General features: G+C 68.9%; 45 protein-coding genes (1 of these 45 only partly in view). 23 read left to right on the top strand and 22 right to left on the bottom strand.

The window, feature by feature from the left end; translation table 11 throughout:
* Nucleotides 1-199: 199 nt before the first annotated feature.
* The 3 genes from ACLJQ7_RS13740 to ACLJQ7_RS13730 all read left to right on the top strand — a co-directional run bounded on the left by ACLJQ7_RS13740 (nucleotide 200) and on the right by ACLJQ7_RS13730 (nucleotide 3,642).
* The gene (locus ACLJQ7_RS13740) at nucleotides 200-1,042 is read left to right on the top strand and encodes a helix-turn-helix transcriptional regulator (protein WP_410648561.1); all 843 of its coding nucleotides are present in this window, start codon (nucleotides 200-202) and stop codon (nucleotides 1,040-1,042) included.
* 78 nt (nucleotides 1,043-1,120) lie between these two features.
* Nucleotides 1,121-2,632: an ATP-dependent DNA ligase gene (locus ACLJQ7_RS13735; protein ID WP_410648560.1), complete on the top strand. Its 1,512-nt coding sequence runs from the start codon at nucleotides 1,121-1,123 to the stop codon at nucleotides 2,630-2,632.
* Between the two features lie 308 nt (nucleotides 2,633-2,940).
* Nucleotides 2,941-3,642, top strand: a complete 702-nt coding sequence (locus ACLJQ7_RS13730; protein ID WP_410648559.1) for a Pr6Pr family membrane protein — start codon at nucleotides 2,941-2,943, stop codon at nucleotides 3,640-3,642.
* Here ACLJQ7_RS13730 and ACLJQ7_RS13725 read toward each other — a convergent pair.
* Together ACLJQ7_RS13725 and ACLJQ7_RS13720 are read right to left on the bottom strand one after the other, a co-directional pair.
* Nucleotides 3,586-4,815, bottom strand: coding sequence for an NADH:flavin oxidoreductase/NADH oxidase family protein (locus tag ACLJQ7_RS13725; RefSeq protein WP_410648558.1), 1,230 nt, complete (start codon nucleotides 4,813-4,815; stop codon nucleotides 3,586-3,588). The two genes, ACLJQ7_RS13730 and ACLJQ7_RS13725, sit on opposite strands and share 57 nt — an antisense overlap.
* A 74-nt stretch (nucleotides 4,816-4,889) precedes the next feature.
* The gene (locus ACLJQ7_RS13720; protein WP_410648557.1) at nucleotides 4,890-5,264 is read right to left on the bottom strand and encodes a YybH family protein; all 375 of its coding nucleotides are present in this window, start codon (nucleotides 5,262-5,264) and stop codon (nucleotides 4,890-4,892) included.
* On the opposite strand from ACLJQ7_RS13720, the gene ACLJQ7_RS13715 reads away from it, so the two are divergent.
* Nucleotides 5,256-5,660 (top strand): winged helix-turn-helix transcriptional regulator, encoded by a 405-nt coding sequence (locus ACLJQ7_RS13715; protein WP_410648556.1) that lies wholly within the window; start codon nucleotides 5,256-5,258, stop codon nucleotides 5,658-5,660. The two genes, ACLJQ7_RS13720 and ACLJQ7_RS13715, sit on opposite strands and share 9 nt — an antisense overlap.
* On the opposite strand, the gene ACLJQ7_RS13710 is transcribed toward ACLJQ7_RS13715, so the two are convergent.
* Nucleotides 5,646-6,116 (bottom strand): DUF309 domain-containing protein, encoded by a 471-nt coding sequence (locus tag ACLJQ7_RS13710; RefSeq protein WP_410648555.1) that lies wholly within the window; start codon nucleotides 6,114-6,116, stop codon nucleotides 5,646-5,648. The genes ACLJQ7_RS13715 and ACLJQ7_RS13710 overlap by 15 nt on opposite strands.
* A gap of 35 nt (nucleotides 6,117-6,151) precedes the next feature.
* Between ACLJQ7_RS13710 and ACLJQ7_RS13705 the strand changes: the two genes are divergently transcribed.
* On the top strand, nucleotides 6,152-7,591 hold the full coding sequence (locus ACLJQ7_RS13705; RefSeq protein ID WP_410648554.1) for a GuaB1 family IMP dehydrogenase-related protein: 1,440 nt from the start codon (nucleotides 6,152-6,154) through the stop codon (nucleotides 7,589-7,591).
* 51 nt (nucleotides 7,592-7,642) lie between these two features.
* On the opposite strand, the gene ACLJQ7_RS13700 is transcribed toward ACLJQ7_RS13705, so the two are convergent.
* On the bottom strand, nucleotides 7,643-8,929 hold the full coding sequence (locus ACLJQ7_RS13700) for a PhoH family protein (protein ID WP_410648599.1): 1,287 nt from the start codon (nucleotides 8,927-8,929) through the stop codon (nucleotides 7,643-7,645).
* Between the two features lie 725 nt (nucleotides 8,930-9,654).
* Here ACLJQ7_RS13700 and ACLJQ7_RS13695 point away from each other — a divergent pair.
* A complete protein-coding gene (locus ACLJQ7_RS13695; RefSeq protein WP_410648553.1) occupies nucleotides 9,655-9,900 on the top strand; it encodes a hypothetical protein in 246 nt (81 codons plus the stop codon).
* A gap of 60 nt (nucleotides 9,901-9,960) precedes the next feature.
* Here the strand turns inward: ACLJQ7_RS13695 and ACLJQ7_RS13690 are convergent, their stop codons facing one another.
* Nucleotides 9,961-10,737: an isoprenyl transferase gene (locus ACLJQ7_RS13690; RefSeq protein WP_410648552.1), complete on the bottom strand. Its 777-nt coding sequence runs from the start codon at nucleotides 10,735-10,737 to the stop codon at nucleotides 9,961-9,963.
* Between the two features lie 132 nt (nucleotides 10,738-10,869).
* Here ACLJQ7_RS13690 and trhA point away from each other — a divergent pair, with 132 nt between their 5' ends.
* On the top strand, nucleotides 10,870-11,511 hold the full coding sequence (trhA, locus tag ACLJQ7_RS13685) for a PAQR family membrane homeostasis protein TrhA (RefSeq protein ID WP_410648598.1): 642 nt from the start codon (nucleotides 10,870-10,872) through the stop codon (nucleotides 11,509-11,511).
* Between the two features lies 1 nt (nucleotide 11,512).
* On the opposite strand, the gene ACLJQ7_RS13680 is transcribed toward trhA, so the two are convergent.
* A complete protein-coding gene (locus tag ACLJQ7_RS13680; RefSeq protein ID WP_410648551.1) occupies nucleotides 11,513-11,815 on the bottom strand; it encodes a cytotoxic translational repressor of toxin-antitoxin stability system in 303 nt (100 codons plus the stop codon).
* A 119-nt stretch (nucleotides 11,816-11,934) separates the two neighbouring features.
* Nucleotides 11,935-12,351: a prevent-host-death protein gene (locus tag ACLJQ7_RS13675; RefSeq protein WP_410648550.1), complete on the bottom strand. Its 417-nt coding sequence runs from the start codon at nucleotides 12,349-12,351 to the stop codon at nucleotides 11,935-11,937.
* Between the two features lie 20 nt (nucleotides 12,352-12,371).
* Here ACLJQ7_RS13675 and ACLJQ7_RS13670 point away from each other — a divergent pair, with 20 nt between their 5' ends.
* Nucleotides 12,372-12,956 carry a pyridoxamine 5'-phosphate oxidase family protein gene (locus ACLJQ7_RS13670; RefSeq protein WP_410648549.1) on the top strand — a complete coding sequence of 195 codons (585 nt, stop codon included), beginning with the start codon at nucleotides 12,372-12,374 and terminating at the stop codon, nucleotides 12,954-12,956.
* Between the two features lie 5 nt (nucleotides 12,957-12,961).
* On the opposite strand, the gene ACLJQ7_RS13665 is transcribed toward ACLJQ7_RS13670, so the two are convergent.
* From ACLJQ7_RS13665 to ACLJQ7_RS13655, 3 genes are all read right to left on the bottom strand, one after another.
* Complete coding sequence (locus ACLJQ7_RS13665) at nucleotides 12,962-14,848, bottom strand: acyl-CoA dehydrogenase (RefSeq protein ID WP_410648548.1); 1,887 nt, start codon at nucleotides 14,846-14,848, stop codon at nucleotides 12,962-12,964.
* Between the two features lie 381 nt (nucleotides 14,849-15,229).
* The gene (locus tag ACLJQ7_RS13660; RefSeq protein WP_410648597.1) at nucleotides 15,230-15,790 is read right to left on the bottom strand and encodes a hypothetical protein; all 561 of its coding nucleotides are present in this window, start codon (nucleotides 15,788-15,790) and stop codon (nucleotides 15,230-15,232) included.
* Nucleotides 15,791-15,911: 121 nt separating this feature from the next.
* Nucleotides 15,912-17,918, bottom strand: coding sequence for a thioredoxin domain-containing protein (locus ACLJQ7_RS13655; protein ID WP_410648547.1), 2,007 nt, complete (start codon nucleotides 17,916-17,918; stop codon nucleotides 15,912-15,914).
* A gap of 63 nt (nucleotides 17,919-17,981) precedes the next feature.
* Between ACLJQ7_RS13655 and ACLJQ7_RS13650 the strand changes: the two genes are divergently transcribed.
* Both ACLJQ7_RS13650 and ACLJQ7_RS13645 read left to right on the top strand, forming a co-directional pair.
* Complete coding sequence (locus tag ACLJQ7_RS13650) at nucleotides 17,982-19,388, top strand: 3' terminal RNA ribose 2'-O-methyltransferase Hen1 (RefSeq protein ID WP_410648546.1); 1,407 nt, start codon at nucleotides 17,982-17,984, stop codon at nucleotides 19,386-19,388.
* Nucleotides 19,385-21,877 carry a polynucleotide kinase-phosphatase gene (locus ACLJQ7_RS13645; RefSeq protein ID WP_410648545.1) on the top strand — a complete coding sequence of 831 codons (2,493 nt, stop codon included), beginning with the start codon at nucleotides 19,385-19,387 and terminating at the stop codon, nucleotides 21,875-21,877. The genes ACLJQ7_RS13650 and ACLJQ7_RS13645 overlap by 4 nt, the downstream gene beginning before the upstream one ends.
* A 72-nt stretch (nucleotides 21,878-21,949) precedes the next feature.
* On the opposite strand, the gene ACLJQ7_RS13640 is transcribed toward ACLJQ7_RS13645, so the two are convergent.
* Together ACLJQ7_RS13640 and mca are read right to left on the bottom strand one after the other, a co-directional pair.
* Nucleotides 21,950-22,267, bottom strand: coding sequence for a hypothetical protein (locus tag ACLJQ7_RS13640; protein ID WP_410648544.1), 318 nt, complete (start codon nucleotides 22,265-22,267; stop codon nucleotides 21,950-21,952).
* Entirely contained in the window at nucleotides 22,264-23,160 is an 897-nt protein-coding gene (mca, locus tag ACLJQ7_RS13635) for a mycothiol conjugate amidase Mca (protein WP_410648543.1), read from the bottom strand. Before mca ends, ACLJQ7_RS13640 begins: the two co-directional genes overlap by 4 nt.
* Nucleotides 23,161-23,305: 145 nt before the next feature.
* Between mca and ACLJQ7_RS13630 the strand changes: the two genes are divergently transcribed.
* The 3 genes from ACLJQ7_RS13630 (at nucleotide 23,306) to ACLJQ7_RS13620 (ending at nucleotide 25,472) form a co-directional block, all read left to right on the top strand.
* Entirely contained in the window at nucleotides 23,306-23,761 is a 456-nt protein-coding gene (locus ACLJQ7_RS13630) for a DUF4307 domain-containing protein (protein ID WP_410648542.1), read from the top strand.
* Between the two features lie 199 nt (nucleotides 23,762-23,960).
* Complete coding sequence (gene greA / locus ACLJQ7_RS13625; RefSeq protein WP_039921462.1) at nucleotides 23,961-24,461, top strand: transcription elongation factor GreA; 501 nt, start codon at nucleotides 23,961-23,963, stop codon at nucleotides 24,459-24,461.
* 207 nt (nucleotides 24,462-24,668) lie between these two features.
* On the top strand, nucleotides 24,669-25,472 hold the full coding sequence (locus tag ACLJQ7_RS13620; RefSeq protein WP_410648541.1) for an MBL fold metallo-hydrolase: 804 nt from the start codon (nucleotides 24,669-24,671) through the stop codon (nucleotides 25,470-25,472).
* Nucleotides 25,473-25,669: 197 nt separating this feature from the next.
* Here the strand turns inward: ACLJQ7_RS13620 and ACLJQ7_RS13615 are convergent, their stop codons facing one another.
* Nucleotides 25,670-26,143, bottom strand: a complete 474-nt coding sequence (locus tag ACLJQ7_RS13615; RefSeq protein ID WP_034305441.1) for an Lrp/AsnC family transcriptional regulator — start codon at nucleotides 26,141-26,143, stop codon at nucleotides 25,670-25,672.
* A 122-nt stretch (nucleotides 26,144-26,265) separates the two neighbouring features.
* On the opposite strand from ACLJQ7_RS13615, the gene hppD reads away from it, so the two are divergent.
* The 8 genes from hppD (at nucleotide 26,266) to ACLJQ7_RS13575 (ending at nucleotide 34,867) form a co-directional block, all read left to right on the top strand.
* Nucleotides 26,266-27,465: a 4-hydroxyphenylpyruvate dioxygenase gene (hppD, locus tag ACLJQ7_RS13610; protein ID WP_410648540.1), complete on the top strand. Its 1,200-nt coding sequence runs from the start codon at nucleotides 26,266-26,268 to the stop codon at nucleotides 27,463-27,465.
* A gap of 200 nt (nucleotides 27,466-27,665) precedes the next feature.
* Nucleotides 27,666-28,235, top strand: coding sequence for a YbaB/EbfC family nucleoid-associated protein (locus ACLJQ7_RS13605; protein ID WP_410648539.1), 570 nt, complete (start codon nucleotides 27,666-27,668; stop codon nucleotides 28,233-28,235).
* A gap of 32 nt (nucleotides 28,236-28,267) precedes the next feature.
* Nucleotides 28,268-28,582 carry a type VII secretion target gene (locus ACLJQ7_RS13600; protein WP_219148401.1) on the top strand — a complete coding sequence of 105 codons (315 nt, stop codon included), beginning with the start codon at nucleotides 28,268-28,270 and terminating at the stop codon, nucleotides 28,580-28,582.
* Entirely contained in the window at nucleotides 28,582-32,694 is a 4,113-nt protein-coding gene (locus ACLJQ7_RS13595) for a hypothetical protein (protein ID WP_410648538.1), read from the top strand. Before ACLJQ7_RS13600 ends, ACLJQ7_RS13595 begins: the two co-directional genes overlap by 1 nt.
* On the top strand, nucleotides 32,687-33,127 hold the full coding sequence (locus tag ACLJQ7_RS13590; RefSeq protein ID WP_410648537.1) for a hypothetical protein: 441 nt from the start codon (nucleotides 32,687-32,689) through the stop codon (nucleotides 33,125-33,127). Before ACLJQ7_RS13595 ends, ACLJQ7_RS13590 begins: the two co-directional genes overlap by 8 nt.
* Complete coding sequence (locus ACLJQ7_RS13585; protein ID WP_410648536.1) at nucleotides 33,124-33,573, top strand: hypothetical protein; 450 nt, start codon at nucleotides 33,124-33,126, stop codon at nucleotides 33,571-33,573. The genes ACLJQ7_RS13590 and ACLJQ7_RS13585 overlap by 4 nt, the downstream gene beginning before the upstream one ends.
* A gap of 29 nt (nucleotides 33,574-33,602) precedes the next feature.
* Entirely contained in the window at nucleotides 33,603-34,469 is an 867-nt protein-coding gene (locus ACLJQ7_RS13580) for a ferredoxin (RefSeq protein WP_410648535.1), read from the top strand.
* Nucleotides 34,470-34,588: 119 nt separating this feature from the next.
* Entirely contained in the window at nucleotides 34,589-34,867 is a 279-nt protein-coding gene (locus ACLJQ7_RS13575; protein ID WP_410648534.1) for a hypothetical protein, read from the top strand.
* Nucleotides 34,868-35,163: 296 nt separating this feature from the next.
* Here the strand turns inward: ACLJQ7_RS13575 and ACLJQ7_RS13570 are convergent, their stop codons facing one another.
* The 5 genes from ACLJQ7_RS13570 to ACLJQ7_RS13550 all read right to left on the bottom strand — a co-directional run bounded on the left by ACLJQ7_RS13570 (nucleotide 35,164) and on the right by ACLJQ7_RS13550 (nucleotide 40,734).
* Nucleotides 35,164-36,321 (bottom strand): cystathionine gamma-synthase, encoded by a 1,158-nt coding sequence (locus ACLJQ7_RS13570; RefSeq protein WP_410648533.1) that lies wholly within the window; start codon nucleotides 36,319-36,321, stop codon nucleotides 35,164-35,166.
* Nucleotides 36,322-36,372: 51 nt separating this feature from the next.
* Nucleotides 36,373-36,975: a hypothetical protein gene (locus ACLJQ7_RS13565; RefSeq protein WP_410648532.1), complete on the bottom strand. Its 603-nt coding sequence runs from the start codon at nucleotides 36,973-36,975 to the stop codon at nucleotides 36,373-36,375.
* A 43-nt stretch (nucleotides 36,976-37,018) separates the two neighbouring features.
* Nucleotides 37,019-37,579, bottom strand: a complete 561-nt coding sequence (locus ACLJQ7_RS13560; RefSeq protein ID WP_410648531.1) for a hypothetical protein — start codon at nucleotides 37,577-37,579, stop codon at nucleotides 37,019-37,021.
* Nucleotides 37,580-37,732: 153 nt separating this feature from the next.
* Nucleotides 37,733-39,130 carry a hypothetical protein gene (locus ACLJQ7_RS13555; RefSeq protein ID WP_410648530.1) on the bottom strand — a complete coding sequence of 466 codons (1,398 nt, stop codon included), beginning with the start codon at nucleotides 39,128-39,130 and terminating at the stop codon, nucleotides 37,733-37,735.
* Nucleotides 39,131-39,363: 233 nt separating this feature from the next.
* Nucleotides 39,364-40,734 carry a cystathionine beta-synthase gene (locus ACLJQ7_RS13550; protein WP_410648529.1) on the bottom strand — a complete coding sequence of 457 codons (1,371 nt, stop codon included), beginning with the start codon at nucleotides 40,732-40,734 and terminating at the stop codon, nucleotides 39,364-39,366.
* Nucleotides 40,735-40,911: 177 nt separating this feature from the next.
* On the opposite strand from ACLJQ7_RS13550, the gene ACLJQ7_RS13545 reads away from it, so the two are divergent.
* Nucleotides 40,912-42,132 carry an acetyl-CoA C-acetyltransferase gene (locus tag ACLJQ7_RS13545; protein WP_410648528.1) on the top strand — a complete coding sequence of 407 codons (1,221 nt, stop codon included), beginning with the start codon at nucleotides 40,912-40,914 and terminating at the stop codon, nucleotides 42,130-42,132.
* Nucleotides 42,133-42,231: 99 nt separating this feature from the next.
* Here the strand turns inward: ACLJQ7_RS13545 and ACLJQ7_RS13540 are convergent, their stop codons facing one another.
* From ACLJQ7_RS13540 to ACLJQ7_RS13525, 4 genes are all read right to left on the bottom strand, one after another.
* On the bottom strand, nucleotides 42,232-43,764 hold the full coding sequence (locus ACLJQ7_RS13540) for a DHA2 family efflux MFS transporter permease subunit (RefSeq protein WP_410648527.1): 1,533 nt from the start codon (nucleotides 43,762-43,764) through the stop codon (nucleotides 42,232-42,234).
* A gap of 229 nt (nucleotides 43,765-43,993) precedes the next feature.
* Complete coding sequence (locus tag ACLJQ7_RS13535; protein ID WP_410648526.1) at nucleotides 43,994-45,262, bottom strand: YeeE/YedE family protein; 1,269 nt, start codon at nucleotides 45,260-45,262, stop codon at nucleotides 43,994-43,996.
* 138 nt (nucleotides 45,263-45,400) lie between these two features.
* Entirely contained in the window at nucleotides 45,401-45,934 is a 534-nt protein-coding gene (locus ACLJQ7_RS13530) for a hypothetical protein (protein WP_410648525.1), read from the bottom strand.
* Between the two features lie 72 nt (nucleotides 45,935-46,006).
* Entirely contained in the window at nucleotides 46,007-46,843 is an 837-nt protein-coding gene (locus tag ACLJQ7_RS13525) for a Bax inhibitor-1/YccA family protein (RefSeq protein WP_410648524.1), read from the bottom strand.
* Nucleotides 46,844-47,156: 313 nt separating this feature from the next.
* Between ACLJQ7_RS13525 and ACLJQ7_RS13520 the strand changes: the two genes are divergently transcribed.
* A protein-coding gene (locus ACLJQ7_RS13520) for a SpaA isopeptide-forming pilin-related protein (RefSeq protein ID WP_410648523.1) crosses the window boundary here: on the top strand, nucleotides 47,157-48,018 show its 5' portion. It continues 611 nt past the right edge of the window; 862 of the gene's 1,473 nt are visible here — the first part of the coding sequence; it begins with the start codon at nucleotides 47,157-47,159; its stop codon lies beyond the right edge, outside the window.

Below are 48,018 nucleotides of genomic sequence, written 5' to 3'. Positions count from 1 at the left end.
AAAACCCAGGCCTCACGAGTGCTCACCCGCCAGCAGCCACCACATCCAAGCCTGCCAAACCCAGCCCGGACACAACCCATTAGGCCTCCTTGAGGGACCCAGAGTCCCTCAAGGAGGCCTTCACGGAACTGCGGCGACGGCCAGCCTGGGTCTGTCAGGACCAGGCACGCACCCCTCGCGTTCCGGGATACTCGACGCCATGACCGAGACGGCCGAACTGGGCGACTTCCTCAAGGCACGCAGGGCCGCGCTGGACCCGTCGGACCTCGGCCTGCCGACGGGCTTCAACCAGCGGCGAGTCGCCGGGTTGCGGCGCGAGGAGCTGGCGCAGCTGGCCGGGATCAGCGTCGACTACTACACGCGGCTGGAGCAGGGCCGGGCGCGCAACGTGTCCGATTCCGTCCTCGAATCGCTGAGCCGGGCGCTGCGGTTGCACCGCGACGAGGAGGCCTACCTGCGCAATCTGGCCGCCCCGAAACGCAAACGTGTCGCACGACCGCGGGCGGGGCGGATCCGGCCGGAACTCCAGCTGATGCTGAACGCGATCCAGTCCCCGGCGCTCATCTTCGACCGCTATGGCGACGTACTGGCCTGGAATTCGCTCGGCTCCGCGCTTTCCCTCGATTTCGCCGCGCGGCCGGCGAGCGAGCGCAACATCCCGAAGATGTTCTTCCTCCACGAACACGCCCGCGAGCTGCACCCGGAGTGGGAAACCGTGGCGAAGGAGATCGTGGCGAACCTGCGTTCTGAGAGCGGGAAGTATCCGGACGATCCGCGCTTCGCCCAGCTGGTCGGCGAGCTCTCCCTCGGCAGCGAGGCGTTCCGGAAGCTGTGGGCGACGCACACCGTGCGCGAGAAGGCGCACGCGTGGAAGGTCGTCGCCAATCCGATCGTGGGTGAACTCCGGCTGCGCTACGAGACGCTCCGGCTGCCCGACGATCCAGGCCAGGCCCTGGTGATCTACACCGCCGAGCCCGGCTCCGACACCGAGCGCGCGCTCCGCCTGCTCGCCAGCTGGGTCGCCGATCCCGCGGACGCCTGAGCCCGCTCGGAGGCCTTCACGACGTCGCCGTCCGGCGTTCGGCGCGAAACTGTCGGTGTCCGGGTCCATGATGGACCCATGTTGCTCACCGAGGTGGTGACCGCGTCGGCCGAACTGGCCGCCACGAGGTCCAGGAAGGCGAAGATCGCCACCCTGGTCACGGTCCTTCGCGCCGCGGGCGAGCTGGAACTGCCCGCGGTCATCGCGTTCCTCACCGGGCAGCCGACGCAGGGCCGCATCGGCGCCGGCTGGCGGACGCTGTCCGAACTGAAGACAGCCCCGGCCGCCGAACCGTCGTTGACCGTGGCCGAGGTCGACACGGCACTCGGCACGGTGGGGGCGGCGTCGGGTTCGGGTTCGGTGAAGCTGCGCGCGGAGACGTTGCGGGCGCTGTTCGGCAAGATGACCAAGGAGGAGCAGGACTTCCTGATCCGGCTGCTCACCGGCGAGCTGCGGCAGGGCGCGCTCGAAGGGATCATGGTGGACGCCATCGCGGCGGCGTCCGAGATCCCGGCCGAAGACGTCCGGCGGGCGTTCATGCTGTCCGGGCAGCTCCCGGTGACGGGCCTGGCGGCCATGACAGGCGGCCAGGAGCGGCTGGCGGAGTTCAAGCTGGCCTTGGGCAGGCCGATCCGGCCGATGCTGGCTTCGCCGGCGGAGTCGCTGGACGAGGCGATCGCCGAGCACGCCGAGGCGCTCGTCGAGTACAAAATGGACGGTGCGCGGATCCAGGTCCACCGCGACGGCGACGAGGTGCACGTCTACACGCGGACGCTGCGGGAGATCACCGGCAGCGTCGGCGAACTGGTGGATCTGGTGCGCTCCCTGCCCTGCACGTCAGTGGTGCTCGACGGCGAGACCCTGGCCCTGACCGACGAAGGCAGGCCGAGGCCGTTCCAGGAGACGATGAGCAGGTTCGGCAGCACCCGCGACGAGCAGGTCAAGGCGCTGTTGCTGCGGCCGTACTTCTTCGACTGCCTGCACCTCGACGGCGTCGACCTGCTGGACGCTCCGCTGTCCGAGCGCAACGTCGCCCTGCGGAAGGTCGCGGGCGAGCACGTCATCCCCGGCGAGATCGCGCCCGCCTCGGCCGAGGCGGTGCTCGACGCGGCGATGGCCGCCGGGCACGAAGGCGTGATGGTCAAGGACCTCGCGTCGCCGTACGCGGCGGGCCGCCGCGGGCACGCGTGGCTCAAGGTGAAACCGGTGCACACGATCGACCTGGTCGTCCTCGCCGCGGAATGGGGTCACGGCAGGCGCACCGGCACGCTGTCGAATCTGCATCTCGGCGCCCGCGATCCCGACGGCGGGCCGCCGATCATGGTCGGCAAGACGTTCAAGGGCATGACCGACGAGTTGCTGGCCTGGCAGACGAAGGCGTTCCAGGAGATCGAGACCCACCGCACGGACTGGGTGGTGCACGTACGGCCGGAGCTCGTCGTCGAAATCGAACTCGACGCGGCCCAGGTGAGCACGAGGTATCCCGGCGGGCTGGCGCTGCGCTTCGCGCGCGTCGTGCGGTACCGGCCGGACAAGGAGGCCACCGACGCCGACACCATCGACACCGTCCGCGGCCTCCTCAAGCCCTGAACCCCCCGCATTTCGTCCCTCTGAATGCGGTCCTTGCGCGTGCAACTACCGCATCCAGAGGACGAAATGCATCAGTAGCAGCGGTCCGAAGAGATCTTGTCGTTCGACAGGTGGAGGTCACCTCGAACCGGATCCTCCGCCGGACCCCGCGCGACCCGTCCGCGGCGTCCGGGCCTCCGCTCGACGTCCATCGCTTCCCGCGATATGACCCGATGGGCGGAAAGACCCGGCGGCGTCCCGCCCCCGATCGAGTGGCGGCGTGCGGTGGTGACGGGACGTCCCCGCCCGATCACCCATAAAGTAGGCGAATGCAGGCTTCCAAGATCGCGCGTGCCTGGTTCGGCGCGACGGCGCTGGTGGTGATCGCCGGTCTCGCCGCCCAGATCCCGGTCTCCGCGGGCACCACCGGCGGCACCTTCCACACCCCGGCCGGCCGGGTGGCCAACCTGCTGGCCTTCTTCACCATCGACTCGAACATCCTGGTCGGCGTCGGCAGCCTGCTGCTCGCGCTCGGGGTCGCGGGCCGGTCGACGCTGTTCGGCGTGCTGCGGCTCACCGGTCTCGTCGGCATCACCGTGACCGGTGTCGTCTTCCAGGTCGCGCTCGCCGATCTCTACGAACTGCACGGCTGGGCGATTTTCGCCGACACGATGCTGCACAAGGTGTCGCCGTTGATGTGCGTCGCGGGCTGGCTGCTGTTCGGGCCGCGCGGCCACCTGTCGTGGCGGGTCCTGTGGTGGTCGCTGCTGTTCCCGCTCGGCTGGCTCGCGGTCACGCTGGTGCGCGGCGCGATCATCGGGTTCTACCCGTACCCGTTCGTCGACCCGAGCATCAACAGCTACGGCGGTGTCGCGTTCAGCTGCGTGCTGATCGGTGTGCTGTTCATCGGTCTCGCGGCGGCCGCGGTCGGTTTCGACCGCACCTTCAGCCGCCGCGACGAGGTGGACGACTACTTAGCCCCGGACCCGCCGGAAAGCGTTGAGCGGATCCGCGACGCCGGCACGTACTAGCGTCCGCACCGCGCCGAGCCGCCGGTCCACCGGTTTCCCGGCGGCCACCCGGTGCATCTGCTGGGTGTGCCATTGGATCTCGAGCAGGCTGTCGGCCAGCCGCACACCGGTCTTCGGCGCCGTACGCTGGGCGCGGACGTCCTCGCCGCCCAGCAGGCGTCCCGGCAGTGCCGGGTCGACGATCAGCGGCCTGCCGAGACCGATCACGTCCAGCGCGCCCGAACGCAGCGCGTCCGCCATGCCTTGCGGACTGGTGAAACCGCCGGTGACCATCAGCGCGACGTCGGTGACCTGCCGCGCCTTCGCGGCGTAGTCCAGGAAGTACGCCTCACGGCTGGTGGTGCTCGCCTTGGCGGAGCCCATCATGGCGGCTTTCTCGTAGGTGCCGCCGGAGACCTCCAGCAGGTCGATGCCCGCTTCGCCCAGTTCGCGGACGACTTCGAGCGACTCCTCTTCGCTGAAGCCGCCGCGCTGGAAGTCCGCGCTGTTGAGCTTGACCGCGATCGGCACCGCGTCGCCGACCTCGGCGCGCACGCGGGCGACCACTTCCAGCAGGAACCGGCGCCGCCGGAGCGCGTCTCCGCCCCAGCCGTCGGTGCGCCGGTTGGTCAAGGGCGACAGGAACTGCGAGACGAGATAGCCGTGCGCCCCGTGGATCTGGATCCCGGTGAACCCGGCGTCGACGACGGTCCGCGCGGCCACACCGAACCGGTCGATGATCGCTTCGATCTCGTCGACGGTCAGTGCCCGCGGCGTCGCGAAGACCGAGCGGATACCCCGATCGCCGAACGGCACCGCCGACGGCGCGACCGGCTGGCGGGACAGGAAGCGCGGGCTTTGACGACCGGGATGGTTGAGCTGGACCCACAGCCGGCTCTCGGTCCCGTCCGCCGACCGTGCCCACGGCTCGAACTCGGTCGCGTCCGGCTCCCGCGGCACCGCGACGTTGCGCGGTTCGCCCAGCGCGGTCGGATCGACCATGACGTTGCCCGTGATCAGTGTCCCGGCACCGCCTCGCGACCACGTCCGGTACAACTCGGCCAGTTCGGCGGTCGGCCGGTTGCGGCGGTCGCCGAGCTGCTCGCTGAGCGCGGCCTTGGCCAGCCGGTTCGGCAGGATCGCGCCGCACCGCAGTTTCAGCGGTTCGGCCAGCAGTTCCCTGGGCTCGCTCATCCGCGCTTCCTCCCGCCGTCACCTACTGGGCAGTATCCCTACTCGAAGTAACATACTCGCGGTATGTCGAGTACTCAAGGTGCGTCGATGCCGAAGGGATTGTCGATCACGTAGCGCCAGAGCCCGTCCTCACCACGTCGAGCAACGTCGGTGGCCGTCGCGGCGAGGTGGCCCTCGATGACCCAGTCGACGATCAGCAAGACCAGGTCACCGGACACGTGCACCTGGCGCGGAGTGACCTCGATGGGCTGCCCGAGCGCGAGGATCCTGCCGTTCGCGGCCCGGCGTTCCGCACCGCTCACCCGCACGCCGTCCCGGCGGACGAACACGGCGTCCGGCTCGTAGACCGTGTCGAGGATTTCGGCGGATCCGGTATTAAAAGCGGTTTGGAAGACGAAGGGATGTTCGGCGGGGTCGGCGGTCAACGGCACACTGAGGGAATGCGTCATGCGGACAGCGAAACCGACCGCGAAGCAGGTCACCAAACGGAAACCTTCGACGGCGAACTCGTCCCGGACGCCCGCGGCCGCACGCGGCGGCCGGAGCCGGACTGTCCCGTCGAGGTCGCGCTCGCCGCGATCTCGGGCCGCTGGACGACGCTGGTGCTGCGGGAGCTGATGGGCGGCGTCCGATCCTTCAGCGACCTACGCGCGGCGTTGCCCGGCTTGTCCGCGAAGGTGCTGACTGAACGCCTCGGCGACCTGACCGCGCGCCGCCTCGCCGTCCGCGAGGAGCTGCCGGGCTTCCCGAGCCGGACCAGCTACCGGCTCACCGAAGCGGGGCTCTCGCTGCGGCCGCTGCTGATCGAGCTGTACCGCTCCGGTTCGGTGTTACTGGCCCAGTAGGCGCGGCGCGACCGGCTCGACCCGCACCCGGGTCTTCACCTCTTCGGCCATGTTCCGCGCCCACGCCTGCAATCCCGGGATGTCGATCCCGTGCGGCCGGGCCTCGCGGAACGGCTCGATGTTGTCGGCGCCGCGCTCCAGCAGCGAGGCCGCTCCGTTCCCGTTTCCCCTGGCCACGTGGGTCAGGCCCACGGCGAGCTGTGCGAGACCGCGCCACAGCTCCCGCTCCGGCCCGTCGGTGGTCTTCCACGCGTCCTCGAACACCTCGTGCGCGTGAAACGGGCGACCCGCGTCGAGCAGGCGCTGCGCCTCGGAGACGGTGTCCTCGGGGCTCCGTTCGATGCCCTCGGGCTGCCGTTCGACACCGTCGGCGCCGTACGGGAGCGGCCTGCCGAGACCATCCCGCGGGCGGGCGTTGCGGGCTCGTCCGGCTTCGTCACGGTCCCGGTCGGTCATGCCGTCATTGTCCCACGCGGGTATTCTGAGGCATCGTGCGCTTTCTCGACGGGCATCGGCCCGCTCACGACCTGACCTACGACGACGTGTTCCTCCTGCCGAACCGGTCGGACGTGGAGTCCCGCTTCGACGTCGACCTGTCCACCGTGGACGGCACCGGCGCGACGATCCCGATCGTGGTGGCCAACATGACCGCCGTCGCGGGCCGCCGGATGGCCGAAACGGTCGCCCGGCGCGGTGGGCTCGTCGTCCTGCCACAGGATGTCGACGTGGCCGCGGTCGCCGACATCGTCACCTGGGTCAAGAGCCGTCACACCGTGTGGGACACCCCGCTCGTGCTGACCGGCGGAGACGCGGTGGCCGACGCGCTGAACCTGGTCGGCAAACGCGCCCACGGCGCCGTCGTCGTGGTGGACGAGGACGGCAAGCCCGTCGGCGTCGTCGACGAAGCGGCTTGCGCCGGCGTAGACCGCTTCGCCCGCCTCGCCGACGTCGCCGAGCCTGCGGTCGTCACGGTCCCGCTGGACACGCCGCCGCGCGAGGTGTTCGAGCGCCTGCACGACCACGGAGGGCGTCTCGCGCTCGGCATCGACGAAAACGGCAGGCTCGCCGGAGTGCTGACCGAGATCGCGGCGCTGCGCGCGGAGATCTACGCCCCGGCCGTCGACGACGGCGGCAACCTGCGCGTCGCCGCCGCGATCGGCGTGAACGGCGACGTCGCGGCGAAGGCCGAGGCCGTCCTCGCGGCGGGCGTCGACGTGCTGGTCGTCGACACCGCGCACGGCCACCAGGAGAAGATGATCTCCGCGCTGAAGGCCGTCCGGTCGGTGAATCCGCGAGTCCCGGTCGTCGCCGGGAACGTGGTCACCGCCGAGGGCACGCGCGACCTGATCCACGCGGGTGCGGACGTCGTCAAGGTCGGCGTCGGCCCCGGCGCCATGTGCACGACCCGGATGATGACCGGCGTCGGGCGCCCGCAGTTCTCCGCCGTCGCCGAATGCGCCGCGGCGGCGCGTGAACTGGGCAAACACGTCTGGGCGGACGGCGGTGTGCGGCATCCGCGCGACGTCGCGCTGGCGCTCGCCGCGGGCGCGTCGGCCGCCATGGTCGGCTCGTGGTTCGCGGGCACCCACGAATCCCCCGGCGACCTGCGTTACGACGAGCAGGGCAAGCCGTACAAGGAGTCGTTCGGCATGGCGTCGAAGCGCGCCGTCGGCGCCCGCACGCGCACGGACAACATTTTCGAACGCGCCAAGAAGGGCCTTTTCGAAGAGGGCATCTCGGCGTCGCGGATGGCGCTGGACCCGGCTCGCCCCGGCGTCGAAGACCTGCTCGACTCCATCGGCTCCGGTGTCCGCTCTGCCTGCACGTACGCGGGCGCGCGCACGCTGGAGGAGTTCCACGAGCGCGCGCTGCTCGGGATCCAGTCCGCCGCCGGCTTCGCGGAAGGACGTCCCCTGCCCGCCGGCTGGTGAACCCGGAGGAGTCCTCTTGGGACTGTCCTAAGAGGACTCCTCCGGTTCCGGTTATCCGTGGTCCTCCAGCATCTCGGTGACGAGCGCCGCGATCGGCGAGCGCTCGGACCGGGTCAGCGTGACATGCGCGAACAGCGGGTGGCCCTTGAGTTTCTCGATCACCGCCGAAACGCCGTCGTGCCGCCCGACCCGCAGGTTGTCGCGCTGCGCGACATCATGCGTGAGCACGACCCGCGAAGCCGTGCCGAGCCGGGAAAGCACGGTCAGGAGCACGTTGCGCTCCAAGGACTGCGCCTCGTCGACGATGACGAACGTGTCGTGCAGCGAACGGCCGCGGATATGGGTCAGCGGGAGCACCTCGAGCATGCCGCGGTCGAAGACCTCGTCGAGGACGTCCTGACTGACCAGCCCACCGAGGGTGTCGAACACCGCCTGCGCCCACGGCTGCATCTTCTCGCTCTCGGAACCGGGCAGATAGCCCAGATCCTGGCCGCCGACCGCGTACACCGGCCGGAACACGACCACCTTGCGGTGCTGGCGGCGTTCCATCACCGACTCCAGGCCCGCGCAGAGCGCGAGCGCCGACTTGCCCGTGCCCGCTCGTCCGCCCAGCGAGATGATGCCGACGTCGGAGTCCAGCAGGAGATCCAGCGCCACCCGCTGCTCGGCCGACCGGCCGTGCAGGCCGAACGCCTCTTTGTCACCCCGAACGAGCCTGATCCGCTTGTCGGCGGTGACCCGCCCCAGCGCGCTCGAAGTTCCCGCGAGCAGCCTCAAGCCGGTGTGACAGGGCAGCTCGCCGACCTCCGGCATCCCGAATTCCGCCGGATCCACGGAAGGCCCGCTGAACAGCGCGTCGACCAGGGTCTGCGGGACGTCCACGTCCGCCATCCCCGTCCAGCCCGAGGGCGTCACCTCCTGCGCGCGGTACTCGTCGGCTTCGAGGCCGACGGCGCCCGCTTTGACCCGCAAGGGGATGTCCTTGGTCACCAGCGTGACCGACGCGCGTTCCGCCGCGAGGTTGAGCGCACAGGCGAGGATGCGGTGGTCGTTGGAGTCGGTGCGGAAGCCGACGGGGAGCACCGTGGGGTCGGAGTGGTTCAACTCCACCTGCAGGGTGCCGCCGTGCTCACCGACCGGGATCGGCGCGTCGAGCCTGCCGTGCTGACGACGCAGGTCGTCGAGCATGCGAAGCGCTTCGCGCGCGAACCACCCCAGTTCGGGATGGTGACGTTTCGCCTCCAGTTCACTGATGACGACCAGCGGGAGCACGACCGCGTGTTCGGCGAAACGAGTCACCGACCAGGGGTCAGAGAGCAGGACCGACGTGTCGAGCACGTAAGTGGACCGCTGGGATTCGGGCGAGATCGAGGCTTTCTCCGGGCCAGAGGCACCGGTCGAAGAACGGCCAGAGGCCTGGCGGGGTGAACGCTGCGCAGTCACGACGGCATCTCCCTCGTGGGCGTGGCACCACGCCCGCACTCGCTGGGCCGGGCACTTCCCTGGCTGACCGTTCCTTCCGACGCTTTCGGCGTCAGTCGGCACGACCGCGAGGGCCGGGTGCCGGCCCCCTCGTGCATCCACTGGGCGGCTGTGCCGCCCTGTCGACAACCGCCACGACCAGGGCCTCCCGTGAGAGTCCGCATGGGACGCGAACCCTCACTTCCGGAAGGTACCTGCGTCCGGCCGATCGCGCAGGCAGCCACCACGGTGATTCGCCAAACCGTCATCTCACTGTCGGTCGTGTGTCATCAACGCCCTGTCACCGCTACGGAGTGTAGTGATGTTCTCTATTCAGGGACGCTCGCCGATGCGACCCGGATGGATTAACGCGACAGAGGGCGGTCACCTGATGGGATCGGAAGTTTTACCACGCTTGGTAGCGACCCGCACTTTGTGACCGAGACAGAGAACCGGACCGAGTGAACCGAACCTTTTTCACATCACACAATGGGCTTACCAGACGGTCACAACTCCTGAATAGCGAGTAATTTTCTCACCGCGGGACACCATCACCGGATTCGGTGTCCCCAATCGTTGATATCTCTACCAAGGAGTGCGAATTGTTGAAAAAGGCTGGTTTCGTATCCGCCGTCGCGGCGGGCATCATAATGGTCGGCGGGACCGCGTTCGCCGCGACCGGTGACACCACCGGCACCCCGGACCCGACATTCGGCGACGCCTACAACACCTTCATCGAGGGTGGCGGCGCACTGGGCTACGGTGCCGCTTCGCTGGTCGCCGGTGCCTACACGGGTGTCGTCCTGACCCCCGCTCTGCTGGCCCACTCGCTGGAGCACCACCACTGATCTTCGGTGAAGACGTCGAAGGCCCCGGAGTGCACGCCGGGGCCTTCGTCATGTCACCGGTCAGGAACCGAAGCGCCGGTGCCGCCACGCGTAATCTCGCATGGCTCGCAGGAAATCGACCCGGCGGAACGCCGGCCAATAAGCTTCGGTGAACCAGAATTCCGAATGCGCCGATTGCCAGAGCAGAAATCCGGAAAGCCGCTGCTCACCCGAGGTGCGGATAATCAGATCCGGATCCGGCTGTCCCGAGGTGTACATGTGTTCGGATATGTGGTCGACGTCCAATATCTTCGCGAGCTCGCGGATCGAGGTGCCCTCGTCGGCGTGCTGGAGCAGGAGTTTGCGGACCGCGTCGGCGATCTCCTGACGCCCTCCGTAACCGACCGCGACGTTGACCTCCATCCCGGTGTGCCCCTCAGTGCGCTCCGCGGCCGCGCTGAGGGCCTTCGCGACCTCCGGGGGCAGCAGGTCGAGCGCTCCCACGATGCGAAGCCGCCAAGGCGTGTGCGGCGCGGCGAGTTCGTCGGTGACGTCGGTGATGATCTTCAGCAACGGGCTCAGTTCCTCGGCGGCGCGGCCGAGGTTGTCCGTCGAAAGCAGCCACATGGTGACGACCTCGACTTCGGCCTCGTTGCACCAGCTCAGGAAGTCGGCGATCTTCTTGGCGCCCGCCCGGTGCCCGTCGGCGACATCGGTGAAGCCCGCTTCGCGCGCCCAGCGGCGGTTACCGTCCAGCATGATGGCGATGTGGCGTGGATGGCGCCCCTTGGCCTGCTGGATCAGGCGCCTGCCGTAGGCGCTGTACACGACGTCTGACAAGAAGGACCGAAGACTCACGCCACTGGAGAGTAGTCACCTCGCGAGCCTCAGTGGGACGCGCCACGGACACTGGCCAAAAACCTACGGTGCCGTAATCTGGGAGGAGTGAGCGTAGAGCCCGAACAGCAGCCGTCCGGCCCCGCGCCCTTTGTGGACACCCGTCCTCGTCTGCGGGGGCACATCCACTTCTGGTCCTTCTTCGTCGCGGTCGCCGGAGCTGTGACACTGATCAGTCTCGCAGCGTCCACCGTGTCGCCTATAGCCGCTTTGTCCACTTCGGTCTATGGGCTGACCGTGCTCGGCCTCTTCGGCGTCAGCGCGCTGTACCACCGTCGCTTGTGGAGCCCACGAGCATACGAATGGATGAAGCGCGCCGACCATTCGATGATCTTCCTGTTCATCGCCGGCACCTACACGCCGTTCACCCTGCTGGCCATGTCCCAGCCGACCGGGTACATCGTGCTCGCGATCGTGTGGGGCGGCGCGATCGGCGGCGTCACCCTGAAGATGCTGTGGCCGAACGCGCCACGCTGGCTGGGCGTGCCGATCTACATCGCGCTGGGCTGGGTCGCCGTCTTCGTCCTGCCCGAACTGGCCACGCACGCGGGCGTCGCGGCGCTCGTCCTGCTCTGTGTCGGCGGGCTGTTCTACACACTGGGCGCGGTGTTCTACGCGGTGAAGTGGCCGAACCACTTCCCGGAAACCTTCGGGTACCACGAGTACTTCCACGCCTGCACGGTGCTGGCGGCGGTTTCGCACTACATCGCGATCTGGCTGGCGATGTACGCGTAGGTCAGCTGTCCTCGGTCCAGAACCGCTGAAGTCTCGCGATGGCCTCGGCTTTGGTCATAGCCGCGACTTCGGACTCAGCGAGACCCACCCGGGAGAGCAACATGTGCACCAGATCGGCCGGGAGAGCTTCGGCCTGCGGCGCGGGAAGCCCGCGGTCAGGCTTGACGCCGTCGTGCACACACGACCAGAAGCACGGCTCGTCGACGTCGAGCTGGTCGCGAAGGATGTGCTTCCAGATGCCCTTGCCGTACCCGGTGCGATCCACAGGATGCGAGATCCGGGCGCGCAGAATGCGGCCGTCCATCAGGCCGAGTTCGTACGTGACGTGATGCGTGCCCGACCGACCGCGGGCATCACGGACTCTTCGCCACTCTTCGACCTGACAGAACGATTCGTGGTCCTTGCGAGTGGGCTGTGGCCAGTTCACCGCGCGGTACCCGCCAGCCAATCGCGCAGCTGATCATCATCACTCAGGCTGATCAGCTGAACCAGCCCCCAGTTGTCACGATGGTTCGGGGCTTCCAGCAGCCGCGACTGCCAATCTTCCGCGTACTCCCGCAGAGCGTCGACCATCTCGGTCAGGGCCTCGTCGAAGGTGGCCCCGTCCGCCGCCACCGGCAAGCCGGGGATGAACACGGACCAGCCATCTCCCTCGGCGACGACCTGAGCGGACGCGGGCAGAAGCGACGCGAGGAAGTACCGAAGACGCTCCACGTCCACCACCGCTGCCTGGACCGAATCACGCCGAACTGTGGCGACACGGCCTTTTTCGGCGGCATCCAGCAGGTCCTTCAGATGCGCGCGAGCTTCGGTGTAGCTGTCGTAATGGAGAGCGGACACAAAGGCCTCCCGATCGAGTCATGACCAGTCTGCCCAAGTACGTCAAGTACGTCAAGTACGTCACTACCGCTGACCAGGACGGACACACGCGTGTTCCCTCTGGCACACGAAAGTGCCTTCTTCCGGAGCCTCGACCGGCGCGCCATGATCACCTCATGGCCAAGAACGCACCGCCCCGCCGCCTCGACGACGCGGCCCTCAGCGACTTCCTCGCACAGCACGCCTTCGGCGCCCTCGCGACCCTCAAGCGCGACGGCCGCCCGCATCTCTCCACCGTCGTCTACATGTGGGATCCCGAAACCCGCGAAATCCGGATCAGCACGACCGAAGACCGCCTCAAGGTCAAGCAGATCCGCGACAACCCCACCGCATCGCTCTACGTCTCCAGCGCCGACCACTGGAAATTCGCCGTCGTGGAAGGGAAAGCGGAACTCTCCGAAGTCACTCGGACACCTGGCGACGAGGCAGGCCTCGCGTACCTGGCGGCGCAACAGCAAAGGCCCGAGGACGAGGCTGAGTTCCTCGAGACCATCGCGGCCGAGCGAAGGCTCTACATCACCCTTAAAGCCGACAAACTCTACGGAACGGCTCTCGACATCGCTTGACGCGGTCAGTCCCGCAGCATCGGAGCCGCCAGGTACTGCTCGGGGATGGCGAAGGCGTCCACGAGTGTCCGCGCGTGCGGGCGCAGGTCGGCGCACAACGCGTTCACCGCGGCGGTGACGGCCTTCGAACGCCCGGAGGTCAGTCGCCCGTGTTCGAGGAACCAGCCTCGATCCGCCTCGATGTTCGCGAGCGCGTAGAGATCGCAGACCCGCTCCAGCAGCTCGCGGGCCTCAGCGTCGGCGCACCGTTCGATGGCGTCGACGAACGCTTCCAGCACCACCCGGTCGACGTGCGCACGACCGGCGCGCAGCACGTGATCCTGCGCGTCATTGAAGACGCCGAAGGGGTCCGAACCCGCTTTACGCAGGCGCTGCGCGACGCCGCCGAGTACGTGCTCTTCGCGGTCTTCGAACAGCTTCAGGTGCCATTCGCGCGAGTAGAGGACGTCGCCGTCGTCGGCTTCGGTGAGCCGCTCGACGACCTTGCGCGCGGAGGTCCGTTCGATCATGGCCTCGACGAGCTGCTCCGCCACGAACCGCGCGGTCGCTAACGGGCTGAGGTCCTCGAACTGCTCCTTGTAGCTGGTCAGCAACCCCTTCGCGACGAGTTGCAGCAGCACGGTGTTGTCACCCTCGAAGGTGGTGAAGACGTCCGTGTCCGCTTTCAGCCCGGGGAGCAGGTTCTCCGAGAGATAGCCGGAGCCGCCGCACGCCTCGCGGGCGGCCTGGATGGTCGCGGTCGCGTGCCAGGTCGAGACGGCCTTGATACCGGCGGCGCGTGATTCCAGCTCTCGCTGCTCTTCCTCCGGCGCGTCCTCGGGGATGTCGTTCAGCTTCGAGACGAGTGCCTCCTGCGCGAAGTGCAGGGCGTACGACGTCGCCAGCGCGGGCAGCAGTTTCCGCTGGTGGGCGCGGTAGTCGAGGATGACGACCTCCTCGCCGTCGGGCCGCGCGAACTGCCGCCGCTGCTCGCCGTAGCGGATGGCGAGGGCGAGCGCGCGCTTCGTCGCGCTGCCGGCGCTGCCCGCGACACTGACCCGGCCGCGGATGAGCGTTCCGAGCATCGTGAAGAACCGGCGGCCGTCGCTTTCGATCGGACTGCTGTACGTGCCGTCCTCGGCGACGTCACCGAACCGGTTGAGCAGTGCCTCGCGCGGAACCCTCACCTGGGTGAAGGCGAGTCGCCCGTTGTCGACGCCGTTGAGACCGGCCTTGCGGCCGCAGTCCTCGATCTCGACGCCGCTCACGTTCTCGCCGCGGATCGGCACCAGGAACGCGTGCACGCCGCGTGACTCGCCACCGGTGACCAGCTGCGCGAACACCACCGCGAGCTCGCCGTCGCGGGCGGCGTTGCCGATGTACTCCTTCATCGCGCCCCGGTCCGGCGTGTGCACGACGAACTCACGCGTCGCCGGGTCGTAGGTCGCGGTGGTGCGCAGATGCTGGACGTCCGAACCATGGCCGTGCTCGGTCATGGCGAAACAGCCCAGCAGCTCCAGATCCTTGATCTTGCGCAGGTAGCGCTCGTGGTGGCGTTCGGTGCCGAGCAGCTGCACCGCGCCGCCGAACAGGCCCCATTGGACGCCGGCCTTGACCATCAGCGAGAGATCGCCGAAACCCAGCATCTCGAACGACATCACGGAGCCGCCGACGTCGCCGCCACCGCCGTACGCCGGATCGAAGCCGAGCCCTGGCCGGTCGGTTTCGGCGAGTTTGCGCAGCCATTCGAGGACCTGGGCACGGTGCGCTTCGACATCGAGATCGGCGGGGTCCTGGAAGTCCTCCGCCGCCATCTGCGCGCGCACCGCGCGGCGGAGCCCGGCCCACCGTCCATCGAGGACGGTGGTCAGCGCGTCCGGGTCGATCTTCGCGGGAAGTCCTGGTGTGTCCACGATTCCTCCGATGCGGTGCGGTCTGCGTTCAGCCTGCCGCACCGCATCGGGGGGCGCAGCACGAATCAGACCGGCCGCCCGTTGAGCGTCGTGTTCTCGAACCGCAGGTCATCGACGTGTTTCAGGGTGTTTTCCGAGTTCGCGACGCCGTCGAAGCGGCAATCGCTCACCTGCGGCCCCCGAACGTGTGAGTTGGGCAACCCCTCGGACGTCGAACGCCGCCGGTCTGCTCGCCGCCGCAGGTGATCGCGGGTGGGAGTGCACGATCACCACGTGGTCGCGGGACTCCGGATCGCAGGCGTCGGTGTGGGAGCGCGCGATGCTCGCGTCGGTGCGGACGCCGTCGATCGTGACGTTCCGGCACAGCGGCGGACCCCGGCCTCAGGAAAGGTCCGGTCCCTGTGAGCGGAGATCGTCGACCTTGGTCATCGCCTCCCGGAGCTCGGCGAGCCAGGCGTCCGCGTGTTCCCCGACCAGCCGGACCGCCCAGGCGAGCGCCTCCGACCGCGACCGGGCGACGCCGGCGTCGACGAGGGTGTCGAGGACCAGGCGTTCCGGCTGCCGCAGCCTGGTCATGACCGGCGCCGAATGCGCGGTGAACAGGTGCCTCGTGCCGCCGAGGCTCGCGCCCCAGGCGACCTTGCGCTGATACCGGTGCTCGGCCTGGCGGGCGATCTCGATCCGCTCGTCGCGGGTCTCCTCCCGGAACCGGCTGATCCGCCCGTCTTCGGCCGCCGCACGGGCGGCGTCGTCGGCGTAGTCACCGGGGAGCGGCTGGAGCTCCCCGACGATGACGATCTCTTCGCGATCCACCGTGACCTGGGGATCTCCGGTGAACCAGCCCTCCGGAAGCCGTCCGCCGAACCACGCGGCCGCGTCGTCCGCCGAGGGGATGTCCGCCTGCTGCCAGCCGCCCCGGCCTTTCCAGCCTCCACGTCCCATGTGCCTCGCCGTCCTGAAGTAGGTGTGCATGCTCGCCTCCGCGATTACATGATTACAACGCTACCGACGCTACGCGCGTATCAGGCGAGTGTCAGGCGTGTTCTCCCCCGGCGAAAAGGGATCAGCCCAGCTGAGAGCGCAGATCCTCGACCGCGGTGACGGGCCGCTCGCACACATACCCACGGCACACGTACGCGGCGGCGGCACCGTCGACCAGCGGCCGATCGGCCAGCAGTGGCACTCCGTCCGCGTCCGGCGTGCCGCTCACGACGACGGCACCGTCCGGGGCCGAAGCGACGGCGGCGGCCAGCAGATCCGCGCGTGAAGCCGCATCCGGCCCGACGACCGCCACCTGCACCGGCCCGGCCGCGGCGGCTTCGGCGACCGTGAGCCAGTGGCCGGCGAACCGCGGCGCGTGGGCGGCGAGCCGTCCCGCACGCGCCAAGGCCTGCTCGGCCGCTTCGCGGTAGCGGCCCACCCGGTCGTGCCCGGCCAGCACGGACGCGGTCAGCAACGCGTTCGCGAGCGCCGAAGCCCCCGACGGACTCGCGTTGTCGGTCGGGTCGGAAGGCCGCTGCACCAGGACTTCCGCGTCGTCGGCCGTGTCGTAGTAGGCCCCGGTCGCGTCCGGCACGCCGAAATGGGCCAGCGCGAGGTCCAGCAAAGTGAGCGCGTCGGCGAGCCAGCGCGGCTCACCGGTCGCCTGATGGAGTTCGAGCAAGCCTTCGGCGAGGCACGCGTAGTCCTCCAGCACCCCGGCCGTCGCGCCGACGACGCCGTCGCGTGAAGTCCGGCGCAGCCGTCCGTCCACGAAATGGGTGTCCATCAGGAAAGCCGCCGCGCGGGCCGCCGCGTCGATCCACTGTGGACGGTCCAGTCGTGCACCCGCTTTGGCGAGCGCGCCGATCGCGAGCCCGTTCCACGCGGCGATCACCTTGTCGTCGCGGGCGGGCTGCGGACGCTCGTTTCGCGCGGCCAGCAGCGCACGCCGGACCCGCTCATAACGCATTTCGTCCTCTGGATGCGGGTCACGCAACCGCAGGGTCGACGCGCCGTGCTCGAAGTTCCCCCGTTCGGTCACCTGGAACAGCTCGGCGGCCCAGGCGCCGTCCTCCTCGCCGAGCACTTCGGCCAGCTGCGCGGGCGTCCAGACGTAGGTCAGTCCCTCGACGCCGTCCGTGTCCGCGTCGAGCGACGCGGCGAAACCACCTTCGGCCGTCCCGAGGTCGCGCAGCAGGAACTCCGAGGTCTCCTCGACCGTCCGCCTTGCGTACTCGTGCCCGGTCACCCCGTGGAACTGCGCGTAGAAACGCAGCAGCAAACCGTTGTCGTACAACATCTTCTCGAAGTGCGGCACTTCCCAGCGCGCGTCGACCGAGTAGCGCGCGAAGCCACCCGCGAGCTGATCGTTCAACCCACCCAGCGCCATCGCCTCGGCCGTGTGCTCGACCATGTCGAGGCCGGCGCCGGTGCGTTCGTGGTGACGCAGCAGGAAGTTCAACGCCATCGTCGGCGGGAACTTCGGCGCTCCCCCGAATCCACCGTCCCCGGTGTCGTACTCCTTGCGCAGCGTGGCGGCCGCGGAATCGAGCGCGGCACCGTCCACAACGGACTCCGGCAGCGGCCCGCTCTTCTCCGTGAGGTGGGCGATGATCTGCCGGGCACCGGAACGCAACTCGTCCGGACGTTCACCCCAGGCTTCGGCCACCGCGACGAGCAGCTGCGAGAACGACGGCATCCCCGGCCGCGGCGACGGCGGATAGTAAGTGCCGCAATGGAACGGCTCGCCGCCCGGCGTCAGGAAACAGGTCATCGGCCAGCCGCCCTGGCCGGTCATCGCCTGCGTGGCCGCCATGTACACCGAGTCGATGTCCGGGCGCTCCTCGCGGTCCACCTTGATGTTGACGAAGTTCGCGTTCATGAGCGTGGCCGTGGCCTCGTCCTCGAAGGACTCGTGCGCCATGACGTGACACCAGTGACAAGCCGCGTAGCCGACCGAAAGCAGGATCGGCACGTTCCGCCGTTTCGCCTCGGCCAGCGCTTCCTCACCCCACGGCCACCAGTCCACCGGGTTGTCGGCATGCTGCAGCAGGTACGGACTGGTCGCGGCCTTCAGGCGGTTCGACATGTCACCAGGGTCGCACGCGGAAAAGCGGGCGCGCAGAACGGCCGTCTGCGCGACACTCTTCCGGTGCTCCTGACCATGACGACCACCCGGAATCCGGCCACCGACCTCGGCTTTCTCCTGCACAAGCATCCGGAGAAGGCGCAATCCTTCACGCTCTCGGCCGGGTCGGCCCACGTCTTCTACCCCGAGGCGTCCGACGAGCGCTGCACCGTCGCGCTGCTGGTCGAGATCGACCCGGTCGAACTCGTGCGCGGTGGAGGCACGTCGCTGACCCAGTACGTCAACGACCGGCCGTACGCGGGCGGCTCGTATCTGGCGGTGGCGCTGCGGGCTGTCTTCACCACGGCGCTGGCGGGCCGGTGCGCGAACCGGCCGGAGCTGGTCGACGAGCGGCTCCCGCTGGAGATCCGCGTCCCGTCGCTGACCGCGCGCGGCGGCGCGCAGGTCGTCCACACACTGTTCGAACCCCTCGGCTGGCAAGTGGAAACGAAGGCCATCCCGGTCGATCCCGAATTCCCGCAATGGGGCGATTCGCGCTACGTCGATCTCCGGCTGACCGGGATCCAGCGGGTCGTCGACGCGTTGCGGCACCTGTACGTTCTGCTGCCCGCTCTCGACGGCGACAAGCACTACTGGATCGGCCAGGACGAGGCCGACAAGTTGCTGCGCGCCGGTGAGGGCTGGCTCGCGGACCACCCGGAACGCGACCTGATCACCAACCGGTATCTCGAACGACGCCGCCCGATCGTCTCGTACGCGCTCGCCCGGCTGGCCGAAGCGGACGACGTGCCCGCCGAGGCCGAAGCCCGGGTCACCGAGCTGCCGGACCGGCCCGAACCGCTGGCTGTCCAGCGTCAGGGCAGTGTGCTCGCGGCGCTCCGGGCGGCGGGCGCGCGGCGCGTGCTCGACCTCGGCTGCGGCGGCGGCGCGCTGCTGCGCGTGCTCCAGAAGGAGCCGTCGTTCACCGAGATCGTCGGTGTCGACGTGTCCGCGAGCGCGCTCGACATCGCCGAAAAGCGGCTGAAGACTCGGTCCGATGCGCTCTCGGCGGGAAAGAGTCCCTCGAGCGGGTCACGGATCACGCTGCGGCAGTCCGCGCTGACCTACGCGGACCCGTCGCTGGCCGGATACGACGCGGCCGTGCTGATGGAGGTGATCGAGCACGTCGACGAGGAGCGCCTGCCCGCGCTGGAGCACGCCGTGTTCGGTGTCGCCGCACCGCGGACCGTGCTCGTCACGACGCTGAACGCCGAGTACAACCGGCACTTCGAATTCCTCGGGGAAGGCCGGTTCCGGCACGCCGACCACCGTTTCGAATGGACACGCGAGCAGTTCCGCTCGTGGGCCGACGGCGTCGCGGCACGACACGGTTACGACGTCCGCCATCTGCCGGTGGGACAGGAGTCCCAGGAATCAGGACCGCCGACCCAAATGGCGGTCTTCACGTCTCGAAAGGAGGCCGTGGCATGAAACTGACCATTCCCGACATGTCCCTCGTCGTGCTCGTCGGGGCCTCCGGCTCCGGCAAGTCGACCTTCGCGCGGACGCATTTCGCGCCGACGCAGGTGCTCTCCAGCGACTACTTCCGCGGCCTGGTGGCCGACGACGAGAACGACCAGAGCGCCTCGGCCGCCGCTTTCGACGTGCTCCACTACGTCGCGGCGAAGCGGCTCGAAGCGGGCCGGATCACGGTGATCGACGCGACGAACGTCCAACGGGCGTCCCGGGCGAGCCTGCTGAAGCTGGCGAAGGAGCACGACGTCCTTCCGACGGCGATCGTGCTGGATCTGCCCGTGAAGGTCTGCCAGGAACGCAACGCGTCCCGCCCCGATCGCGACTTCGGCGAGCACGTCGTGCGGCGACAGCGCGGCGAACTCCACCGTTCGCTGAAGTCGTTGGAGCGCGAGGGTTTCCGTCGCGTGCACGTATTGCGGAGTGAAGCCGAGGTCGCCGAAGCGGAGATCGTCGTCGAGCCGCTGCGCAACGACCGCCGCGAACTGACCGGACCGTTCGACGTGATCGGTGACGTCCACGGCTGCCGGGAGGAACTGGACGAACTGCTCACCGAACTGGGTTACGTCGACGGCGTGCACCCGCAGGGCCGGACCGCGGTGTTCGTCGGCGACCTCGTCGACCGCGGCCCCGACACGCCGGGCGTGCTTCGCCGGGTGATGGCGATGGCCGAGGCGGGCAGCGCGCTGGTCGTCTGCGGGAACCACGAGCAGAAACTGGTCCGCGCGCTGAACGGGCGCAACGTCAAGACGACGCACGGTCTCGCGGAGTCGCTGGAACAGCTTTCCGCGCAGGACGAGGACTTCCGCGCGAAGGCGCACGCCTTCTGCGAAGGGCTCATCGCGCACTACGTCCTCGACGGCGGCGACCTCGTCGTCGCGCACGCCGGTCTGCCCGAGAAGTTCCACGGGCGCGCGTCCGGCCGGGTCCGGAGCACCGCCCTCTACGGTGACACCACCGGCGAGACCGACGAATACGGCCTGCCGGTGCGGCTGCCGTGGGCGCGCGACTACCGCGGCAAGGCGATGGTCCTCTATGGACACACGCCGACGCTGGAACCGGAGTGGATCAACGGGACCATGTGTCTCGACACGGGCTGCGTCTTCGGTGGCAAGCTGACCGCTTTGCGTTACCCGGAGCGGGAAGTCGTGTCGGTGAAGGCGAAGAAGGTCTGGTACGAGCCGTCACGCCCGCTCGAACCGGCACGGCCGCTGGGCGGTCGAGAACCGGCGGTGCTGGAACTGGGCGACGTCACCGGGAAGCGGATCATCGAGACGCGGCACCACGGCCGGGTCGGGGTCTCCGCCGAACAGTCGGCGGCGGCGCTCGAGGTGATGAGCCGCTTCGCCGTCGACCCGCGCTGGCTGCCGTACCTGCCGCCGACCATGGCGCCGTGTTCGACCTCCGCCGCGGACGGCTACCTCGAACATCCCGAGGAGGCTTTCGCGGAGTTCCGCGCGGCGGGTGTCGACCACGTCCTGTGCGAGGAGAAGCACATGGGCTCGCGTGCCGTCGTGCTCGTGTGCCGTGACGAGGAAGTGGCGCCCGCACGGTTCGGGATCCAGGGTCCGGGCGCGGTGTACACCCGCACCGGGCGGCCGTTCTTCACACCGGACCAGAACGCGCGGCTGCTCGCCGGCGTACGGGAAGCGGCGTCGGAACTGTTCGAGGAACTGGACACCGGCTGGTTGCTGCTCGATACGGAATTGCTGCCGTGGAGCGCGAAAGCGGGTTCGCTGATCTCGGGTCAGTACGCGGCCGTGGGCGCGGCTGCCCAAGCGGTGCTGCCCGCCGCCGTCGCTTCACTGGACGCGGCCGCCGCTCGCGGGGTCGACGTTTCGGAGCTCTTGTCCCGCACCCGGACTCGCGAGTCCACTGTGGACGCCTACCGGCAGGCGTACCGGCGTTACTGCTGGCCGACCGACGGCCTCGACGGCGTCCGGCTGGCGCCGTTCCAGATCCTGGCGTCGGAGGGATACGCGTACCACGACCGGGCGCACGAGTGGCACCTTTCGCTGCTGGACCGGCTCACCGGCGACCTGTTCACGCGCACGCGGACGCTGGCCGTCGACACCACCGACCCGGCGTCGGTGGCGCGCGGCGTCGACTGGTGGCTGGACCTGACCGGCGCCGGCGGCGAGGGCATGGTCGTCAAACCGGCGGCGAACCTGACGCGAGGCGCGCGCGGACCGGTGCAGCCGGGAGTGAAGGTGCGCGGGCGCGAGTACCTGCGGATCATCTACGGGCCGGATTACACACTGCCGGAAAATCTCTCGCGCCTTCGGAAGCGGGGTCTCAACCGGAAGCGGGCGCTGGCGTCACGCGAGTACGCGCTGGGGCTGGAGGCGCTGGAGCGGCTGGCGCGCGGGGAGCCGCTGTGGCGGGTGCACGAGTGCGTGTTCGCCGTGCTGGCGCTGGAGTCGGATCCGGTCGACCCGCGCCTCTGACGCGCTTCGGGCGTGCAATGAAGGGGCCTTTCATAGCAAATTTTGCTATGAAAGGCCCCTTCATTGCAGCGTTCAGTCGGACTTGGCGGCCGGTTTCTCCGTCTTGGCGACCTGCTCGGTGTCAGCCTTCGGGGCTTCGGGAGCCTCCTCCGGAGAAGCAGCGGCTGGCTCGTCGAAGCTCTCCGGCAGCCGCTTCAGGTGCTTGGTCATCGACCGCACCAGCAGCGCGACGGCGATCAAGAACAGGATCAGGATCAGGAAACCCACCGGCGACGACTTGCCGAAGTCCTCACCTTGGCCGCCGTTGTCGCCGTTTCCGGGCTGCTGCGCCAGGAACTGCGACGACACCGTCACCGGAACGACGGCGAACGCCGGCACCACGAAACTCATTGGCCCTCCTTCAAGCCGGCGAACAGATCGTCCTCCGGCAGGGTGCTGTCCACCAGTGAGCGGACCAGCTCGTACTCCTCGGTCGGCCAGACCTCGCGCTGCAGGTCACGCGGGACGGCGAACCAGCGGCTGTTCGGGTCGATCTGGGTGGCGTGCGCCTTCAAGGCCTCGTCACGCTGCTCGAAGTAGTCGCCGCATTCGACGCGGGTGGTCACCCGCTCCATGACGTCGGCCTTCTCCGGGTCCCACGACTTGAGCCACTCCTCGTACGGCGACTCCAGGCCGCGCGCGAGCAGGGCCTCGTGGAACACCGTCATCCTGGCGCGCGAGAACCCGTGCACGTAGTACAGCTTCATCGGCTGCCACGGCTCGCCCGCTTCCGGGTAGCGCTCCTCCTCGCCCGCGGCGTCGAAGGCCGCGACCGAGATCTCGTGCGTGCGGATGTGGTCGGGGTGCGGATACCCGCCGTTCTCGTCGTAGGTGACGATCACGTGCGGGCGGAACTCGCGGATGACCTTCACCAGCGCACCAGTGGACTCTTCGAGCGGGATGACCGCGAACGAGCCCTCCGGGACCGGGGGCAGCGGGTCGCCCTCGGGCAGGCCCGAGTCGAGGAACCCGAGCCAGACGTGGCTCACGCCGAGGATCTTGGCCGCGCGGGCCATCTCCTCCCGGCGGATCTCGGTCATGTTGGTCAGTACTTCGGGTCGGTCCATGGCCGGGTTCAGCACACTGCCCGCTTCGCCGCCGGTACAGGTCACGACCATGACCTCGTGCCCTTCGGCGGCGTACCTGGCCATGGTGGCGGCACCCTTGCTCGACTCGTCGTCGGGGTGCGCGTGCACCGCCATCAGGCGGAGGCGTGACTTCGGCGGTTCATTGGCTGACACCATGCTCCGAACGTCCCCTTCTCGTTCCCTATTCCCCTGCGACCCTGCCTGACGGCCCGCCCGGCCGGGCGCGGATACTCGAGGGGAACCACTCGCATACGACCCCATTGTCCCTGCGAGCACGACGAGACCTACCGGGAGGCCCGGGTTGAGCACGGGACAGGACGCTCCCAGCGCGGAAAGCACCCGGACGGACTTGCCCGAGGACCGCTACGGCAAGACCCGCGCCGCCAAGCCCGCCCGCTGGCGGCGCCTGGTGTTCGGCCTGGTCGCGCTGCTGGTCAGCGGCGGAATCGCCTATGTCGCGTACACGAACTTCGGCAGCGCGCCCATCGAGGGCGAACGCGTCTCGTTCGACGAGAAGCCGGGCGACGCGATGGAGATCACCATCAACGTGACCAGGGACGATGTGAACCGTCCGGGCGTCTGCGTCGTCCGCGTCCGCGACAAGGCGGGGGCCGAAAGCGGCCGTAAAGAGGTCCTGATTCAGCCCGGTTCGAAGAACAGCAGGGTGACGACGACCATCAAGAGCATCGGAAGGCCGGTCACGGCTGATATCTTCGGGTGCTCATACGACGTACCACGGTACCTGTCAAGGCCATAGCGGCCAACGGGGTGAAACGGGCGCCCAACGCCGAGGCGCGACCGAATTCCACCGGCGGCGATGCCTCGCGCCGTGTTACTCTGATCTACCGGCACGGCCCAAGACGGGCCGTGTTTTTCCTTTATCTCAGCCGGGCCGGCGCGCCATGCCGGTCCGGTGGCCGGCTTGTACACCCAAGCCTGGCAGGCCCTACTAGGAGATGGTGACCGTGAGCGACACAAAGGTGACCTGGCTGACCCAGGATGCCTACGACAGGCTCAAGCAGGAACTCGACCATTACATCGAGCTCCGCCCGGTCATCGCTGCGAAGATCAACGACAGCCGGGAAGAGGGCGACCTCAAGGAGAACGGCGGTTACCACGCCGCCCGCGAAGAGCAGGGCCAGCACGAGGCCCGCATCCGCCACCTCCAGGAGCTCCTCCGTTCGGCCAAGGTGGGCGAGCCGCCCGCCAACGACGGCAGCGCGGGACCGGGCAAGGTCCTCACCGTGCGTTACGACGGTGACGACGAAAACGAGAACTTCCTCTTGGCGACCCGTGAAGAGGGCACCGAGGGCGACCTGGACGTCTACTCGCCGGAGTCCCCCCTCGGCAAGGCGCTGCTCGGCGCCAAAGAGGGCGAGACCCGCGAGTACGAGCTGCCCAACGGCAGCATCCAGAAGGTGACGCTCGTGAAGGCCGTGCCGTACACCGGCAAGTGAGCCACTCCGCGCGCCGCTTTGCGGCCGAAGGCCCCGGAAGCTCGATGAAGGGGCGCCCTCCGCACGCAGCCTGAGTTGCCTGCGAACCGGCGCCTCTTCGGCGAGTTTTCGTCAGCGCGCGAGAAGGAACACTGTGCGCCCGGCCCGATATGGCCGGGCGCGCATATCAGCCGTTAGCGTGACCTCCGGAGAATTCTGGAGGGAATCATGAGCGAGCTACCGATCTGCGTCGCCTGCGGTATGCAGTACGCGGAACCCAGGTCCGACTGCCCGATCTGCGAGGACGAACGTCAGTACGTCCCGCAGGCCGGTCAGCGGTGGACCGATTTGGACACCGTCCGCGCGAGCGGAACGTACACGGCTCGCATCGAGGAGCAGGGACCCCGCCTCATCGGGGTCGGATCCACTCCCAACTTCGCCATCGGCGAGCGGGCACTGCTGGTCAAGGCCGGATCCGGCAACTTCCTGTGGGACTGCGCGGGCTACCTCGACGACGATCTGGTCGCGAAGGTCCGCGAACTCGGCGGGATCACCGGCATCGCGATCAGCCACCCGCACTACTACACCACCATGGTCGAGTGGGCCCACGCCTTCGACGTGCCCGTCTACCTGCACGAGGGCGACCAGCAGTGGATCGGCAGGCCGGACCCGGCGATCAAACTGTGGAGCGGCGCGACCCTCGACGTCGCCCCCGACCTGCGGCTGATCAACCTCGGCGTGCATTTCGCCGGCGGGACCGTGCTGCACTGGCCGGACGGCGAGAACGGCCGCGGCGCGGTGCTCTCGGGCGACATCCTGCAGGTCATCCCGGACCGCCGCTTCGTCGGCATGATGTACAGCTACCCGAACCTGATCCCGGAACGTCCCGAGGTCGTCCGCCGCGCCGCCGAGATGCTCGAACCGTACGCGTTCGAGGCGATCTACGGCGCCTGGTGGGACGCCATCATCCGCACCGACGGGCACGAGGCCGTCCAGCGGTCGGCGAAGCGGTACCTCGGCCAGGTCGGCTAGCTTCACGGCTTCGTGATCCAGGTGGCTCCCCTTGACGGGGCGCCGAAAGGTTCAACGTTGCGAAAGCCACTTTCGCAACGTTGATGGTTGTGAAAGTGGCTTTCGCAACGCGGTCCTGCCGGATCGGCCACCCAGCCGCGATCTGTGTCCTTTGGGTGACCAGCCCGCCGCAGCGCGTCCCGATCCGTCACCGTGGGCTAGCTTCTCGCCAGCCGTTCCAGCAGCGGCCGTACGCGCGGCGGAACCGGCGTCGACAACGCGATCGACGTCGACGTCCGCCGCACGTACGGCGCGCCGACCACCTCGTCCACCACGCGCTGCAGGTCGTCGTTGTTGCGCGCCACCATCCGCACGAAAAGGTCGCCCTGACCGGTCGTCGCGTAGACCTCGCACACCTCGTCGATCGCGGACAGGGCCTCCGCGACCTCGGCCCGGCGGCCCTGCGCGATCTCCAGGACGGCGAACGCGGTGAGGCCGTACCCCATCGCCGCGAGGTCGAGTTCGGGCGGGAACCCGCCGAGGATCCCGCGTTCGGTCAGCCGGTCCAGCCTGGCCTGCACGGTGCCCCGCGCGACGCCGAGACGGCGGGCGCATTCGAGCACGCCGAGCCGGGGCGAGTCGGTGAGCAACAGCAGCAGCCGCGCGTCGAGCGCGTCAAGGGCTTCCGACATCGGACCTACCTCCTACACAGGTTGTCCACTTTGACTGCGTCACCCAAATCTCCAGTGGGCATAGTGCGCAGTGAAATCTTTGACCGTTGCGCATTTTGTCACGCGCTCGGATGCTTCAAGGCATGACGCACACAGTGGAACCCCAGGGTGCTCTTGACGACGTGAGCTACGACCAGCTGCGTCAGCTCGTCGGCCTCGTCGACCACGACTCTTCGACCGACCCCTTCCCGGTGAAGTCGATGGACGCGGTGGTGTTCATCGCGGGCAACGCCACGCAGACCGCGTGGTTCTACCAGGTCGCTTTCGGCATGCGGCTCATCGCGTACTCCGGCCCCGAGACCGGGAACTTCGAGCGCAAGTCGTTCGTGCTGAAGTCGGGCTCGGCCCGCTTCGTGATCACCGGCGGCGTCAAGCCCGACTCCCCGCTGCTCGACCACCACCGCCGCCACGGCGACGGCGTCATCGACCTCGCGCTCGAGGTCGCCGACGTCGACCGGTGCATCGAGCACGCCCGTTCGCAGGGCGCGACCGTCCTCGAGGAGCCGCACGACGTCTCCGACGAGCACGGCACCGTGCGCATCGCCGCGATCGCGACCTACGGCGAGACCCGCCACACGCTGATCGACCGGTCGAAGTACACCGGCGTCTACCTGCCCGGTTACGAGCCTCGCGAGAGCGGCATCGTCCGCCCGGAAGGCGCGCCGAAGCGGCTGTTCCAGGCCGTCGACCACTGCGTCGGCAACGTCGAACTCGGCAAGATGGACTACTGGGTCGACTGGTACCACCGCGTCATGGGCTTCGTGAACATGGCGGAGTTCGTCGGCGACGACATCGCGACCGAGTACTCGGCGCTGATGAGCAAGGTGGTCTCCAACGGCAACCACCGCGTCAAGTTCCCGCTCAACGAGCCGGCGATCGCGAAGAAGAAGTCGCAGATCGACGAGTACCTCGAGTTCTACGGCGGCGCGGGCTGCCAGCACATCGCGCTGGCCACCAACGACATCGTCGCGACGGTGAAGGCGATGCGCGCCGCGGGCGTCGAGTTCCTCGACACCCCGGACTCGTACTACGACGACCCGGAGCTGCGCGCGCGGATCGGCGAGGTCCGGGTGCCGATCGAGAAGCTCAAGGAGCACCGCATCCTGGTCGACCGCGACGAGGACGGCTATCTGCTGCAGATCTTCACCAAGCCGATCGGCGACCGCCCGACGGTGTTCTACGAGCTCATCGAGCGGCACGGTTCGCTCGGCTTCGGCAAGGGCAACTTCAAGGCCCTGTTCGAGGCCATCGAGCGTGAGCAGGAGCGCCGCGGCAACCTCTGACCCCGGCAGTTCGCAGGGCGTGAAAGGGCTCTTCATCGCACTTGGTGCGGTGAGGGGCCCTTTCGCTGCGTGACGGGGCCGACTTTGTCGGCGCGGGGTGGTACACCGGACGGGAACTAAACTTCGAGCACTCCGGAACCGAAGCCTCCTTCGGTCCGTCAGTGTGAAGACGTCAGCACGCAGCTTTTGGAAGGGTCCCGATGCCGGACAACGTCGACGCCAGCGAACGAATGGTGGACAACTGGACGAAGCAGATCCAGGAGACCGCCGCGCGCTATCAGGCGATGGCCGCCCGCATGCAGGGCCAGACCGTGACCGAGCGGTCGAAGGACAACACCATCGAGGTCACGATCGACTCGAAGGGCCTGCTCACGAACCTGGTCATTTCCGAAGCCGCGAGCGGTAAACGGATGGCGGAGGTGTCGTCGCAGGTCACGCGCCTCGTCCAGCTCGCGCAGTCCCGGATCCCGGAACTGCTGCAGGCGGCGATGGCCGAGACGGTCGGAACCACCGACGAGACGGCGAACCGGGTGATCGCGGAGGCGCAGAGCACCTTCCCGGAAGCCCCGCCGGAGGACGACCTCACACCGCCGCAACCCGAGCGGCACCACCGCTTCGGCCCGGAGGAAGAAGAGCCCCCGCCGCCGCCCGCGCAGGCGAACCCGCCCCAGAATCCGCCCCAGAATCCGCCTCAGCCGAAGCCGATCCCGCGCCGCCGCCGCACGCAGGACGACGATGACGACGAGTTCGGCGGCAGCATCCTTTCGTAGACGTCCATCCGGCCTGGTAGAGGGGAGAAACCATGGCAGGCAAGGGTTATGAGCTCGGCGCCGACCTCGACGCGCACGCCAAGCAGATCGACGGCATCGCCGACGGCCTGCGCACGGCGGTCGACGCCGCGCAGCAGGTGAGCATGCCGACCGACGCGTACGGCATCATCTGCCAGCCGTTCCGGATGATGCTCGACCCGGTCGAGGAGTTCGGCATCAACGCGCTGAACAAGGCCGTCGAGGCCGCGACGGCGGTGGCGAACAACGTGCGGTCCGCGTCGAACGCCTACCAGACGCAGGATGAGAACTTCGCCGCCGAATTCAAGAACGTGCAGGTGCCTGACTGATGCCCGAGGGAAACCCGCTCGTCGCGAAGGCACCGACCGACGGCGACGGCCCCGGGCCGCTGACGGCGGGGAACAGCGAGTACGGCTACGCGGCGGGCATCGGCGTCGCCGAGTCGGCCATGGACGCCTTCAACGGCATCTCGAACGGTGACTGGATCGGTGGCGGGCTCGGCGTGCTGAGCCTCGCCGGCGAGATGGCCAGCGCGGCGATCGACCCGTTCGGCTACCTGATGTCGTCGGTCGCGTCGTTCCTGATGGAACACATGCAGCCGCTGAAGGACATGCTGGACGCCGTCGCCGGTGATCCGCCGGTCATCCAGTCGTACTCCGAAACCTGGGGCAACGTCGCCAAGAAACTGGAAGACACCCAGGTCGAATTCTCGAACGCGGTCAAGAACGGCACGTCCGGCTGGACGGGCGACGCGGCCGACCAGTACCGCAAGCAGGCCGCGGAGCAGGCGGAGGCGATCAGCGGTGCGGCGACGGTCGCCGGCGGGATCAGCACCGTCGTGATGATCTTCGGCGAGATCGTCGCGTTCGTCCGCGAGTTCATCCGCCAGCTGATCGCGGACGCGGTCGGCAAGCTCATCGCGTGGGTCCTGGAGACGGTGTTCTCCCTCGGCTTCGGCACCCCCATCGTGGTCGCGCAGGCCGTCACCGCGATCGCCAAGTGGGCCGCGAAGATCGCCGACAAGCTCAAGGAACTCTGCGACGCGATGCGGCGGGTCTCGCCGCTGCTGGGCAAGCTGGCCGACGTCTTCGAGAAGATCATCAAGATCTTCGGCAAGATCGCGGGCAAGGTCACCGGCCTCGACGTCATCAACACCAAGAACATCAAACCGGGCGGATTCATCCAGCGCGGCGGCAGCGGTGGCGGATCCGGCGGGACCGGCGGTGGCGGCTCGGGCTCAGGCGACGGCCCGGACGGCGACGGTTCGGGTTCCGGCAGCGGCGACGGTTCCGGCAGCGGCTCCAACGGCGACAACTCCGGGGGCAACTCCGGCGACACCAACAGCGGCCCCAACGACAACCCCGGGGGCAACTCCGGCGACACCACCGGCGGCCCGAACGGCGGGTCCAGCGGAGACACCCCGTCGAACACCACTCGCGGTGGTGACGGTGGCGGCTCGTCCACCCGCTCCGACAGCGGTTCTCCCAACCGCACCGGTGACGGACCGTCCACTTCGGACGGAAACTCCGCCGGTGGTGATGGTTCCCCCGGCACCGCCCGCTCCGACACGGCGACGCCGCAAACCCGGTCCGACGGTGGCTCTCCCGGAGATTCCGCCACCCCGAACCGCACGTCCGATGGCGGCTCGCCCAGCCCGAACCGCACGGACACCGGCGGTTCGCCCGCTCCGCACACGCGGGCGGACAGCGGCGGCTCCCCCGGTAACACTCCCGACGGCGGCTCCCCCACACCACACACCCGCACCGACACCGGCGGATCACCCAGCCACACACCTGACGGTGGCTCCCCGACCCCGCAAACGCGCGCCGACACAGGCGGTTCCCCGACCCCGCACACGCGGGCGGACAGCGGGGGCTCCCCGAACAACACCCCCGACGGCGGCTCCCCCACACCACACACCCGCACCGACACGGGCGGCTCACCCAGCCATGCCGGCGACGGCGGCGGCTCACCCCGGACCCACGGCGGTGACGGCGGCGGCTCGCCCACCCCTCGGTCCGACCCGTCGCCCGGCCACCACGGCGGCAACGACGGCGGCAGCCTCACCCGGCCGACCGACAGCGGAACGACGACCAGCGGTACCGCGCCGACAGCACCGCGCCTCGGCGACGCCGGCCCGTCACCCATGCCTTCGCAGCGCGGCGGTCCCGGTGGCGACACTTCGCACGGCGTTCCGCCGCAGAGCCAGCCGGTCGCCGGAGGCATGCCACCCCAAGGCGCTCCGGGGGGCACGCCCGGCGGCACCCCGGGTTCGCCCGGCGGCAGGCCGCAGGGCGGCGGTTGGACGGGAACGCCCGGTTCGCCACGCACCCCGGACACGAACGCTCCGCGCACTCCCGACACCCACACCGGTCCCGGCCAGACCGGTCCCGGCGGACGGCCGAACCAGCCGCAGCCGGTCGCCCGGGGCAACGACTTCGGCCCCGGCGCCCAGCCGCACACCGGCTCACCGAGCACGCACGGCCCGGGCAACCGGCCCGGCGGCACGGGTCCCGGCAACACCGGTCCGGGCGGCCGCGGCCCCGGTGGCCACTCCGGGCCTCCGCCTTCGCCGGACGGTCACGACCCCGGCGGGCACGGACCGCGCCAGGATCCGAACGGTCACCCCGACGGCACACCGCACGACCGCGGGCCCGACGGCGAGCCGGATCGTCCGCTGACGCCGGACGAGGTCAACCAACGGCATTCCGAGAGCACTCCCGCGGGCAGCTCGTACCACCGCGGCGACTCGGACATGGGCGACCTGCCGCACCGGGTCCAGCCGGATCCGGACGGCCGCTACACCGTCGACGTGCACGTCACGCCGGACGGGCACGCCCGGATCGGCAACCGCACCTACACCCCGGAAGAGTTCGCGGACATCCTGCGGCGCAACGGAGATTACGACGGCCGCCCGATCCGCTTGATCGGCTGCGACGCCGGCTCGAACGATTTCGCGCGCCGTCTGTCGCGGGAACTCGACACCGAGGTGATGGCGCCGAGCAAGCCGGCGTGGACCGATTCGAACGGGCGTGTCTTCTCGTCCGACTACGAGATCGGCCCCGACGGCCGCCCCCGGCCCAAGATCCCGCCGAACGGCGAATGGGACGTCCACAGCCCCGACGGCACCGCCCGCCGGGCGAGCGACGACGGCTTCACTCCGGACACGTCGCACGCGGACAAGCAGGACGTGGACGCCGACAGCGCCCGCGATCGCGGCCGGGACTTCCCTTCACAGCACGAGATCGAGGGCGGCTGGCAGGAGCCGGACTACACCCCGCCTCGCCGGGACGTCACCTTGCAGCCGGGCGAGCGGTTCTACGATCCCAACAACCCGAGGCCCCTGGACCCGAACACGAAGTACGAGGTCACCGACAGCTCCGGCCGGCGGTCGACCATCTACACCGACGACTCCGTGCCGCCCAAGATCACGCATATCGACGCCGACGTCCCGAACACCAGGATCGGGTCCGATCCGTCCAACTCACTGGCGAACCCGGACACGGACCGCCTCCTCCCCGACGTCGACTACCGGGTGCACACCGGCGAGGGCAGGTTCGAGTTCGGTACCGACGGCACCAGCAAACCGCAGCTGGACCTGGACGACTTCGATCCCCCCGCCAACGCCAGGCCGGAAACCGTGCCGAACTGGGACCCCAGTGCGAATGGCGACGGCCCGTTCAGCAACAAGCCCCGGTCGGAACTCACTCCCGACACCGCGTACAAGGTGTACGCGACCGACGCCAACGGCAACAAGGTCCTGCACGGGACCTTCTACACCAACAACGAAGTGCCGCCGCGCTTCACTCATATCGAGACCCGGCCGGACGATCCCAAGAACCGCTGGATCAACCCCGAGACCGGTGACAAGCAGACGATGCACGACGCGCAGGCGGGCAGGCCCGACGGCCTTCCGCTCAAGGGTGTCAAGTACAAGATCGGCGACTTCAACTACCACGCCGACCAGTACGGCAACAGCCCGGTCTCGTTCGAGCCCGACTACTCCACCAAGGCGGGACCGCGCGGGAACACGAACGTCATGACCCGAATCGGCGCGATCGGCGTCGCGGACACCGGCCTGCCCGCGCGGGGCGGCCACACCGGGGACCACGCCTCCGGCGCGGGTGGCGGCCGTATCGCCGGCGCCCCTCAGGCGCATCCGCAGAACAACCACACCAGCGGGAGCGACGAGCACAACTGGGCGTACTCGGAGACCGACCGCCGGACGGCCGAAGCCCGCGGTGGAGACCACGGCAGAGTGCGGACCTGGCTCGAGAAACCGTCCGTCAGGGAGACCCCGGACCGGTGGCACACCATGTCCGAGAGAATCGCACCGGACGGAACCCGCACCTACAACTTCAGGAGCTTCGTGAATGTCCCCAACCCCGCCCCCGTCGCCCCCCACACCCCCCTCCGGCCAGAGCCCCCGGCAAATGTCTGATCAGGAGCGGGCCGATCAGCTGGTCCAGCAGATCGGCGCGGCCGTGCTGCGGGAGGCGCCGGCGGGCTGGCGGCGGATCGATCTCAAAGCCACCATGGCCACGATGGTCGAGGAGCTGGCGATCACCGTGATCATGGAGGACGGAAGCAGCGCGCAGATGCAGCCGCCCGACATCCAGGCGGCCCTCCAGGAATCGCGTCAGGCCCTTTACGAACCGGGGAAGGGCACCTGGTTGGCCATGCGGCTCATCCTCGACCCTCCTGGTTCGTTCGCCGTTCACTACAACTTCACCTTCGATCCGCGGTGGGATCCTCCTGTCCCGGCGGTGGTCTACCAACGCGACCTCGAGGCGTTCCCGCGCGACGAGGAGAACATTCCGGCCTGGTACCGGGCACGGCTCGAAGCTCAGCAGGAAGGAGCTGAGCAGGCGTGACGATTCCGGCCAAGTTCGGTGACGTCGACCAGGAGCGGATCCTGACCGAGATCGCCGATCAGCTGAAGTTCCTGCTTCCTCCTGGCTGGGACTACGTCCAGATCAAGTACAACGCCATCGGCGAATACCGGGAAACGGCCGCCATCGTGCATTCGGTGGCGGAAACCCTCACGCCGTGGACCCCGCCGGAGGTCATCTCGGACCTGTTCGCCGAGCTGCGGGCGGGAGCCGCGAACCCCGTCGGGGGCACCTGGCTGGGCGCCGTGTTCGAAATGCGTCATCCGGGTTCGTTCAGGGTCAACTTCAACGGAACGGCGGAGCCGGAGTTCCGGAACCCGCCGCCCGCCGAAGCCTTCTCGGATGAACTTCGACGCTTCCCGCGCGCGGCCGAGAACATCCCGGACTGGCTGCGGTTGCGGGCCGGCGAATCCGGCGACGGCTCCTGACCGGCGATCGGAAGCCTGAAAGAGGGAAGATGACCCAGCCACCGGCGCCCTTGAACCAGCAGCAGCAACAGCAGCTCGTCTGGCAGATCGGCCATGCCCTCGCGACGCCGCTGCCGCCGGGCTGGCAGCAGATGCGCGTCGAGTTCCGGGCGGCGGGCAGGCATGTCGAGGTCGACCTGCTCGTCACCGGTCAGGACGGTCTGCCGCGACCGGCACAGCCGAGCCCGGAAGCCGTGCAGTTGCTCGGGAACCTGCGGGCGGGGATGTACCAGCCCGGCCGCGGGACCTGGCTGAGCGCGATCCTGGTCTACGGTTCCGCGACCGTGCTCAGCACGGATTTCCTCGTGGACGTGGAGCCGCCATGGCGGCAGGCCCCGCCTCCCATCGGCTTCCAGGACGAACTGCGTTTCTTCCCGCGCGCCGAGCAGAGCGTCCCGCCGTGGCTGCGGCAGCGCGCCGGGCTCGACACCGCACCGGCGGCCGAGCCTTCGGTGGCGACTCCGCTCGCCGAGACCCCGGAGGCGCTGAAGGTACCGCGGGTCCACGACGGCCTCGACGAGTCCGGGCGCCCGATGGTGAACCGCGAGCCGCTTTCCCCGGCCGAGCGGGACCGCGTGCTGGAGTACCTCGACGGTGCCCCGGTCGTACTCGCGTCTCGGACCTACGACGCCGACGCCTTCGATCCCGACAGGGAACCGTTGGTGCCGTTGAACTTCCGCACGGACGGCCGGTGGTACTGGCCGGGCGCGGTCGCCTACTACCTGCGTGAGCACGACGTGGCGCCCGATCCCGAACTGCTCGGTCACATCCGGGCGCTGCGGTTCACCCTGCCCGAGGTCGGGGAGCCCGAACGCGAACTCGCGGTCGCCGCGATCACCGGCCAACCGTCCACTTAGGACCGAATGATTCGCGGGTGATCCGCGGCCGGATGATGCCACCTGACGGATACGTCACGTGACAAGTTCACGGTCCGGGTACTCTTGACGACGGCGGCGAAGGCGACCAGGGAGCACATATGGCACGGGGGAACATCGGCAGGGTCCGGGCGACCCGTTCCGCCGGGATGCTCCCGGTCGTGCTGGCCCTCACCTCGGCCGCGCTGCTGACCGGCGCCGCCGTCTACACGGTCGACCGCGCCGGTTGCGTGGATCCGGGCCAGTACATCCGGCACGACAACCACATCGAACTCGTCGGCGGCTGCGTCGACGGCTCGGAACTGCCCGCCGTGCCGAAGGGGACTTCGCACGAGGCCGACGCGAAGAGCGGCGTCACCCCCAGCAACTTCCGCCCGTAACCGGGTTCTTCCTCCCACCACGCCGCGCTGACCAGCGCGAACAGGAGCAAGGGACCTTTGCTCTCACTTGCTTAGCCTGACTAAGCGAGCGGTAGCAAAGGTCCCTTGCTACCACGCGCGCGGCGGCCCCGACCAGGGTCTCGGGTCACTGTGTGGGCTCTGGGACATCTGACGTCCCAAAACCCACACGCTCGGTCAGCGTCGCTACGCGAGGTGAAGGGTGTGGGGAATAGGGACACTCAACCCGGGGAGCGGTAGCAAAGGTCCCTTGCTCACTCCCCCTGGGCTCGGGGCGGTCAGCCGAGGGCCTTGGCCAGATCGTCGACCAGGTCGCTGCCGTCCTCGATGCCGACGGACAGGCGCAGCAGGTTGTCCGGCACCTCCAGGGTGGACCCGGCGGTGCTCGCGTGGGTCATCCGGCCCGGGTGCTCGATGAGCGATTCGATCCCGCCCAGCGACTCGGCGAGGATGAACAGCTTCGTCTTCGACGCGACGTCGAGCGCGGCCTGCTCGCCGTCGATGTGGGTGAACGAGATCATCCCGCCGAAGCGCCGCATCTGCTTCGAGGCGACCTCGTGCCCGGGGTGCTCCGGCAGGCCCGGGTAGTAGACGCGCTCGACCTTCGGGTGCTTCAGCAGCATCCGCGCGATCAGTTCGGCGTTGTCGCTGTGCCGCTCCATCCGCAGCGCGAGCGTCTTGATGCCGCGCAGGGTGAGCCACGCGTCGAACGGGCCGGGCACCGCGCCCGCCGCGTTGCGCAGGTAGAACAGCTGCTCGCGCAGCTCGTCCTCGTTCGTCAGGATCGCGCCGCCGACGACGTCGGAGTGCCCGCCGAGATACTTGGTCGTCGAGTGCAGGACGACGTCGGCGCCCAGCGAAAGCGGGTTCTGCAGGTACGGGGTGGCGAAGGTGTTGTCGACGACCAGGCGAGCGCCGGCGCCGTGCGCGACCTCGGCCAGCGCGGCGATGTCGGCGATCCCCAGCAGGGGGTTCGTCGGCGACTCGCACCAGATCAGCTTCGTCTCCGGCCGGATCGCCGCGCGGACCTCGTCGATGTTCCCCAGGTCGGCGACCGTGTGCTCCACACCCCACAGGCTGAGCACCTTGTCGATCAGCCGGAACGTGCCGCCGTACGCGTCGTTGCCGAGCACGAGGTGGTCTCCGGGCCGGAGGGTCGCCCGCAACAGAACGTCACTGGCCGCCATCCCCGACGCGTAAGCCAGACCGTGCCGCGCGCCTTCGAGCGCCGCCAGCGCGACCTCCAGCGCGGTGCGCGTGGGGTTCGCGGTACGGGAGTACTCGTAGTCGCCTTCGCGCGTGCCGCCGACACCGTCCTGCGCGTAGGTCGAGGTCTGATAGATCGGCACGATGACCGCGCCGGTCCGGGGATCAGGGGTCTGTCCGGCGTGGATCGCGCGCGTCTCGAAGCCCAGCAGAGAGTAGTCGTCGGCCATACGGTCAAGGGTACGACCACCCGTGCCGGATCCCATCGTCTGGGAGCGAACTCACCACTGACCGGGCGGCTGTCCCTGCTGCCGGCCACCGGGCGCCGGCGGGTATCCGGGTTGCGGCGGTGGATATCCGAAGTTCGGCGGCTGCACGGCGCCGGCGGCCCCCGGCTTGGCCGCGAGCCAGCGCGCCGTCGGCGGGACCAGCGCCAGCACGAGGGTCGCGATCGCCGGGATGAGGACCACGAAGAGGAGCCAGCCGAAACCGAAGAACAGGGTCACGCCGCCGTACGAGAAGTGGAAATGCGCGTCGAACGCCCGGAGCAGGAAGGTCAGCGCCACGAACCCGATCGCGGACGCGGCTCCGATCACGGTGAGCAGCCGTCCGGCGCGCTTTCGCAGGAGCAGCATGATCCCGCCGCCCAAGAGCAAAGCCGCGCTGACCAGGTCCAGCACCGCCCCGACCACGAAGAACGAAATGAAGTAGTGGGACAGCTCGATGACATGGGACACCAGTCCGGCGAGGAACCAGAGCCCGCCGAGGATCGCGAGGATCCCGGCGATGATCGCGGTCGCGCCGCTCGGCTGCCGCACCATCCCCGGCGGCGGGTAGGCACCGGGTGCCGGGTATCCCTGCGGCGGGTATTGCTGGTAAGTCATATCTCCCCCTGTCGAATTCCTGGCCCATCGACTACGCCGGATCTCACCATCCGCCCTGCCGGGTGGACTGGTTCTGCGGCCGGTACGGCTGCGTCGGGGCGGGCCGCCGGCGCAGGTACCGGAAGGTCTGCGGGAGCACCGCCAGCAGGAGCACGAGCAGTCCGAACATGACCATGGCCAAGCGGAGGACGCCGTCGAAGGTCGAGAACCGGAACAGGATGTCGAGGTGGATCCGGTACGGCACGCGGAACGCGATCGGTTCCAGCACGACGGCCAGGATGGCGAGCAGCGAGCCGAGGATCAGCAGGATGGCGCCGATCAGCGAACGGAAGAACGTCGTCAACGCGCCCATCAGCAGGAGCAACGCGGCGAGCAGGTACAGCACCAGCTCGACGAGCGCGAAGCCGGGCAGGTTCGAGAGGCTGAACCCCGACGGGAGCCCGATGAAGTAGCGGATCGGGATGAAGCCCGACGCGAGGGCACCGACGAGGCCGAGCACCGCGGCGATGATCGCCGTCGCCCCGGAGGGCCGGTCCTGCGGTGCGGGATACCCGAAGGCCGGCGGTCCGGGCTGCTGGGCGGGATATCCGTACGGACCGGTCACGTCGCTCCCCGTCGGCCAAGTATGGGTTGACGGCGCTCACCCTAGCCCGCTGGGCCTGGCCGCGGCAGGCGAATCGGGAGACCCCGGTGAAAACGGAAAAACCCCCGGCGAATGCCGGGGGTGTTCCGAACGAAACCGTTCAGTGGCGGTGAATCACCACTGCTGCGGGGGCTGACCGGGCTGCTGGCCCGGCTGGCCGAAACCACCGCCGGGCGGACCCTGCTGGCCGGGCTGCTGCCCGAAACCGCCCTGCTGCTGCGGAGGCTGACCGAAGCCGCCCTGCGGCTGGCCCGGCTGGGCGAAACCACCGCTGGGCGGACCCTGCTGGCCGGGCTGCTGCCCGAAGCCACCGGGCTGCCCCTGCTGCGGGAAACCACCCGAGGGCGGCTGACCGGGCTGACCGAAGCCACCCTGCGGCTGACCGTACTGACCAGGCTGGCCCGGCTGGCCGAAGCCACCTTGCGGCGGACCGCCGAAACCGCCGGGCTGGCCGCTCTGCGGAGCGCCCAGCACCGAACCGCCGCCACCGAGACCCACGAACTGCGCGGTCGCCGGGATCAGGCCCAGCACACCGACGATCAGGATCACGATGCCGAGGAGCAGGTGCAGCAGGCCACCGCCGATACCGGCGCCTTCCCTGGCGGACGGCGGCAGCTTGTCCAGGAAGTCCGACGACGGGGTCGAACCGCTGAGCAGGAGGACGCCGAACAGCACCAGCAGCGCACCACCGACGGCGACGATGATCGGCGCGATCTTCTTCACCGTGCCGGGGAGCTTGCCCGCGAGAGCGAGCCCCACGCCGCCGGCGATCGAGACGAGCGATCCGACCAGAAGCATGATCACGTAGAACCAGGTCGCCCCCGGCCCGACCACACCGGCCTCGTCCAGGAACTTTTCGATCTGCTCCTGGTTCGGAGCGCCGTCGAAGACCTTCGAATAGTCGCTGGCGTCACCGAAGTAGACGAACGACACGATCAAGGCGATCAGGCCGAGCAACGCCACGACACCGCCGGCGATGAACCCGAACATCGAGTTCCCGCCGCCACCGCCCGTGGGGGCGGGGCCATAGACCTGCGGCGGTCCGCCGAAACCGGGCTGCTGGCCGAAGCCGCCCTGCGGCGGTCCGCCGAAGCCCTGCTGCGGCTGGCCGAAACCTGGCTGCTGCTGGCCCTGCGAGGGGTCGAAACCGCCCTGCTGGGGGCCGCCGAAGCCCTGCTGCTGACCGAAGCCGCCACCCTGGGCGCCGTAGGCACCGGCGGACGGGTTGTCGGCCGCGCTCGGCGGCGGGGCGTACGGGATGGCGGGCGGCTGCGAACCCGGCGGCACGAGCTGGGTGGACTCGGCGGTGGGGCTTTCCCCGCCGCCGCTCACCGGCTGCACGACCTGGGTCGCGTTCGCGTCGCCAGAACCCGGCTGGACCGGCTGCACGACCTGCGTGGGCTCCGGCGTGTCGCCGAACCCGCCGCCATGGGGCTGCTGCTCATAGGAGGGCTGCTGCCCGTACTGCGGTTGCCCGTAGTCGGGCTGAGCGGGCTGGCCGGGCTGCACCACCTGGGTCGGTTCCGGGGAACCGAACGGGTTGTCTTGTTGCGGCTGAGGGCCACTCGGGGGTCCCTGCGGTGGCTGGGCGCCACCCCAAGGCTGATTCGGTGGCTGCGGAGCACTCATTTGGGTCTTGAACCCCCTTGACGAGGACATAAAAGTTCAACTCACCGGACACGCTATCGGATAGCCGGTCGGGCCGCTCGTAACGCCCCGGCCCGACCAGCCGATGAAATGCCTCTTTACCGTCCCGCGAGAAACGCGAGCAGGTCGTGCCGGGTGACGACCCCCGCCGGCTTGCCGTCGACCAGCACCAGCGCACCGTCCGCGCCCGAGAGCGCGTTCATCGCCACACTCACCTGTTCACCGGCGCCGATGGTCGGCAGCGGCGGCGACATGTGCTGCTCGAGCCGGTCGGCCAGCTGGGCCTTGCCGGTGAAGAGCGCCTCGAGGAGATCGCGTTCGTTGACCGCGCCGACGACCTCGGCCGCCATGACCGGCGGTTCCGCGCTGACCACGGGCATCTGGCTGACGCCGAACTCGGAAAGGATCGCCACCGCTTCGGCGACGGTCTCGTTCGGGTGGCTGTGCACCAGGCTGGGGAGCGAGCCGCTCTTCTTCGTCAGGACGTCGCCGACGGTCCGGCCGCTGGAGTCCGGCGGGAGGAAACCGTAGGAGGACATCCAGCTGTCGTTGAACACCTTGGTGAGGTAACCGCGGCCGCCGTCGGGCAGGAGCACGACGACGACGTCGTCCGGGCCGAGGCCTTCGGCGAGCTTGAGCGCCGCGGCGACGGCCATACCGCACGAACCGCCGACCAGCAGTCCCTCTTCGAGCGCGAGGCGGCGGGTGATGTCGAAGGAGTCCGCGTCGGACACCGCGATGATCCGGTCGGCGACGTTCCGGTCGTAGGTGTCCGGCCAGAAGTCCTCGCCGACGCCTTCGACCAGGTACGGACGGCCGGATCCGCCGGAGTACACCGAACCCTCGGGGTCCGCGCCGATGACCTGGACGCGGCCGTCGCTGACCTCCTTGAGGTACTTGCCGGTGCCCGAGATCGTGCCGCCCGTGCCGACGCCCGCGACGAAGTGCGTGATCTTGCCTTCGGTCTGGCGCCAGAGTTCCGGGCCGGTCGAGTGGTAGTGGCTGGCGGGGTTCTCCGGGTTGGCGTACTGGTTCGGCTTCCAGGCGCCCTCGATCTCACGCACGAGGCGGTCGGAGACGTTGTAGTAGGAGTCCGGGTGCTCCGGCGCGACCGCGGTCGGGCAGACCACGACGCGGGCGCCGTAGGCCTTGAGCACGTTGCGCTTGTCCTCGCTGACCTTGTCCGGGCAGACGAACACGCACTTGTACCCCTTGCGCTGCGCCACCATGGCCAGCCCGACGCCGGTGTTGCCGGACGTCGGCTCGACGATGGTGCCGCCGGGCTTCAGCTCGCCGGAACGCTCCGCGGCTTCGATCATCCGCAGCGCGATGCGGTCCTTGACGCTGCCGCCGGGGTTGACGTACTCGACCTTGGCCAGGATGAGCGGCTGGAGCCCCTCGGCCAGTGCGTTCAGCTTGACCAGAGGGGTGTTGCCCACGAGGTCCACGATGTGCTCGACGTATTCCACTCCCACAGCCTAAACGCCGCAGGTCGCGATGTGCCCACTCAACTCCGGAGGATGATGTGTCACGGAAAAGAGTGGTGTGGATCGCGTTCGCCTTTGACCCGCACCTCCCGCCGGTGGAGGATGCGAGGTGAGCAACCGCTTAGCGCGTCTGGATCGAAAACAAGGGAGTGTCGTTCCATGCCCGAAGCCGTCATCGTCTCCACCGCCCGATCCCCGATCGGCCGCGCCGGCAAGGGATCGCTGGTGAGCATCCGTCCGGACGACCTCGCCGCGCAGATGGTCCGCGCCGCGCTCGACAAGGTCCCCGAACTCGACCCGACGCAGATCGAAGACCTCATGCTGGGCTGTGGTCTCCCCGGCGGCGAGCAGGGCTTCAACATGGGCCGCGCGGTCGCCGTCGCACTCGGCTACGACCACCTGCCCGGCTGCACCATCACGCGGTACTGCTCCTCCAGCCTCCAGACCACCCGCATGGCGTTGCACGCGATCAAGGCCGGTGAAGGCGACGTGTTCATCTCCGCCGGTGTCGAGACGGTTTCGCGCTTCGCCAACGGAAGCTCGGACTCCTGGCCGAACACGCACAACCCGCTGTTCGCCGACGCCGAGGCCCGCACCGCGCAGGTGGCGGCCGAGGGCGCCGACAGCTGGACCGACCCGCGCGAGAACGGCGCCCTGCCCGACGTCTACATCGCGATGGGCCAGACCGCCGAGAACCTGGCGCGGCTGAAGAACGTGTCGCGCGAGGAGATGGACGAGTTCGGCGTCCGCTCGCAGAACCTCGCCGAGAAGGCCATCGCGGACGGCTTCTGGGCGAACGACATCACGCCGGTGACCCTGCCGGACGGCACCGTGGTCTCGAAGGACGACGGCCCGCGCGCCGGCGTCACCCTCGAAGGCGTCTCCGGTCTCAAGCCGGTCTTCCGCCCCGACGGCCGGATCACCGCGGGTAACTGCTGCGCGCTCAACGACGGCGCCGCCGCGGTGGTCATCATGTCCGACACCAAGGCTCGCGAACTGGGGCTGACGCCGCTCGCCCGCGTCGTCTCCACCGGCGTTTCCGGGCTGTCGCCGGAGATCATGGGCTACGGCCCGGTCGAAGCGTCGAAGCAGGCCCTCGCCCGCGCCGGGATGTCGATCGGCGACATCGACCTCGTGGAGATCAACGAGGCGTTCGCCGCGCAGGTCATCCCGTCCTACAAGGACCTCGGGATCGACCTCGACAAGCTGAACGTCAACGGCGGCGCGATCGCCGTCGGCCACCCGTTCGGCATGACCGGCGCGCGGATCACCTCCACGCTGATCAACTCGCTGCGCCACCACGACAAGCAGTTCGGCCTCGAGACGATGTGCGTCGGCGGCGGCCAGGGCATGGCGATGGTCCTGGAGCGCCTTTCTTGATCCTCTGACCTGCGAAAAGAGAGCAAGGGACCTTTGCTACCGTTTACTTAGCCAGGCTAAGCGAGTGGTAGCAAAGGTCCCTTGCTCCTCTTCTGGCGCCTAGTGGGTCATGATCGGCGGGGCCGCGGCGGCCTCGCCGTCCGCGCCCTCCGGCAGCGCGGGCTTGGTCTTCGGCAGGAACGCCGCCGGGATCAGGCACAGCGCGAGCAGGATCATCGACCACAGGAACGTCGTCGAGAACGCGTCCGCGGTCAGCCCCGAAGCCGTTTCGCGCGTCGCCGGGTTCAGCACCGCGGCCGTCGCGGCCAGCTGTCCCTGCGCGGTCGGCACGCCGAACTTCCCGGCGAGCAGCGCCGCCAGGATGATCGACAGCACCGCCGCCCCGATCGCCCCGGCGGTCTGCTGCAGGATGTTCGTCGCCGTCGACGCCTTCGCCATGTCCTCGGACTTGAGCGTCTGCAACGCGGCCGAGGTGATCGGCATCATCGTCGCGCCCATGCCGAGCCCCATCACGAACAGCGCCGAAAGCAGCAGCCAGTACGGCGTCGCCGCGGTGATCTGGGTGAAGGCGATCAGGCCGGCGAGCATCAGCACGAGACCGGGCAGCACGATCTTCCGCGCGCCGATCTTGTCCGCGAACCGGCCCGCGATCGGCATGGTCAGCATCGCGCCGACCCCCTGCGGAGCGAGCAGCAGCCCGGCGTTCATCGCCGATTCGCCGCGCGCCAGCACGAAATACGTCGGCAGGAGCAGCATCGCGCCGAAGAACGCGACGCAGAAGAAGGTCATCGTCACCATGGCGACGGAGAACGACGGGTTCTTGAACAGTTTCAGATCGACCAGCGGATTCGCCACCCGGTTCGCCCGGATCACGAACGCCACCAGCAACGCGACCCCGGCCAGCGCGGGCAGCCAGACGTCCACCGCGCCGACACCGCCCGCCGCCGGGATGTTCGAAACACCGAAGATCAGCGCCGCCAGGCCGGGCGAGACCATCAGCATGCCGAGGAAGTCGAACCGCTCACTGGGCTCCGGCCGATCCTTCGGCAGCAGGCGCCACGCCATGGCCATGGTGATCAGGCCGATCGGCACGTTGATGTAGAAGATCCAGCGCCAGCTCACCGCGTCGACCAGCCAGCCGCCGAGGATCGGGCCGCCGATCGGGCCGAGCAGCATCGGCACCCCGAGCACGCCCATCACGCGCCCGATCCGGTGCGGTCCGGCGGCCCTGGTCAGGATCGTCATGCCGGCGGGCATCAGCATGCCGCCGCCGAAGCCCTGCAGGACCCGGAACACGATCAGTGATTCGACGTCCCACGCCATGCCCGCGAGCATCGACCCGATCAGGAACAGCCCGATCGCGGTCATGTAGAGGCGTTTGGTGCCGAACCGGTCCGAAGCCCAGCCGGTGATCGGGATGACCGTCGCCAGGGCGAGCATGTAGCCGGTCGCGATCCACTGGATGGTGTCGAACGAGGTCTGGAACTCGATGGTCAGCTTCTGGAGCGCGACGTTGACGACCGTCGTGTCGAGGATCGCCATGATCGCGCCGAGGATGACGACGCCGGCGATCTTGAGCACGCCCGCGTCGAGTTTGTCGCCGCCCGGTGCGGCCGGGCTTTGCGTTGACATGAGAAATCCGTCCCTGATGCTCGGTGTCCCCGGGACGCGACGACCCCCGTGGTCGCGACTACGGACTCGATGCCCGGCCTCGCGCCGAGCTTCCCCAATCGAGCTTGTGCATTAATGCGCAAGCTCAGTACGTAGCCGAGGGTAGCCGAACACCGGTTTTACCTGCCAGCTTTTTCCCTGCACGCGGACCTGAAGGGCAGATCCGCACACGACATGTCACCAAGAGTGATCAGCAGACGCTGTCGGTCGGGGCCGGGTTGCCGAGCCCGAACAACGGTCGCAGCTTGAGCCCGATCCAGGTGCCGCCGAGCGCGAAGACGCCCCACAGCCAGCCGTGCAGGCTGCCGACCGAGATGCCGCCGAGGTAGGCGCCGATGTTGCAGCCGCCCGCCATCCGCGCGCCGACGCCCATCAGGATCCCGCCGAGCACCGCGGCGACGGCGGTCCGCCACGGGATCGAGCTGTGGATCTTCCACGCCCCCGCCGCCGCGGCCGCGACCCCCGCGCCGATCATGATGCCGATGTCGGTGAGGCTGTTCTTGTCCTTCCAGATCGGCCCCGCCAGTGACGCCGCGTTCGCCTTGATCCGCCAGAACTCCCAGGCCTCGGGGTGCAGGCCGAACACCTGCAGGATCTTGGCGCCCCACAGGCTGAACGCGCTCGTGACACCCCAGATCCCGCCGGAGACCAGGAAGACCGCGCCCGCCAGCACGCCGAGGACGACGGCGCCGACGAGGATCGGCCACGAGCCACGGTAGATCCGGGCGAAACCGCGCGCGGTCGGCACGACGTCGACCGGCGGCGGGTTGCGGCGCTTCTGCACGAACCGGGTCCCCAGCACGATCGCGGCGAGGACGGCGATGGTGATCACCCACGAACCGAACCAGCCGACATGGTCGGCGAGCAGGACGCCCTTGAACTCGGGCCAGCCCGACAGCAGCGGATACGCCCACGTGTAGAGGACGGACCCGGTGATGAAGCCGCCGAGGGTCAGCACGATCGTCGACTGCCCGGAACCGACCGCGAACAGCGTTCCCGAAGCGCAAGCGCCACCCAGTTGCATGCCGATGGCGAAGATCGTCGCGCCGGCGAACAGCGCGAGCCCCAGCCCGCCCGCGGTCGGGTTCGGCGTGCTGCCGAAGAGCCCGGATCCGGTGCCCACGATCAGCGCGATCAACGTCGCGGCCGTGCCGAGAAGCAGCGTGTGCGCCCGCAGGCCCTGCCCGTTCCCGACCGCGATCAGCCGGCGCCAGGCCGAGGTGAACCCGAAACGGGAGTGGAAGAGCGCGAGGCCGAGCAGCAGGCCGAGGATGAGCAGGACACCGAATTTCGCCCCGTGTGCGGCCCAGACGTACCAGGTCAGCCCGACCGCGAGGGCGCTCGCGACCGCCAGCGGCACGACCTTGACCGGCTCCTCCGGTCGCGGGACCGGGGCGGCGCAGGAGGTCGGGAAGTCGAGGAGTTTCTTCTCGCCGGCTTGGGTTTCGGTCGTCGCCACCAGGACTCCAGGTCGATCGGCGGGGTGGGGGACGAGCAACGTTAGGACCGGTGACCGTCCGGACGCAGCCCGTCCCACACTGTGCGACGAACGGAGGCGCGCGCAGGGCCGGATGGCGGCGGTAGCAAAGGTCCCTTGCTACCTGGTGCTCATCACACAGACCGTCGAAGGCGGCGTCGAGTAGCTCTTGAGGTGGGTCGCGTCCGTGTCGTCGCAGGTCGCGACGCCGTCGACCACCTTCAGGACCTCCGCGTCCCGCGCGGGATCCGAGCAGGGGACCTTCTGGTAGGCCACGCTGTCGGCCAGGAAGTTCTCGAGACAGTCGCCCTGCTTGGCGTCGAGCATCATGCAGAGCTTGTACGAGGCGAAGGTCTTGTCGACGGTGAGCTGGTCGTACTCGCCCGCCGGGCAAGCGCCGCCCGCGTCGGTCTTCGCCCCGGCCTTCACGTTGGCCTCGGCCGAGCCGCAATCCGCCTTCACCGGGTCCGCGCCGACGTCACCGAAAGTGGTGATCGCGTAGCAGTCCCCCACCCGGACGTCGTCGGTGTTCGAGAGGTACCCGAAGATCCACGACGCCGCGCTCAGCACCACGATCGCGACCGGCACCAGGAGGCCCGCCCAGAACCATTTGGAACGCCTCGGCCTGGCGGGTTCGCCACTGTGCTCGGTCATGGGGCCAGCGTATTCGCGGAGACGGAAAAGGGCGCCCCGATCGCTCGGAGCGCCCTTTCGCGAAAGCCCGGGTCAGTCGTTTTGGAAGTACGACAGCAGCCGCAGGATCTCGAGGTACAGCCAGACCAAGGTGGTCATGAGACCGAAGGCGGCGAACCACGCCCACTTCGACGGCATGCCTTCGCGGATCATCCGGTCGGCCTGGTCGAAGTCGAGCAGGAAGCTGAACGCCGCGACACCGATCACCACGAGGCTGAAGATGATCGCGATCGGCCCGCCGTCACGCAGCGGGTTGAAGCCGAAGAAGCTGGTGACGAGGTTGACCAGCATCAGGATCGCGACACCGACGACGGCACCGATGATCCACTTCGTCAGCTTCGGGGTGACCTTGACCGCACCGGTCTTGTAGACGACCAGCATCGCGATGAACACACCCGCGGTGCCGATGATCGCCTGCAGCGCGATACCGGGGTACAGCGCTTCGAAAAGACCACTGATCGCACCGAGGAAGACACCCTCGGCGGCCGAGTACGCCAGCGTGAGCGGACCGCTCGGCTTCTGCTTGAAGATGATGACGAGCGAGATCACCAGGCCGACGAGCATGCCGCCGACGAGCGCGCCGATCACGCCGCCGCTGATACCGGTGATCCGGCCCGCGGCGTCCACGGGCAGCTGGCTGATCGCCCAGATCGCGGTGAGCACACCGGTCACCAGCGCGGTGCCGAGGCTCAGCGCCGTCTTGATGACGACGTCGTCGACGGTCATCGGACGGTCGTCGGCGCCGGCGGAGGTCTGCGGAGGGCCGTAGCCGGGCACGCCGCCCTGGGGTTGGTTGAAGCCTACGTTGGGTCCGTACTGCGCCGCACCACGCGGCAGGTTCCGGAACGCCGGGTTGCTACTGGATCGCACCTGATCCTCCTGGATCTACTGGCACCTGCATCGGGTTCAACGACCGCGGGGGCCGCCCGGTTCCCGTCGAAGTAAAGACGACTTTACTCACAAACGGCGCGACGCCCATCCCCCACACCGTATGCGGCGGAGATCACCGACCGTTCACCGATACCCCACCTGATGCCCTATTGCCAAAACCGCTGATCACACGCCACTCTCCACGTTGCGTGTTCGGATAAACACCGAAGGCGTGTCGGGGAACCTATCGATCGTGTGACCTGCGCCGACGTAAATGCGCCGGGCAGAGCACGGCCAAAGGAGTCAACACACCATGGGGTGGACCTCACGCCCGAGCGTGCGTTCGCGCGCCTTGACCAGCCTGATCGCGACGTGCCTGCTCGGCGCCTTGTCCGCCACCGTCGCGGTGACACCGGCCTCCGCCGCCGACCCGAAACAGGGCTTCGGCTTCGAAGTCACTCCCGGCCAGCCCTTCGGCGGCCATGATCAGGAAAGCGACTGGCTCGGCTCCTACGTCGTCAACGGCATTCACGTGTTCTGCGTGAGCTTCCAGCAGAAGGCGCCGGACACGAACGAGGAGTACGAGCCCGGCGACGAACTGCTCGACAAGTGGGGAGAGAAGCTGCCGGATGACATCGCGGCCAACATCTCCTACCTGCTCCTCCGCTACGGCGGAACGCAGGACAACGCCGAAGCCGCCGCGCTCGCCCACCTGCTCCATTCCTGGACGGCCAAGCCGCGATCCGACGCCGACACCGACCCGACGCTCCCTTCCAGCAAGATCGGCTACAAGATCGAGGACCACCTCGACAAGCTGAAGGTTCAATTCCCCGAGGGCGCCGCGGCCGTCGAGAAGCTGACCGCGGACGCCGAGGCCAACCGCGGCCCGTGGACCACCGCCATCACGCCGCCGAAGGAAGACCAGCACATCGGCACCGCGGGCGAGTGGACGATCAGCGTCAAGAACGCCAAGGGCAAAGGCGTCTCCGGAGTGCCCGTGCAGCTCACGCCGTCGAACGCGACCGTCGACGGCGGTGAGAGCACCAAGCCCGCGTCGACCTCGAAGGCGAAGGCCGAGAAGGCCACCACGGTGAAGACGGGCGAGGACGGCACCGTCACGGTCAAGGTGACGCCGACCGGTGACCAGCCGAAGCTGGCCAGCTCGCTGTCCGCAC

The organism is Amycolatopsis sp. cmx-4-54, assembly GCF_046548895.1.
Taxonomy (GTDB): Bacteria; Actinomycetota; Actinomycetes; order Mycobacteriales; family Pseudonocardiaceae; genus Amycolatopsis.
The sequence above is the reverse complement of the archived record's forward strand: the minus strand, read 5'-3'. Positions and strand labels throughout refer to the sequence as shown.

Coding starts and splice junctions, on each gene's coding strand:
- ACLJQ7_RS13740 (WP_410648561.1), top strand. CDS start 200: ATGACCGAGACGGCCGAACTGGGCGACTTCCTCAAGGCACGCAGGGCC.
- ACLJQ7_RS13735 (WP_410648560.1), top strand. CDS start 1,121: ATGTTGCTCACCGAGGTGGTGACCGCGTCGGCCGAACTGGCCGCCACG.
- ACLJQ7_RS13730 (WP_410648559.1), top strand. CDS start 2,941: ATGCAGGCTTCCAAGATCGCGCGTGCCTGGTTCGGCGCGACGGCGCTG.
- ACLJQ7_RS13725 (WP_410648558.1), bottom strand. CDS start 4,815: ATGAGCGAGCCCAGGGAACTGCTGGCCGAACCGCTGAAACTGCGGTGC.
- ACLJQ7_RS13715 (WP_410648556.1), top strand. CDS start 5,256: ATGCGTCATGCGGACAGCGAAACCGACCGCGAAGCAGGTCACCAAACG.
- ACLJQ7_RS13720 (WP_410648557.1), bottom strand. CDS start 5,264: ATGACGCATTCCCTCAGTGTGCCGTTGACCGCCGACCCCGCCGAACAT.
- ACLJQ7_RS13710 (WP_410648555.1), bottom strand. CDS start 6,116: ATGACCGACCGGGACCGTGACGAAGCCGGACGAGCCCGCAACGCCCGC.
- ACLJQ7_RS13680 (WP_410648551.1), bottom strand. CDS start 11,815: ATGGACGGCCGCATTCTGCGCGCCCGGATCTCGCATCCTGTGGATCGC.
- ACLJQ7_RS13670 (WP_410648549.1), top strand. CDS start 12,372: ATGACCAGTCTGCCCAAGTACGTCAAGTACGTCAAGTACGTCACTACC.
- ACLJQ7_RS13660 (WP_410648597.1), bottom strand. CDS start 15,790: ATGGGACGTGGAGGCTGGAAAGGCCGGGGCGGCTGGCAGCAGGCGGAC.
- ACLJQ7_RS13655 (WP_410648547.1), bottom strand. CDS start 17,918: ATGTCGAACCGCCTGAAGGCCGCGACCAGTCCGTACCTGCTGCAGCAT.
- ACLJQ7_RS13645 (WP_410648545.1), top strand. CDS start 19,385: ATGAAACTGACCATTCCCGACATGTCCCTCGTCGTGCTCGTCGGGGCC.
- ACLJQ7_RS13640 (WP_410648544.1), bottom strand. CDS start 22,267: ATGAGTTTCGTGGTGCCGGCGTTCGCCGTCGTTCCGGTGACGGTGTCG.
- mca (WP_410648543.1), bottom strand. CDS start 23,160: ATGGTGTCAGCCAATGAACCGCCGAAGTCACGCCTCCGCCTGATGGCG.
- greA (WP_039921462.1), top strand. CDS start 23,961: ATGGTGACCGTGAGCGACACAAAGGTGACCTGGCTGACCCAGGATGCC.
- ACLJQ7_RS13620 (WP_410648541.1), top strand. CDS start 24,669: ATGAGCGAGCTACCGATCTGCGTCGCCTGCGGTATGCAGTACGCGGAA.
- ACLJQ7_RS13615 (WP_034305441.1), bottom strand. CDS start 26,143: ATGTCGGAAGCCCTTGACGCGCTCGACGCGCGGCTGCTGCTGTTGCTC.
- hppD (WP_410648540.1), top strand. CDS start 26,266: ATGACGCACACAGTGGAACCCCAGGGTGCTCTTGACGACGTGAGCTAC.
- ACLJQ7_RS13605 (WP_410648539.1), top strand. CDS start 27,666: ATGCCGGACAACGTCGACGCCAGCGAACGAATGGTGGACAACTGGACG.
- ACLJQ7_RS13600 (WP_219148401.1), top strand. CDS start 28,268: ATGGCAGGCAAGGGTTATGAGCTCGGCGCCGACCTCGACGCGCACGCC.
- ACLJQ7_RS13595 (WP_410648538.1), top strand. CDS start 28,582: ATGCCCGAGGGAAACCCGCTCGTCGCGAAGGCACCGACCGACGGCGAC.
- ACLJQ7_RS13590 (WP_410648537.1), top strand. CDS start 32,687: ATGTCTGATCAGGAGCGGGCCGATCAGCTGGTCCAGCAGATCGGCGCG.
- ACLJQ7_RS13580 (WP_410648535.1), top strand. CDS start 33,603: ATGACCCAGCCACCGGCGCCCTTGAACCAGCAGCAGCAACAGCAGCTC.
- ACLJQ7_RS13575 (WP_410648534.1), top strand. CDS start 34,589: ATGGCACGGGGGAACATCGGCAGGGTCCGGGCGACCCGTTCCGCCGGG.
- ACLJQ7_RS13570 (WP_410648533.1), bottom strand. CDS start 36,321: ATGGCCGACGACTACTCTCTGCTGGGCTTCGAGACGCGCGCGATCCAC.
- ACLJQ7_RS13565 (WP_410648532.1), bottom strand. CDS start 36,975: ATGACTTACCAGCAATACCCGCCGCAGGGATACCCGGCACCCGGTGCC.
- ACLJQ7_RS13545 (WP_410648528.1), top strand. CDS start 40,912: ATGCCCGAAGCCGTCATCGTCTCCACCGCCCGATCCCCGATCGGCCGC.
- ACLJQ7_RS13540 (WP_410648527.1), bottom strand. CDS start 43,764: ATGTCAACGCAAAGCCCGGCCGCACCGGGCGGCGACAAACTCGACGCG.
- ACLJQ7_RS13530 (WP_410648525.1), bottom strand. CDS start 45,934: ATGACCGAGCACAGTGGCGAACCCGCCAGGCCGAGGCGTTCCAAATGG.